The following is a 57,205-nucleotide window of genomic DNA, read 5'->3' as shown; positions in this document are numbered from 1 at the left end:
GCGCGAGGGCGGTTCGCCGATATGGCGCTTGAACATGCGGCTGAAGAAGTAGGGATCGGAATAGCCCAGCTCGGCTGCGACTTCCTTGACCGACAGCCCCATGTCCAGCCGGGAGATCGCGAATTCCATGCGCTTCAGCTCGCGGAACTTCTGCGGCGTCATGCCGATGCGTTCGCGAAAGGCGCGGCGGAAATAGACCTCGTTGTAGGGCACGCTCGCCAGCGCCTCCTCGACCCCGGCGCCCAGCGGATCGGTGCTCAGGCGCGAGGCCACGAACATGATGTGCAGCGACAGCTGGTCCTGGCTTTCGGGTTCCGCGTCGCCGTTGTTCCAGTCGATGAAGGCATCCTCGAGGAAGGACAGAAGGATCACCATGAACTGGTGATGCTGCGGCAGGCTGGTGCCGCCGCGCGGCGTCGTCTCGCGGTAGAGCTGCGCCAGCGGGCGCAGCGTATCCCAGCGGCTCAGCCGCACTTTGCGTCGCAGCCGCATCTGCGCGATCACGTCGCCACGGCCGAAGAGATCGAGCGTGAAATGCTGCGCTACACCGGTGTAGAGGCCGGGCGCACCGCCGTGCCAGCCGTGAAATCGCTCGTAGGCGCGGATCAGCATGGCCTCGCCCGGCTCGAGCGTGAATTCCTCTTCTCCGATCCGGTAAAACCCATGTCCCGTCAAGGGGATGACAAGGTCATGCACAGGGTTGAGCTTGTCGATCCGCCACTCGGGTCGGTGGTTCATCGGGATCGACGAACGTGCCAGCCGCAGCGACAGCGACTGCGCCGGAATCTGGTTCAGGGGGAAATGTGCTGTTTTATCCATCTTTTTCTGACATAGCGGACATTCATTCAAGGTGCACGCTGGCGTAGCGTGCATCAAGAGCCGAAAATACCACTGGAGGAAGGTGGTTTTTCGGGATCAGAGGGAGGAGGCCGTTCATCTCGTGCGTGCAGGGCACTGCGCGCCGGGCTGGAACGTGACGAGCATGAAAGATATCGAACATCCAATTCCGGTCAGGATCGCCTATGTCGGCGGCGGGTCCCTCAACTGGGCACCGACGCTCATGGCGGACCTTGCCCACGACACGCGGCTCGACGCCGAGGTCCGGCTCTACGATCTGGACCCGGCCGCGGCCGAGCGCAATGCCCGCATGGGGGGGCGCTACGCCGAGGTGTCGAACGGTACGCCCGCGCGGTATCGCGCCGTGCCGAGCCCGCGCGAGGCGCTGGAGGGCGCCGACGTGGTTGTCGTCTCGATCCTGCCGGGCCGTTTCGACGACATGGCCCAGGACATCGGCATCCCGGCGCGCTACGGCATCCCGCAGGCGGTTGGCGACACTGTGGGCCCCGGCGGTTTCGTCCGGGCCATGCGCGCCATTCCGATGCTGGCCGAGATCGCCCGTGCCATCGGTGAACACGCGCCGAATGCCTGGGTCTGCAATCTCACCAACCCGATGAGCGTCCTGACCGGCGCGCTTCACGCCGCCTTCCCGGGCATCCGCGCGTGGGGCGAATGCCACGAGGTGACCAAGATCCGCCGTCAGGTGGCGGGCATCGCCAACGCCGACGCGGGCAGTGATCGCTGGAGCTTCCGCGATGTCGAGGTCAACGTGCTCGGCATCAACCACTTCACCTTCGTCGACGCGATCTCGCTGGGCGGACGCGACATGCTGCCCGCCTACCGCGCCTTCGCCGCGGCCAATGCCTCCGGCGTGAACGAGACGGTGCCCGGCGAGGACGCCGAGCACGACCGCTACTTCGGCAGCAAGTGCCTGGTGAAGTTCGACCTCTACGACCGCTTCGGCATTCCGGGCGCCGCGGGCGACCGCCACCTGGCCGAGTTCCTGCCCGTCGGCGACTATCTTGCCGACCCGGGCCGCTGGGGTTTTGGCCTGACGCCGGTCGAGTATCGGACCCGCGACCAGGCCCGCAGGCGGGCACGCGCCGAGGCGCTGGCTGCGGGCGAGATCGCGCCCGTGGCGAAACGCTCGGACGAGGCGCTGATCGACCAGATCGTCGCGCTGGCAGGTGGCGGGACCTTCGTGTCGAATGTGAACCTGCCCAACCGCGGCCAGCTTGCGGGCATCCCCGAAGGCGCGATCGTGGAAACCAACGCGCTCTTCTCGGGGCTCGGGATCACGCCGCTGGTGGCGGGGCACCTGCCCGAAGGGCTGCACGACATCATCGCCGATCACGCCGCACGCCAGAGCGCGCTGCTTCAGGCCGTGATGGCGGGAGAGGGCGGGGCGCTTTTCCCGCTCTTCCACGAGGACCCGCTGGTGCGGCACATGCCCGAAACCGAAGCCCGCCGCATGTTCGGCGAGATGATCGCCGCCACATCGGCCTGGCTTCCCGAGAACCTGAAAGGGGCTGCCTGATGGGGGGTGACAGCAAGTATCTCGGGCTCTGGTACGTTTCGCCCTACCTGATCGGTCTGGCGCTCTTCACCGCCTTTCCGTTCGTGGCGTCCTTCTACCTCAGCTTCACCGACTACGACCTGCTCTCGCGGCCGGAGTTCGTGGGGCTTGAGAACTATCAGAAGCTCTTCACCCGCGACCGGACCTTCGACAAGTCGCTCAAGGTCACGCTGATCTACGTCTTCACCACGGTGCCGCTGAAGCTGATCTTCGCGCTCTTCATCGCGGTGGTGCTGAACTACCGGCTGAAGGCGATCAACCTCTTCCGCACGGCCTACTACGTGCCCTCGATCCTGGGCGGCTCGGTCGCGATCGCGGTTCTGTGGCGCTACATCTTCGCCGACACCGGCCTCGTGAACATGGTCATCACCGGTCTTGGCGGCGAGCCGATCAACTGGTTCGGCGACCCGAACAACGCGCTCTTCACGATCACGCTGCTGCGCTGCTGGCAGTTCGGCTCGGCCATGGTGATCTTCCTCGCCGCGCTGCAGTCGGTCGACCGCTCGCTCTACGAGGCGGCCGCGATCGACGGAGCGGGGCCCTGGCAGATCTTCCGCTACATCACCCTGCCGCTGATCACGCCGGTGATCTTCTTCAACCTCATCATGCAGACGGTGCAGGCCTTCCAGGAGTTCAACGGCCCCTACATCATCACGCAGGGCGGACCGCTGAAATCCACCTACCTTCTGCCGCTCTACATCTACGACGAGGCCTTCAAGAGCTTTGACATGGGCTACGCCTCTGCCATCGCCTGGGTGCTTTTCGTCATCATCATGGTGCTGACCCTCATCGCCTTCTGGTCTTCCAAGAAGTGGGTCTACTACGCCGGCGACAAGAGGAGCTGAGCCCATGGTCACGCTTTCCGATCTTCCCTCGCAATCCAGCCGAGAGCGCACGCCGCCCACCGCGCTGGAACAGAAGCTGCGCCGCAAGGCCCGTATCAACGCGGTGATCCGCTACTCGCTGCTGACGGTCATCGGCCTCGTCATGATCTACCCGCTGATCTGGCTGGTGGGGGCTTCCTTCAAGACCAACTCCGAGATGTTCTCGTCGCCCGGCTTCTGGCCAAGCGAGCCCACGCTGCAGGGCTACATCGACGGCTGGCAGACCTCGACGCCCTATACCTTCGGGCGGTTCTTCCTGAACTCCATGTGGATCATCATCCCCAAAACCATCGGCACGGCGATCTCGTGCACGCTGGTGGCCTACGGGTTTGCCCGCTTCGAGTTCCCCGGCAAGAAGATCCTGTTCGCCACGGTCATCGCCACGCTGCTGCTGCCCAACGTCGTCACGCGCATACCGCAGTACCTGCTGTTCCGCGACATCGGCTGGCTCGACAGCTTCCTGCCGCTCTGGGTGCCCTCGGCGCTCGCCGGTGACGCCTTCTTCGTCTTCATGGTGATCCAGTTCCTCCGCGCCATCCCGCGCGACATGGAAGAGGCCGCCCGCGTCGACGGGGCCAACACGCTGCAGACGCTGATCTTCATCGTCGTGCCGCTGCTGATGCCCGCGATCATCTCGGTCTGCCTGTTCCAGTTCATGTGGACCATGAACGACTTCCTCGGCCCGCTGATCTACATCTCGTCGGTCGAGAAATACCCCGTGAGCCTCGCGCTCAAGCTGTCGATCGACACGACCGAGGCCTTCGCCTGGAACCAGATCCTCGCCATGTCGGTGCTGACCCTCGCGCCCTCGCTCACGGTGTTCTTCCTGGCACAGAAATATTTCATCGAGGGGATCTCCACGGGAGGGGTCAAGGGCTGATGGCTGAGCTTCAACTGAAATCGGTCGAAAAGACTTACGGCAACGGGTTCAAGGCGGTGCACGGCATCGACCTGGAGGTCGAGGAAGGCGAGTTCATGGTGCTGGTGGGTCCCTCGGGCTGCGCCAAGTCCACCACGCTGCGGATGATCGCGGGGCTCGAAACCATCACCGGCGGCGAGGTGCAGATCGGCAGCCAGGTGGTCAACGACCTGGTGCCGGGCAAGCGTGGCATCGCCATGGTGTTCCAGAACTACGCGCTCTACCCGCACATGAAGGTGCGGCGGAACCTCTCCTTCGGGCTGCGTCTCAAACGCCAGCCCAAGGATCAGATCGAAAGCGCCACCACCGACGTGTCGGGCATCCTCGAGATCGAGGCGCTGCTCGACCGGCTGCCCAAGCAGCTCTCGGGCGGGCAGGCGCAGCGCGTGGCGCTCGGCCGGGCACTGATCAAGCAGCCCGAGGTCTTCCTCTTCGACGAACCGCTGTCGAACCTCGACGCCAAGCTGCGCGCCTCGATGCGTGTGCGGATCACCGACCTGCACAAGCGCCTGCGCGAAGAAGGACGGCCCGCGACCGTGGTCTACGTGACCCACGACCAGGTCGAGGCCATGACCATGGGCGACCGCATCTGCGTCATGAAGGACGGCCACATCATGCAGGTGGCCGACCCGGCCACGCTCTACGAGCGGCCCGCCAATGCCTTTGTCGGCGGCTTCATCGGCATGCCCGAGATGAACCTCGTGCCCGCGGTGCTCACCCGCGAGGACGGCGTGCCGCAGCTCACCACCGGGGGGCAGACCATCGCCGTGCCGGACGGGCTCGCCCACCGGATCTCGACGCCCGAGGGCGCGGTCACGCTGGGCATGCGTCCGCAGCACCTGGAACTGACCGAAGCGGAGGCGCCGGGCGCCTTCACCGCCGAGATCGTGAACTTGGAGTTCATGGGCCACGAGGTGAACCTGCACGCCCGGCTGGGCGACGCCGTGATCGTCGCGGTCGTGCCCTCCGAGGAGCTCGACCGCAACCTGGCAAGGGGGGATCGCGTCGGCCTGCGCCCGCTCGGACCCCGCATCCATCTTTTCGACAGCGAGACCGGCCGCAACGTGTCGCTCGCTCAAGGCAACTGATCGTCAAGGGAGGAGAAGACGATGAAATCAAGGATCCTGGGCATCGCGCTCACAACAACGGCATTGGCCGGAGCGGCCAACGCGGCGGACCTGCGGATGAGCTGGTGGGGCGGCGACAGCCGGCACATCGCCACACAAGAGGCGCTTGCCGCCTGCGGCGAAAAGCACGGCCACAGCATCAAGCCGGAGTTCACCGGCTTCTCCGGCCACTTCGAGAAGCTGGCCACGCAGATCGCCGGCGGCACCGAGGCCGACATCATGCAGGTCAACTGGCCCTGGCTGCCGATCTTCTCGGCAAACGGCGACGGCTTTGCCGACCTCAGCGAATATTCCGACACCATCGATCTTTCGAACTGGTCGGACGAACAGATCGAGGCGGGCACCATCAAGGGCGCGCTCAACGGCCTGCCTGTCTCGACCACAGGGCGGCTCTTCGTATTCAACAAGACCACCTGGGACGAGGCAGGGCTCGAGTTGCCCGAGACCTGGGAGGACCTCATGGCCGCCGGCCCGGTCTTCGCCGAGAAGCTGGGCGAGGACTACTATCCCTTCGAGGGCATCGGCCTCGACGCCGCGCTGCTGGTGACGCTTGTCGGCACGCAGCGCACCGGCAAGCCGCTGATCGACGCGGAGACCAACGAGGTGCTCTGGTCGCAGGAAGAACTGACCGATGCCATCAACTTCTACCAGTCCATGGTCGACAACCACGTGATCGAGGCATGGCGCGACCGCGCGGCCTCGGGCGTGAACGCGCTGCAGGAGAACCCCGACTGGACCAGCGGCAAGATCGCCGGCACCTACCAGTGGGATTCGACCTACTTCAAGATTTCCGACCCGCTCGAGGAGGGGCAGGAGCTGGCCTATACCGACCTGCTCACCCAGGAGGGGCAGGAGACGCCCGGCATCTACCGCAAGGCCTCCATGGTCTTCGCGATCTCGGCCAATTCCGACAACCCCGAGGCCGCGGCCGAGGTTCTCAACTGCCTGCTGAACGAGGAAGAGGGCGTCGCCGCGCTGGGCTCGACCCGCGGCGTTCCGGCCTCCAACGCGGCCCGGGAGCAGCTGCTCGAGGCGGGCGCCATCGAGCCGGTCCAGATCGAGGCGCAGAACCTCGTGCTCGAGGCCGAGGGGCCGAAGATCCACCCCTTCATGGAGCACCCCGACGTGCGTTCGGTCATGTCCGACTCGCTGGAGCTCTTCGCCTACGGTGAAATCGACGCCGAGACTGCCGCCGAGGAAATCCTCTACGGCATCGAGGAAACGCTCGAGGACGTCGACTCCTGATATCAGCTCCGGCGGGCCGCACACGTGGCCCGCCGCCCATCTCCCGACGGTTCACCATGTCCGATCTTTCCCTGATCGCCCTGTCCGCGCGGACAGCGGCCCTGCTTCTTGCGCCCGAAGGCGCCCGCTACAGGCTGCCCCGCGCGGTGGACTGGACGCTCGCGCCCAAGGGCGGCGACACGGTCGCCTCGGGCCGCGCGCAGATTGCGCCGCTCTTTTTCGAGGGGCTCGAACCGGGCCGCGACTACGTCCTGACATGCGATCTCGGATCGCTCGCCTTCTCCACTCCGGCCTGCGCCGGCCTTGTCGAGGCCTCGGACTTCGGCGCGCGCCCCGACAGTCCCGACAACGCCGCCGCCTTCGCGCGGGCCATCGATGCGGTGCCCGCAGGCGGCTGTCTGCGGCTCGATCCCGGGCGCTACGTGACGGGGCCGGTCTTCCTGAAATCCGACATGACGCTCTGGCTGCCCGAAGGCGCCGAGATCGCTGCCCATGGCTGCCGCACCGGCTGGCCGGTGCTGCCCGCCCGTGACGACACGGGCCGGGTCATCGGTACCTGGGAAGGGGTGCCCGAGCCGAGCTTCGCCGCGCCTGTGACGGCGCTGGGCTGCACCGGGCTCACCATCACCGGGCGCGGCGTGATCGACGGCGGCGGCGACCGCGGCGACTGGTGGAGCTGGCCCAAGGAAACCCGCGATGGCGCGCGCCGTCCGCGCACGCTCTACCTCGCCCATTGCCCGGGTGCGCTGCTCAGCGGCTTCACCGTGCGCAACTCGCCCTCCTGGACCGTGCATCCCTACCGTTGCGATGATCTCACCGCCGTGGCGCTTACCATCCGCAACCCGCCCGACAGCCCCAACACCGACGGCTTCAATCCCGAAAGCTGCCTGCGCGCGCGGCTGATCGGGCTCGACATCTCCGTGGGCGACGACTGCGTGGCCGTGAAGGCGGGCAAGCGTCTGGCCGGGCAGAAGGCGCATCTTGCGCCCACCCGCGACCTGCAGATCACCCATTGCCACATGGCGCGCGGCCACGGTGCCGTTGTCATGGGGTCCGAGATGTCCGGCGACATCACCGACGTGCGCATCGCGAATTGCCTCTTCGACGGCACCGACCGGGGGTTGCGGCTCAAGACGCGGCGCGGCCGGGGCGGGCGGCTGGTCCGCATCACCATGGAGAACGTCGACATGCGCGGCGTGCCCACGCCGCTGGCCGTCAACGCCTTCTACTTCTGCGATCCCGACGGGCGCAGCGCGGCCGTGCAGGATCGCGCGCCCGCGCCCGTCGACGCCACCACGCCCGAGATTTCGGGCATCACCCTGCGCCGCGTCACCGCCACCGGCGTGGCGCAGGCCGCTGCCGCCGTGCTGGGCCTGCCCGAGGCGCCCGCCCGCGGTATCACCATCGAGGACATGCGCGTGAGCTACGACCCCGCCGCGCGCGAAGACGTGCCGCTGATGGCGCTGAACGTCGTGCCCGTCCGCCACGGCGGCATCCTGGCCGACTTCGCCGAAGTCACCGGAACCCTGCGCGTGCAGGCAGACGACAAGGAACAGACAGACATGCTGACAGGCTTTTTCGATGCCTATGCCGCCGGGCACGCCCCCTACAAGGGCGGCGCCTGGTGCTACGAGGACGGCTGCATCTACCGTGGCCTCGAATGCCTGCACCGCGCCACCGGCGAGGCGCGCTGGCTCGATCACCTGACCCGCCTCGTGTCGGCACAGGTCGGCGCGGGGCCCAGCCTCGCCGGCTACGACCCCAACGAATACAACATCGACAACATCCTGTCGGGCCGCGCGCTGCTCTACCTCCACGAGGTGACGGGCGAGGGCCGCTGGCTCGACACGGCGGGCCTGCTCGTCGACCAGCTCGCAACGCACCCGCGCACGCGCTCGGGCGTCTACTGGCACAAGCTGCGCTACCCATGGCAGGTCTGGCTCGACGGGCTCTACATGGGCGCGCCCTTCCAGGTGGGCTACGGGCTGCGCACCGGGCGCGCGGATCTTGTCGAGGACGCGCTGCGCCAGGTCGCCACTGCCCTCGACATGATGCATGTCCCCGAAACCGGCCTTTATGCCCACGCGGTCGACGAGGCGCGCAAGCAGCCCTGGGCCGATCCCGAAACCGGGCAGAGCCCCGCCCACTGGGCGCGTGCGCTGGGCTGGCTTGCCATGGCGCTGGTCGACCTGGCCGAACTTGTGGGCCCCGCCGGTTTCGCCCCGCTCAAGGGCCGGACCACGCAGCTCCTCAAGGCCATCGCCGCGCTGCGCCGGCCCGACGGGCTCTGGCTTCAAGTGATCGACCGGCCGGACCTCGACGGAAACTATCCCGAAAGCTCTGCCTCGGCGATGTTCGTCTACGCGCTGCTGAAGGGGCGCACGCTCGGCCTCTGGCCGGGCGACGCCGAGGGGCTGCACACCCAGCTCGCGGCGGGCGTGGTCCGCGACAGGCCCGGTGGCGGGCAGGAGATGGTCGAGATCTGCGAGGTCGCGGGCCTCGGACCCTTCCAGGGCCGCTACCGGGATGGCAGCGCCGAATACTACCTGAGCGAGGCGCGCGTCAGCGACGACGCCAAGGGTGTCGGCCCCCTGATGATGAGCTTCGCCGCCCACCAGGAGGCCGGCCGCCGCCCGCGCGAGGCCGTGGCCGGCGAATGATCCCGAGGCCCGTCCTGACCGAGGCGCAGGCAGCGCGCGTCACCCGCGACCGCGTCCTGCGGCTGACAGGTCCCGTCGCCCAGCCGCGCGAGGACCCTTGGACGCCTGAAGGCGACAGACTGCCCGTACCCGACCATGTCGTCGGCGCAGGTGGCATCGCGACGCTGCAAGAGGCGGTGGACCTCTGCATCGCAGGCAATGCGACAGACAACGCCCAAGGCACCCGCACGCACATCCGCCTGCGGCCCGGCGAGCACGCGGGCCCGGTATACATCCCGCCCGAGGCGCCGACGCTGACCATCTCCGCCGAACCCGGTGCCGTGCTGCGCGCCGATGTCGATGCCGAGATGACGGGGGCCGAGTATCGCGCTCGCTTCGGTGCGGCCTTTGCAAGGGCGCACCCGGCCACACGCCGGATCTTCGAGGCGATCGCCGCGCACGGGACGATTTCCACCGGCAACGCCTCGGTCCTGCGGATCGGGCGCGACGACACGCAACTGCACGGCCTGCGCATCGTCAACGACTACGCCTGTACCCGGCCCGAGGCCGCGCCGGAGGAGGCGCAGCCCGATACGGAAGGGCGCTATGCCAGTGGCCAGCACCAGGCCGTCGCGCTGCATGTGGCGGGCGCGGACCGCGTGCTGCTTTCGGGGCTCAGCCTCTCCAGCTTCCAGGACACGCTCTACCTCGAAACCCCCGATCCCTTCACCCTCTCGCGCGTCGCCCTGAGGGACTGCGAGATCGAGGGCGACGTGGACTTCATCTTCGGACAGGCCACGGCCCACTTCGAGCGCTGCGCGATCCGGTCACGCGGAACACGCCGCGCCATGAGCTGGGCCACCGCGCCAAGCACCAACATCCGCGCACCCTTCGGTTTCGTCTTCGAGCACTGCGATTTCGTGCACGACGGCACGCCCGAGGCTTTGAAAGGGTATTTCCTGCTGGGCCGCCAGTGGTTCCAGTCGGTCCGGGCCACGCCCTATGGCGTGCCCCGCGATCCCGACTTCCGCTGCGAGCCGGGCGAGACTTCGACCTACGACCATCCACGCGGCACCATCAGCCGGGCGACGCTCGAGGCAGTGGGCAAATGTCTCCTGTTGAACTGCCGCCTCGGCGCGCATCTCAATGCGGCCATGCCCTGGGGCGACTGGAACGGCGGCTGCTACGACGCGCGCGGCACCTACCATCCGGCGCCATGGCACCCGCGCTTCCGCCCCGTGCAAAGGCACTACGGCGACATGCGCGCGCATCTTGGCCACTGGCTCGACGCGCAGGGCATCGACCACGCGGGGGTCGATGCCGCCGCGCCGTGGCTCGGCGACTATGGCAGTATTGAAACTGGAACCTAGGCCGCCTTGCGCGTGAGCCAGTCCAGCGTCTCGTCGAGGCTCACCACGTCGGCATACTTCGCGTTCATGTCGAAGAGGTTGGCCTCGTGCGGGTCGGGGTGGCGGTCGCCGCAGGCCTCGCGCACGACGGTGGTGCGGAAGCCGTGGCTCATGGCGTCGACACAACTTGCGCGAACGCAACCGGAGGTGGTCAGCCCCGTCAGCAGCACGCTGTCACAGCCCATCGCCGTGAGGGTCGAGGCCAGCGAGGTGCCGAAAAAGGCGCTCGGATACTGCTTGGCGATCACCAGCTCGTCGTCCTCGGGCACGAGACCCTCGGCGAACTCTGCGGTCTTGCGGCCCGGCAGAAAGGCTTCGAGCGGCGCCGCCTTCTCGAAAAAGCGCCCGCCATCCAGTCCGCCAAGCTGGTAGGTGACGGTGGTCAGGATTACCGGAATCCCTGCATCCTTGGCGGCGCGGCGCAGGGTCAGCGCCGCCTGAAGCGCCGTGGCGCAGCCCTCGCCGCCGTAGAGCGGGCATTCGGGATCGTAGTAGGCATGGGCGAAATCCACGAGGATCAGCGCCGGGCGGTCGCCGAAGCCGACCGTCCGGTTGTAGGCCTTGGCGTAGTTCTTTGCGACGTCACTCATCTCATGCCACCTTTCTGGACAGGGCCTGAAGCCCGTGGAACGCGCTTTCGTGGTAGAGCAGGGGATCGGCCTCGGTGCCCCAGTCGGTCACCGCGACGACCTCGCCGAAGAAGATGGTGTGCGTGCCGAACTCGGTCCGGCCCGCCGCGCGGCAGTCGAAGCTCACCTGCGCGCCTTCCAGCGCCGGGGCACCGGTGGCGAGCGTGGTCCAGCTGCCGCTCTCGAAGCGGGATTCGCGGTCCTTCGGCATGGCGAAGCGTTCCGCGATGGCCTTCTGATCGCAGGACAGGATGTTCACGCAGAAGCTCTCGCTCTCCGAGATCGCCTCGAAAATCGAGGCGGTGCCGTTCACGCAGACCAGCAGGCTCGGCGGTTCGGCCGAAAGCGATGTCACGGCGGTGGCGATCAGCCCGTGGCGTGCCGTGCCGTCGTCGACGGCGATCAGCGACACGCCCGAGGCCAGCCGGCGCATCCCGGCCTTGAAATCTGCGGGGTCGAAGGGAGGCATGGTCATGGGATCTGCTCCTTGTCAGGCGGGTTCGGCCGCGGCCAGCGGGCGGGACAGCGCGGGGGCCAGCAGCTCGGCCAGCCGCAGAAGCCTGCGGTCATGGCCACGCGGCCCCACCAGCTGCACGCCCAGCGGCATCGGCTCGGTGATGACGGGAAGGGCGATGCAGGGCAGCTGCATCGCGGTCCAGAGGGCGTTCAGGACTGGATTGCCAGGGCCACGCCCCTGCGGGGCATAGCCGGGCGCCGCCGGGGCCAGAACGCCGTCCACGTCGGAATAGAGCGTCTCGAAGGCGCGGCGGTGATCGGCCAGACGGTCGTAGGCGGCGAACATGTCGGCCACGGCGTGCCCTTCCTCGCGCCGCGCGCGCGAGATGAAATCACCATGCACCAGCGCGTCGTCGGCCATGTCGAGGTTGCGGAAGGCCGCGGCCCCCTCGCTCATCTGCACGCAGCGGTGCAGCGCGTCGAGATCGTCCATCTCGCCCGGCAGGTCGCGCACCACGACCTCGGCCACGCCGTCGAGCCGCGCGGCAAGGTCGTCCATCAGCGCATGCGCCTCCGCGTCGGCGCGGTCCATGTAGTGCGGACGGCAGATCGCGATACGGGGCAGGGCGGGCACGGCGCCACCCTCGGGCAAGCCGTAGACCTCGGCCAGAAGCGACAGGTCGCGATGCGAGCGGGCGAAGATGCCCACCGTGTCCATGCTCTGGGAATAGAGCTTCACGCCCTCGGCCGAGATCAGCCCCCAGCTTGGCTTGATCGCGGGCACGCCGCAGAAGGACGCAGGACGGATCGTCGATCCGCCGGTTTGCGTGCCAAGCGCCAGCGGCACGTGGAAATCGGCCACAGCCGCGGCGGACCCGGCAGACGACCCGCCCGGCGTGCGCGCCAGGTCATGCGGGTTGGCCGTCGCGGCGTTGCGCCCGGCGGCGGCGAATTCCGTGGTGTCGGTCTTGCCCAGGATCACCGCGCCCGCCGCGCGCAGCATGGCCACGCAGGGCGCGTCGTCGCAGGGCTGCCGCCCGCCGTAGAGCGGTGAATTATGGGTCGTGGGCATGTCGACCGTGTCGATCACGTCCTTGATCCCCACGGGAATGCCCGCCAGCGGACGCGGATCGCCCGGGGCGATTTCCGCCGCCTCGGCCTCGGCGCGCGGGTTCACGTGCAGCCAAGCCCGCACCTCGCCGTCGCGCTCGGCGATGCGGGCGAGGCAGGCGCGCACCAGCTCGCGCGGGGTCAGGCGCTTGTCGCGCATCAGCGCGCGCGCCTCGGTGATGTCGAGCCTTGAGGGATCGGTCATCGCGGCCTTCCGGTCAGAAAGCTGCCCCGCCGCAGGGAGTGTGAGGACGGCGGGGCAGGGGTGCGATCAGGCGGCTTTCGCCTTGTCGCTGCGGCTGGCCATGAGCGGCTGGATCTTCTGCCCGAAGATGTCCATGCCCTCGAGGAAGTCGTCGAAGGTCATCATGATGCCCTTCACGCCCTCCAGCGCGGCCACGTCGTCTAGCTGCCGCGCGATGCTCTCGTAGGACCCGACAAGCGTGCCCATGTTGAAGTTCACCGCACCCTCGGGAAGGTTGATGGTCTTCGCGGTCGAACTGTCGTCCGCGGCGGTGTCCTTGCTGCCCTGATCGGCCATCCATGCCAGCGCGTCGGCATCGACGCCCGAGCGGATATGCTCCCACTTGGCCTGCGCCTTTTCGTCGGTTTCGTCCGCGATCACCATGAACAGCACATAGGCGCCCACGTCGCGGCCGCTTTCCTTGGCCGCCTCGACCAGCTTGTCGACCGAGGGCTTCACCGCCATCGGCGTGTTGATGCCCGAGCCGAGGATGAAGTTGTAGTCGGCGTGGTTGGCGGCAAAGGCCATGCCCTTGGCGCTCTGGCCGGCGGCGACGATCTTCACGTCGCCCTCGGGCGCGGGCGACAGCTTGCAGTCGTCCATGGTGAAGTGCTCGCCCTTGAAGTCGGACGACCCCTTGTCCCAAAGGTCGCGCATGACCTGCACGTATTCCGTGGCATAGTCGTAGCGGTAGCCGAAATACTCGTCGCCGGGCCACAGGCCCTGCTGCGTGTATTCCGCAGGCGCCCAGCCGGTCACGATGTTCACACCCACGCGGCCCGGCGCGATCGAGCTGATGGTCGAGGCCATGCGCGCCGTGATCGCCGGCGGCAGGGTCAGGATCGCGGTCGAGGCGATCAGCTTGATCTTGTCGGTGACGGCGGCAAGGCCCGCCATCAGGGTAAAGCTCTCCAGCGCGTGGTCCCAGAACTCGGTCTTGCCGCCGAAGCCGCGCAGCTTGACCATCGACAGCGCGAATTCGAGCCCGTAGCCCTCTGCCTTCTGCACGATCTTCTTGTTGAGGTCGAAGCTGGCGCCGTACTGCGGCGCGGTTTCCGAGATCAGCCAGCCGTTGTTGGCGATCGGGATGAAGACACCCATTTCCATGTTCATTACCTCCTGTCGTCACGCGTTTTGCGTCATAAGTCCGAACTTAACAGGAGCGTATGCGTGGAAATCCAGTCATCGGAAATGGTATTAGTCCGGACAAGCGGACCGTGCACGAGCATGAGCGTTTTCTGTGCAGAACTTGCGTCCAATGTCTGCGCGGCAGGCAGGGACCGGTTGCCGCCGGGGCTTATTCGGCCGAGAGATTCGTCCGGTAGGCAAAGCTGTCCGCGGGCGAGGTCTGCACCGCGTATTCCATCAGCCGTCCACCCGAAGCGAGATAGCGCCGGGTGATCCGCAGCCCGATGGTGCCGCGCGGCCGGTTCAGCCCTTCGCAGATCTCGTCGGGGATCTCGACCGCGCGGATCTCCTGCTGGATCTCCTCGATCCGCTCGCCGGTGCGCTGCTCGATCTGCTGGAAGAGCGAGGTCCGCTGCACCTGCAGGTCCTCGACCACTTCCCAGGCGATCGGGTCCAGGAAGACCTCGTTCCAGCAGAAGGGCAGGGGCTCGCCAATGAAGTGGCGCGGTCCGGCCATGTAGATAAGGCGTCGGCCGGGGCGGCAGCCAATCTCGGTGGCAAGCTTGCCGCGCATCTCGCGGCGCTCCTTCACCCGGATGAAGAATTCGCTTTCGTTCGCGAACTCGAACAGGTCGTCGCGCGAATTGTTGCGGAACCGCTCGCGCCAGTCGGTGCGCGCGGCCTCCACTCGCGTGCCCACACCCTTGCGTGCGACCAGCATGCCCTTCTTGCGCAGCTGCGCGATAGCTTGGCGCACGGTATGACGGCTCACGCCCAGTTGCTGCGCGAGCTCCGCCTCGGGGGGCAGCAGGCTGCCCACCGCGCGCTCGCCCGAGATGATCTGCCTCTCGAGGCGGTGCGCGACCTGGAGATAGAGCGGTGTCTGGGTGCGCTGCGCTTCGATATTCATCGGGTTTCCTCCCTGAGGGCGGTGCTATCGCCTCGATTGTTGCGCATAAGTCCGGACATATATATAGAAACTCGTACCGAGCGCTGGTTTCACCGCATTCAATGTCCGGACTTAAAGCAAATGACTGAATTCTTGTCGACCCGGAGCTCCGAGCTTCGCCCCCGTGGATGGACCGGCCCCCTTGCCTTGATGACGCTCGTGCAGGTCGCCGCGACCGCCAGCACCCTCGCGCTCACGGCGCTCGCCCCCGCCGTGGCCGACAGTCTCGGCATCGGCGCGCACTGGATCGGCTACCAGGTCAGCCTCATCTACTTCGCCGGCATGTTCGCCTCGGCCTTTGCCGGGTCCGTGGTCGAGGCGCTCGAGGCCGAACGCGTCATCTGGACCGAACTGATCCTCTTCATCGCGGGGCTCGCGCTCCTTGCCACGGCGCAGCCCGTGGCCATGATCGCGGGCTCCATGTGTCTCGGCGTGGGCTACGGGCTGAACAACCCGGCCTCCTCCGAGATCCTCAACCGCTCCACGCCCCGCCACCGGCAAAGTTTCGTCTTCTCCTTCAAGCAAAGCGGCGTGCCGCTGGGCGCGGTGGTCGCCAATGTGGCGCTGCCCTCGATCACCGTGGCGCTGGGCGGGGGCTGGCAACTGGCCATCCTGCTCGCCGCCGCGCCCGCAGCCGTGCTCCTGCTGATCTCCGTCTTCACCGCCGATCCCAGCCCCCGCCGCCGCGCGGCGCCGGGCGGTGCGGTCGCGCGCATGGTCCGCGAACAGGTCGCGCTCTACCGCGACGCGCGCCTGCGCACGCTGGCGTTGCTCGGCGGGCTCTATTCCGCACTGCAACTCGTGGTCACCGCCTTCACCGTGGTCATGCTGGTGGAACACGGCTGGTCCATCGTCGCCGCGGGTTCGGTCGCCGCCGCGCTTCAGCTTTGCGGGGCAGTGGGCCGCATCGCCTGGGGCCTCGCCGCGGACAAGCTCGGCGGGTTCGAGACGCTGGCCCTCATCGGCACGCTCTCGGGGATCTTCCTCTTCGCGCTGAACTGGCTCGACACCTATCCGACGGCGCTGCAGGTGCTGCTCTTCATGGCGCTCGGCGGCGTGGCGAGCGGCTGGAACGGCGTCTTCCTCGCCGCGGCGGCCCGTACCGCGCCCAAGGGCAAGGTCGGCGCCAACACCGGGGCGCTGCTCGTCTACACCTTCATCGGTGTCATAATCGGCCCCTCGGTCTACGCGCTGGTCTATGATCTGGTCGGGGACTACGGGCTCTGCTTCACGCTTTTCTCGGGAATCGGTTTTCTTGGCGCCGTGCTTTCGCTGCGCCAACGCCGCGGTGCGGCATCGAGATCTGCATAAGTCCGAACAAAAATTTGATCGCCCCTCCGGAAAATCTGGTCAAATTCGCATCAATCCAAGTATGACGCCGCGAAACCTGCATTTGCCCCGCAACTCTCGTTGACCGAAGCCTGAATAAGTCCGGACAATGTATCTACAAGCCGGCACAAAGCCGGCGCCACCGACGGGAGTAGATACATGACGACCTTCACCAGCCGTTTCGCCCTTGCCTGCGGGCTGGCGCTTGCGCCGGTCCTCGCGGGCCCCGCCGCCGCCCAGGACGCGATGGAAACGGCCCAGGCGCTGCTTGAAAAGCACCGCGCCATCCCCGAGTTCGAACCTCAGGGCGAACCCTTCGACGCGCAGGCCTGCATGGAAGGCGAAAGCGTCTTCTCGATCCCGATCACCATGGCGATCCCCTTCAACGTGGAGCTTCAGCGCGCCATGGCCCGCGCCGCCGAAGAGGTGGGCTTCACCTACACCACCTGGGAAAACCAGGGCTCCAGCGACGCCTGGATCCAGGGCGTGAACCAGGCCATCAGCCAGGGCTACAGCCTCGTCGATGTGGCTGGCGGCCTGAACCCCGCCGTGCTCGCCCCGCAGCTGACCGAGGCTTCCGAGGCCGGGCTCAAGGTCACCACCACCCACCTCTACGACGAGACGCAGGAACAGGCCGACTTCGTCGATGCCTCCGGCAAGGTGCCCTACAGCACCGTGGGCGAGATCCTCGCTTCCTGGGCCTATGTCGAGACGGAGGGCGCGCCCAACGTGCTCATCATCGGCTCCGACGACGTGCTGCCCACCGAACCCTTCGTCCAGTCGATCCAGGACACGCTGTCCGAATACTGCCCCGACTGCACGCAGAAATACATCAACGTGCCGGTCAACGAATGGGCCACCCGCATCCAGTCCGGCACCCAGTCGGCGCTGCTGTCGGACCCGGGCATCAACTACATCATCCCGATCTACGATAGCATGAGCCAGTTCGTGATCCCCGCCCTGCGCATCGCGGGCGCCACCGACGTGGGCATCGCCACCTTCAACGGCACGCCCTTCGTGCTCGACATGGTGCGCGAAGGCACGGTGCAGATGGACGTGGGCGAAAGCCTCGGCTGGGCGGGCTACGCCGCCGTCGATGCCATGATGCGCACGATCTGCGACATGGAAGTGCCCGAAAGCCTCGGCATCCCGCTGCTGATCTTCGACGAAAGCAACATCGAGACCGCGGGCAACCCCGCCGACTTCGACAGCGGCTACGGCGACGCGCACGTTCAGGGCTTCCGCGCCCTCTGGGGTCTGGAATGACAGATCCGAACGTCGTGACCCTGGCAAACCGCAACCCCGGCGAGGCACCGGCCGACGTGCTGCGCATGTCCGGCGTCCGGATGAAATTCGGACCGGTGGAGGTGCTCAAGGATGTCTCGCTCACCCTGCGACGCGGAGAGATCCTGGGCCTTCTGGGGCAGAACGGCTCGGGGAAATCGACACTGATCAAGGTTCTGGCGGGGTTCAACTCGCCCGAACCGGGCAGCAAGGTGCGGCTCTGGGGCGAGGAGCTGAAGCTGCCCCTCGACCCGGGGCGCATCCGCAACATGGGCGTGGCCTTCGTCCACCAGCACCTCGCCCTCGTGCCCTCGCTCTCGGTCGCCGACAACATGCTGGTTTCCGACGACCAGAAGGTCCGCCCCTGGGGCATCAGCTGGCGGGCCGAGCGCGCGAGGATGAAGGCGCTGTTTCAGGAATTCGGCCTCGACATCGACCCGATGCAAACCGTCGACACGCTCGCCCCGGTGGAACGCGCCTACGTCGCCATCGTCCGCGCCGTGGACGAACTGCGCCGCTCCGACGCGGGCCGCGCAGGCGAGGGCATCCTCGTGCTGGACGAACCCACGCCGTTCCTGTCGGCCGAGGACGTGGATCGGCTCTTCACCCTGCTGCGCCGCATCAAGAAGACAGGCGCTTCGGTCATCATCGTCACCCACGACATCGACGAGGTGCTCTCGATCACCGACCGCGTCGCCGTCATGCGTGACGGGCGGCTGGTCTCCATGATGACCACGGCGGACACCACCCGGCAGGAAATCCTCGACACCATCGTCGGCCACGCCGTCTCGCTCTACGAACGCGACCGCAGCGGCAGCCGCGCCGAGGGCACCGCCGTCACGATCAAGGACCTCTCCGGCGGTCGGCTCGAAGGTTTCGACGCCACGCTCCGCGCGGGCGAAGTGGTGGGCGTCACCGGCCTCATCGGCTCGGGCTTTGCAGAGGTGCCTTACCTCGTCTTCGGTGCCGACCGGGGGCAGGGCAGCCTGACCGTGGGTGACAAGACCGTGGACCTGTCGCGCATGACGCCGGGCATGGCCTGCGCGGCCAAGATCTCCTTCATGCCGGGCGACCGCATCCACCAGGCGGGCATCGGCACGCTGTCGGTCTCGGAAAACGCGACCTTCCTCGCGCTCTCGCGGCTGCGGGGGCTTCTGGGCCTCAGCCACGGCGCGGCCACACGCGCGACCGAAAGCCTGATCGAGGAACACGACGTGCGCCCGCCGCGCGCCGGTGTGCCGCTCGGCACGCTCTCGGGCGGCAACCAGCAGAAGGTGCTCATCGGCAAGTGGCTGGCCGAGGACCCAATGCTGCTCCTGCTCGACGAGCCCACGCAGGGTGTCGACTTCGGCGCCCGGCAAAAGATCTTCGAGGCGCTCGACGGCGCCGCCGCGCGCGGCACCGCCATCCTCTGCGCCTCCACCGACTACGAACAGCTCGCCCAGATCTGCGACCGCGTCTTCGTCTTCCACCGGGGCCGCCCCGTGGCCGAACTCAGCGGCGCGGCGCTGACCAAGGACGCCATCGCGCGCGCCTGCTTTCACGAGGCCTCCGACGAGGCCGAGACCGCAACCCGAAAGGAAATGACGACATGAGCGCCACGGACACGCCATCGCGCCCGCTCGCCTCTCTCGACATCAAGAAGGAAGTCGAACGCTACGCGCTCGTGCTCGGCTGGATCTTCCTGATCGCGATCTTCGGCCTCCTGCTGCCCGACACCTTCCTCACATGGCGCACCTTCTCCTCGATGCTCGGCTCGCAGGCCGTGCTCGTGGTGCTGGCGCTGGGCATCCTGATCCCGCTCACTTCGGGCGACTTCGACCTCTCCGCCGCCTCGATCCTCGTCTTCGGGTCCATGTTCCTGGCCGTCTCCAACGTGCAGTGGGGCTGGCCGGTGGGGCTCTCGGTCGTGGCCGTGGTGCTGATCGGGCTGATCGCCGGGCTGGTGAACGCCTTCTTCGTGCTCTTCTTCCGCATCCACTCGCTCATCGTGACGCTGGGGATCGGCACCTTCCTCAATGGCATGACGCTCTGGATCAGCAACTCGCGCACCGTTTCGGGCGTCTCCATGGAACTCGTGGAGATCGTGGTGATCCAGCGCCTTTTCGGCGTGCCGCTGGCCTTCTACTACGGCCTGCTGGTGGCGCTGGTCATGTGGTACATGCTCGAATTCACCATCTCGGGCCGCAAGCTGCTCTTCGTGGGCCGCGGCCGCGAGGTGGCGCGCCTGAACGGCGTGCCGGTGGAACGCGTCCGGGCAATCGCCTTCGGCATCTCGGGCGGACTTTCCGGCCTCGCAGGCGTGCTCTACGCGGGCATGACCGGCTCCGCCGACCCGACCTCGGGCCTGCAACTGCTGCTGCCCGCCTTCGCCGCGGCCTTCCTCGGGGCGACGGCGATCTACCCGGGCCGCTTCAACCCGATCGGCACGCTGGTGGGGGTCTACTTCCTCATCACCGGCATCACGGGCCTGACCATGCTGGGCGCCGACGCCTACGTGCAAAGCCTCTTCTACGGCGGCGCGCTGGTCGTGGCCGTCTCGCTCAGCCAGCTGGTCCGCCAGCGCCAACCCCAGCACTTCGCGTGACGGAGGACAGCATGGACACACGTTTCGACAAGGACATCGAGGCCTTCCTCGGCCGCCCGCCGACCGAGAGCGAGCGCGCCATCGCCGCCGATCAGGCGGCGCGCGTGGAAAGCGGCATCTTCGCCAACCCCTTGCTCGAACCGCCGGGCCAGGGGCCGATCCGGCTTCGCTCCGGCACCGGCGCGCTTGTCGCCATCGACCCCTTCAGCGCCCCGGAGGCCGACGCATGACCGAGCTTGCCACCATCGCCCAGCTCCAGGCGCGTCTCGCCAGCGGCGAGGCCACCGCCACCAGCCTGCTCGAGGAGCGCCAGTCCCGCATCACCTGCTCGGGGCGGCTTTCGCCATTCCGGGTGCTGGAGTGGGGCCGCGCGTTCGAGACCGCCGCGCGCCTCGACAGCGCCCGCGCGCAGGGTACCCCCACCGGCCCACTCTCGGGCATCCCGATGGCGCACAAGGACATGTTCGACCGCGCCGGTTCCTCCACCGGCTTCGGCACGCATCGCGCCGCCGCGCGGCCCTCGAAGATGACGGCCACCGCCCTGCAACGGCTCGACGACGCGGGCGCGGTGGATTTCGGCCGGCTGGAAATGTCCGAGTTCGCCATGGGCCCCACCGGCATCAACTTCCACCACGGCATGCCCGAGAACCCCACCGTCCCCGGCGCCATCCCCGGCGGCTCCTCCTCGGGATCGGGCGTGGCGGTGGCCGCCGGTCTTGTTCCTGCCGCGCTCGGCTCCGACACCGGCGGCTCCATCCGCCTGCCTGCCGCCTGCAACGGCGTCGTGGGCTTCAAGCCCACGCTGGGCCGCGTCTCGCTCGAAGGGGCCATGCCGCTCTCGTGGACGCAGGACACCGTCGGCCCGCTCGCGGCCTCGGTCGACTGCGCCCGCCGCGTGCTTTCGGCGCTCACGCAAGGCGCCACCCGGATCGAGCCGCGCGAGACCGGTCCCCTGCGCATCGGCTTCGACCGCGGCGCCTTCACCTCGGCCATCTCGCCCGCGATGCGCGCCTGCCTCGCCACCCTGCGCGAAACCCTCGCAGGGCAGGGGCACGAGCTTACCTCCGTCGATCTCGCCTTCTTCTCGGACCTCGAAGAGGCCGCCAACGTCATCGCCATCTCCGAGGCAGCCGCCGTGCACGCCGACCGCCTGCGCAGCCATTCGGACAGCTACGGCCCCGAGGTGCGCACCCGCCTGACCCAGTCGGTGGCCATGTCGGCTCAGGCTTACCTTCGCGCCCGCCAGATTCGCGCAGCCGGCATCGAACGCACCCGGGCCGAGGTCTTTTCGACGTCCGATCTCGTCATTCTGCCGACGCTGCCCGACGTTCCGCCGCAGGCAAGTGCCTTCAAACAGGCCGAAGGTGCCGAACTTTCGGGCATGATCTCCCGTCTCACCAAACTGACACGCCCCGCATCCATACTGGGGCTGCCAGCCCTGTCGCTCCCCGTGCTATGGACCGAAGAGGGTCCGCTCAGCGTCCAGGTCATCGGCCCGCACGGGGCAGATGACCTGATTGCCGACCTGGCACAGACGCTCGAGACCGCACGGGTTACGGACGGGACACAACTGACCGAACCCGCATGAAGAGTAAGGAGAATTCGAGCATGAAGGATCTCGATGTCGATCGGGCGCTGGACGAAAGCGCGCTCGCAACGCTGTTCACCGAAGCCCGCACCCAGAACGGCTGGCAGGACAAGCCGGTGCCGGACTCGGTGCTGGAAAAGATTTACGACCTCGTGAAGATGGGGCCGACCTCGGCGAACTGCTCGCCGGGGCGTTTCGTCTTCATCCGCACGCCCGAGGGCAAGGAAAAGCTCGCTCCGGCGCTGTCGAAGGGCAACCTCGCCAAGACCGAGGCCGCCCCGGTCACCGTGATCGTGGCCGAGGACATGGAATTCTACGAAAAGCTCCCCGAGCTCTTCCCCCATGCCGATGCACGGTCTTGGTTCACCGGATCGCCCGCCATGGTCGAGGAAACCGCCTTCCGCAACAGCACGCTTCAGGGCGCCTACCTGATGATGGCTGCCCGGGCGCTTGGACTCGACTGCGGGCCCATGTCGGGCTTCGACAAGGACAAGGTCAACGAGGCCTTCTTTGCCGGCACCACCTGGCGGGTGAACTTTATCTGCAACCTTGGCTACGGCGATCCGTCCAAGGTCTTCGACCGTCTGCCGAGGCTATCAATGGAGGATGCATGCCTGATGGAGTGACAGCGGCCTCACCCTCGCAGGGGACGGCCTTCAGCATCGCGCAGGCGGTGCAGTGGTGCACTTTCTCGGCGCGGACCGTCGCCGCGGATCTTCAGGCCATCATCGACGAGCGTGAAGAGCTCGTCGGTGCCTTCGCCTATCTCGATCCCGCCCAGCTTGCCACGCAGGCGGCGGCGATCGACGCGGGGCCAAAAGGGCCCTTTGCCGGGGTGCCGGTCGCCATCAAGGACGTGATCCAGACCCTCGGCATGCCCACGGCGCACAACAGCGCCCGGTACCGGGGTGTCTATTCGGGGGGCGATGCCGCCTGCGTCGACCGCCTGCGGCAGGCGGGGGCGGTCATCGTCGGCAAGACCGAAACCACCGAGTTCGCCGCCACGCAATCCGGCCCCCGCACCAACAACCCCCACAAGCTCGGCCATACGCCAGGCGGCTCCTCCTCGGGGTCGGCTGCGGCCGTGGCCTCGGGCATGGCCGCCATCGCGCTTGGCACGCAGACCGGCGGCTCGACCATCCGGCCCGCCTCCTACTGCGGGGTCTTCGGCTGGAAGCCCACCTGGAACAGCGTGTCGCGCGAAGGCGCCAAGATGTATTCGGCCACCTGCGACACCATCGGCTTCTACGCGCGCGACGCGGGCGATTTCATGCGCCTTGCCGATCTCTACGAATTCGAGCCCTGCGAGGTGCCCAAGACCCTCAAGGGGCTGCGCATCGGCATGACCATGGCCCCCTGCGAGGATCGCGCCAGCCCCGAGACCACCGAAGCGATGGAGATCGCCGCGGCGGTCCTGCGCGAGGCCGGGGCGACCGTCGAGGGTCTGCCGCTTCCCGAGGGCTTCCGCGACCTGCCGGAGGCGCACCGCCGCATCCTGTGGCGCGAGGGCCGGTCGGCCTTCCTCAACGAGGTGCGCGGCACGCCGGGCATCGATCCCTTCTTTTCCGAGGTCGTCGATGGCGAACCGCTCGACCCCGCCGATATCCGCTGGGCTTACCGGACGGCGGACCGGGCGCGCGCCGCCTTCGACGAGACCATGGACGATTTCGACCTGGTGCTGACCCCCAGCGCCACCGGCCCCGCGCCGGAGGGGCTGGAAAACACGGGCGATCCGTCCTTCAACTCGGCCTGGACGCTGCTTCAGGTGCCGGTGGTCAGCGTGCCCCTGCACAAGGCCGGGCGTCTGCCGGTGGGCGTGTCCCTCGTGGCGCGCCGCTACGAGGATCGGCGCGCGATCGCCGCCGCAAAGCTGCTGCTGCCCGATCCCGTTGCGCCGGTGGTCCCGGAGTACTGAGCGCGGCGGCATCCGCCCGCACGTGCAAGGAGGAAGGCGTGGCCAAGATCCCCGGTCACGCCTTCTTCACGTCATCGTACGCTGAGGGCCGGGCCCGGGGCAGGGGCCTGTCGGGCCTCCGTCCCGCGCCGCAAGACCTCACTGGCGATCAGTACTTGTAGGACTGGCCGCCGTCGATGTTGATGACCGCGCCGTTGACGAAGAGCGACTCGCCGGACAGCAGGAAGGCGGTCAGGGCGGCAACCTCCTCGACCTTGCCGAAGCGCTTCATCGGGTTGACCGACACGAACTCCTTGCCGACCTCTTCCCAGTTGTCGCCGCCCATCTGGCGCAGCGATCCCTCGACCATGGCGGTCATGATCGCGCCGGGTGCGATGGCGTTGATCTGGATTCCGTACTGCCCGTATTCCACCGCGCTGTTGCGGGTAAGGCCGACGACGCCGTGCTTGCTCGCGGCATAGCCCGACTGGTTGCCGACACCGCGAATTCCGCCCACCGACGCCGTGTTCACGATCGAACCCGAGCCCTGCTCGCGCATGACCTTGAGCACCTCGGCCATGCCGAAGAACACGCCGTCGAGGTTGATGGAGACCACCTTGTGGAACTCCTCCGCGCCGAAATCCTCGGTCAGGTTCTGCTTGCCCTCGATGCCGGCGTTGTTGAAGAAGCCGTCGATGCGGCCGAACTTCTCCATGGTCTTGGCGACATAGCCCTTCACGTCGTCAAGCGAGGCGACGTCGGCTTTCACGGTCAGCACGTCGCCGCCCAGCTTCTCGGCCACCTTCGCGAGCGCATCCTCGTTGAGATCCACGAGGACAAGCTTCGCGCCCTCCTGCGACAGACGATCGGCCGTGGCCTCTCCAAGACCCGAAGCCGCGCCGGTGATGATGACGACCTTATTTTCAAAACGTTGCACGATACATACTCTTTCATTGATCTGCGGGAATGCTCCCGCGTCCGAGATAATCCCCTCCAATGACGGCACAAGTGCTTGAATTTGATAGGTTTGACCAACCCCGAAAGAATGAACAGGAGGATACTCTTTGCCGCACACTGGACCGGCCCGGCGGCCCCGCCGGACGGAAAGATGCCCCCGCAGTCTCCTGCGAGGGCATCCGGTAATCATTCGTAGCCGTGGCGATCAGGCGACTGCCGCATCACCCGGCAGCGCGGAATCCGGTGCCTCGGCCCGCTGGCCCGTCCAGCGCCGGTGGATGTCGCGGTAGCTCGCCACCACAGGCGGCGTCTGCTTTTCCTCGGGGACGCGGAAGAGCCCGTAGGTCAGCCTCCGCGACGACCACGCGATCAGCATCGGCCCGAGGATCATCGGCACCGTCACCGGCAGCAGCCAGGGGGCGAGGTCGGGCGACAGCCAGAAGGTCAGCCCCAGCGCCACGACACCCGTCAGCATGACCCACCATGCGGCGCTGAAGGCATCGGCCAGCGTCAGCTGTCCCTCGCCCCGCGCATTGGCGGGCCAGCCGCCGTCGCGACCGGCAAGCACCTGCAGGACGGCGCGGGTCTGGTACATCAGCATGAGCGGCGCGATCAGCGAGGTCAGCAGCACCTCGGTCACCACCGATCCCAGCGCCCGCATCACGCCGCCGAAGCCGCGCACCCGGCCCGTCGCCGCGGATTCCACCAGGATCGCGAACTTGGGCATGATCAGCAGCCCCACGATCCCCAGCGCCAGCGCGGTGATCTGCTTGGTACGGTCGCTCGGAAAAACCGGGAACAGCTGGTAGGGATCGGGGAAGTAGTCCGGGGCAGGGGCCATGACCGTCGCCGCGACCGAAGCGATCAGGAAGCCCGCCCAGAGCAGCGACACGAGGTAGGAGAAGATCCCCTGCACGAACACAAAGCGGCTCCAGCCGCGGAGGCCGGGCGCCGTCAGCAGACGGATGTGCTGGAGGTTGCCCTGGCACCAACGGCGGTCGCGCTTGGCGTAGGACAGGATGTTCTCGGGGCCCTCCTCGTAGGAGCCGTCGATGCTGCCGTCCACGCGCACGGCCCAGCCGGCGCGCGCCAGCAGTGCGGCTTCCACGTAGTCATGGCTCAGGATGTGCCCGCCGAAGGGTGGCTTGCCCTGCAGCTCGGGCAGGGCGCAGCTTTCGGCAAAGGCCTTCACGCGTACGATGGCGTTGTGGCCCCAGAAGGGGCCCGTCTGGCCCTGCATCCGGGCAAGGCCCCGCGTGAAGACGGGCCCGTGAAAGCCCGAAGCGAACTGCATCGCGCGCCCGAAGAACGATCGCGCGCCGGTCACTTTCGGCAGCGTCTGCAAAAGCCCCAGCTGCGGATCGGCCTCCATCTCGGCGATCATGCGCCGGATCGTGCGGCCTTCCATGAGGCTGTCGGCATCGAGGATCACCGCGTAGGTGTAGGCCCCGCCCGACCGGCGGAAGAAATCCTCGACGTTGCCTGCCTTGCGGCCGGCGTTGTTCTCGCGGCAGCGATAGAAGATGTGCCCGGCGCCCTCGGTCTCGACCAGCAGGCGCTTGAAGGCCTCGCGCTCGGCGCGGCGGCCGTCCTCGCTGCGGGTGTCAGACAGGATCGCGATGTCGCAGCTCAGCCCGTCGGCGCGCATGGAGGCATCCATGGCCGCGATCCGCGCGAAGGTATCCACCGGATCCTCGTTGCAGATCGGGACAAGCACCGCCGTCGCCGGCTGCTCGCCCGTCAGGTCCGCCGCCTTGTGCTTGCGCCCCGCGGGCGGCAGCCCGATGAGCGCCAGCGACGCCCCCCAGGCAAGCCACGCAGTGGTCACGAAGATCAGCACGGACCGGGCATAGTCCCAGAAATCCGCGCCGTCCTGCCGGGCTGCCTCGAACAGCAGCGCGGTGGCAAAGACCGCCGCGGCAGCGGCACAGGCCAGCGCGAGAACGCGCAGCATGCGGGTCTTGGTATCGGCTTGCGGCAGCGGGGAGCGCATGGGCTGGCAGGCCTCAGGCGCGCTGCGGGAAGAAGAGGCGCATCAGCGGGCTCACCCGCGACTGCCGCGTCTCCTCGAGCACCTGCCGGGGCATGTCCATCGGAGCGTGGGGCGGTTCCCAGGTGAGGGGCTCCACTGCGGTTGCCTTGTCGGTCTCGAAATACGTGTTGCGATTCTCAATCATTCTCGTACCCATTGATAGACCCAGGTCTCACTCAGTTCCCGTCCGTAGCCGGACAGGTTGGCCGACATCTCGACCACGGAACCGGCAGGTGCCTTGACCTCGACGACCAGGCGCCAGATGTCGGTTCCTTCGATGCGCGACAGTACGGTTTCCTCGATGTCACCGTTCGTCGCGCTGACAGAGGGCGAAACCTGTTCCCCATCGGGAAGTTCCCGCAAAATTCCGCCCTCGAAATCAATGACGAATTTCCGCCGATCCGGGGTGTTCTCGACCCCCGCAACGCCACCTTTTCCGGCGCGTGTGCGCAAAACGCGGGCAAGATCTGAAGATCCGTCGCCCGGCGCGGTCATGCCCCAGTGCAGCCGGTAGGCGAATTCCATCTCGTCTCCGGCCGTGGTGCCGCCTTCGGGAATCCAGAAGGCCACGATGTTGTCGTTGCCCTCGAGCTTCGACGGAATCTCCATCAGGCGCACGTTGCCGGCGCCCCATTCGCCCAGCGGCTCGACCATCAGGGTGGGGCGCAGCTCATAATGCGCCTCGGCATCGAGGTATTCCTCGAAATCGCGGTTGCGCTGGACCAGCCCGAAGGACACCGGACTCTCGACCCCGAAGTACGAACTCGCCAGCCGCGGCGGGTTGCTCAGGGGCCGGTAAAAGGTCTTGCCGGCGCGGGTGTTGACCACCATCGCCTCGCTGTCGTGCACGGCGGGGCGGAAATCGTCGAACTTGTGGGTGTTGATGTCGCCGTAGAGGAACATCGAGGTCAGCGGCGCGATGCCGAGCTGCTCGACGTCGGCGCGCAGGAACAGCCGCGCGGTCACGTCGATCACCGTCACCTCGCCCGGCGTGATGACGAAACGGTAGGCGCCGGTGACGGAGTCGCTTTCCAGCGCGGCATAAAGCACCACGGTATCGGAGCCGGGTTGCGGTTGCTCCAGCCAGAACTCGCTGAAGCGCGGGAATTCCTCGCCGTCGCCACTGCCGGTGTTCACCGCCAGCCCGCGCGCACTCAGCCCGTAGGTGTTGTCGCGCCCCAGCGCGCGGAAGTAGCTCGCCCCGAGAAAGGCCACCAGTTCGTCATATAGCGCGGCACTGTTGAGTTGCGTCGTCAGCTTGAACCCCGCGATGCCGGGAAGCTGGAAGCCCTCGGGCAATTCCTCCGCCAGATCGCGGTAGTTGAAGTCCTCGCGCGTGAAATGGAAGGGCAGCGCCTGGCCGTCGACCACCTGGTGGATACCCACCGGCTCCTTGTAGAGCCACCCGGTGTGGAAGGCATGAAGCTGGAAATGCACGCCGTCGAGCGTCGACCACCGCGCGTGATCGGGCGCATAGCTGATCTTGCGGAAATCGTCGTAGTCCAGCCCGCTGAGGAAACCGCCGATGGTCTCGGGCGCCGCGGGTTCCTTGGTGGCGGCCTCGCGCATGCGCTCGGTCAGCCAGTCGAACGAGAAGGGGGTGCCTTCCTGCTCTGCCGCGCCGTCATCCGCCGCCGCCTCCTGAGCCAGAACGGGCGCTGTCATGAGCGCGGGTACCGCAGCTGTGCCGGCAAGCGTCGCGAGAAAACGGCGACGCGTCGGCGAGGTCGGACGTGGCGTGATCGGCAAAAGAGACTCCATAGGCAGGGTTCGCGCATCTGTTAGGGCATCTGCGTGGTACGGGCAGCGCCATTTGCGTCACTCAAACATGTCGAAAACTTACCTGCATCCCCGTCGGTTCCGCCGCAACGCGGCACAATGGGCAATCGGCGGGGCCTTGCAGAGAGAAAGAGCCCGAATGGGCGGAAATCCTCCGCTGGTTGCGCCCGGAGATGGTTTGAACGGCGGATCGTCGCAAACGGGCGATCCCTGTGCACGCTATGCGTGTGGGGTGGCGCCGGGCGTTGAAGCCCCGATCCGGGCCGATGCTGCGAAGCGGCGTGTTCGTCGAAGCCACTGTGCTGCAACAGCACAGACGCCAGGTCGATGCCCTGGCCGGTAGCGCCGAAGGACCGCGCCGCGTCAGCCAGTGCCGATCTGACCGTCGGACGTTGCTGCCCCCATGACGGGGCCAAAGGATCAGGCGGCCGGTTCGATCAAGGCGCTTCGCGCAATCGCTTGATTTGGCGTCAAGAAGACCATCGGGCCCGGTCCGCTTCGGGAGCCCGGAAAGACATTTCGCGCCCCGATCTCCAAGGTCGTTTCGTCTCGATGCGCGAGGCCTGCGTCGCGGCTTGATGCAATGACGCGTGTCGGTGGAGGCTATCTGCCGGGGACTTTCCTAGGTCCCGGTTAATTCGTCGCTGTAACCCATTGATTCATATGAGGCGCAAGGATGTCCCGGCCCGGGACACCTGAAATGTCCCGGGGCGTGGAGGCCATGGATCAGCCCCGCGGCGGTCCCGCGGAATCGCCGAAGACCCGCGCCCAGCCGACCCGGATCACCCCCCGCATGGCCTCTTCGGCGCCGGCCGGATCCCGGGCCGCGATGGCGTCGGCGATCCTCTGGTGGCCGTCGCAGATCGCCTCCTGCTGGTCCGCCCGAAGCTCGGGCGAGCTCAGCCGCAGCAGCGACAGAAGCGCCGCCCCCACCAGCGAGACCACCGAGAAGAAGAAGGCATTGCCGGCCGCGTGGAACACAGCCCGGTGGAACTCCATGTCCGCCGCCGAGAAGGCCCTCTCCTCCTGCGCCGCGCGCATCGCCCGGACACGGTCATGGAGCGTCTCGATGTCCTGCGCCGAGGCCTTCTCGGCCGCAAGCCCGGCGGCATGAGGCTCGAAGGCCAGCCGCATCTGGAAGAGCTGCTCGTAGAACTCCTCGCTCTGTTCGCCCTCGAGATGCCAGCGCAGCACCTGGGCGTCGAACATGTTCCACTCGTGCCGGGGCAGCACCCGCGTGCCCACCCGGGCCTTCGCCGCGACCATGCCCTTGGCGGCCAGCGTTTTCATCGCCTCGCGCAGCACCGTCCGCGAGACGCCGAATTCCTCGGCTAGCTCCTCGTCACGAGGCAGCAGCTCGCCCGGGGGCGGATTGCCAGCGACGATCGCCCGTCCAAGCCCGTCGACGACCCGTCCGTGGCTCCCCCGCCCCACGGGGTGCCCGGGATCCAGCCCGTCGAGGATCTGCTTCATCATCCCGCTTCGCCCTGCTGCCTCTGGCCGACACTCAAGAGGCCCTTTTGCAGCAGAATGAAGAGAAGAAGAAGACCGCCGATCACGATTTTCGTCCACCAGCTCGACAGGGACCCGTCGAAGACGATGTAGGTCTGGATCAGCCCCATCGTCAGCACGCCGATGAGCGTGCCGAAGACATAGCCCGCGCCCCCCGTGAGCAGCGTGCCCCCGATCACCACGGTCGCGATGGCCGTCAGCTCGGTCCCCACGGTTGCCAGCGGATAGCCCGACCCGGTGTAGATCGAGAAGACGATCCCCGACAGGCCCGCCATGAAGCCCGAGAAGGCGTAGATCATCACCGTCGTCCGCCCCACGGCAACGCCCATCAGCCGCGCCGTATGTGCGCCCCCGCCGATGGCATAGACCGCCGTGCCGAAGCGGGTCCGGTGCGCCAGGATCATGCCGCCCGCGACCGCCAGTAGCATGATCACCGCGATCAGCGTGAACCGCCCGCCGCCGGGCATCTTGTAGTAGAGATCCTGCAGGAAGTCGTAGAAGGGCGCCTCGATCGGGACGCTGTCGATGGTGAGCATGTAGGCCGCCCCGCGCGCGAGGAACATGCCCGCCAGCGTCACGATGAAGGGCGGCATGTCCAGCCCGTGGATCAGCGCGCCCATCGCGGCGCCAAAGGCTGTGGTGACCGCCAATAGCAGCACGAAGACCGCCAGCGGATGCAGCCCCGTGTCGCGCAGCAGGACCGCGATGAAGACACCGGAAAAGGCGATGACCGATCCCACCGACAGGTCGATGCCGCCCGAGAGGATCACGATGGTCATGCCCACCGCGATGATCCCCAGATAGGCATTGTCCGTCAGCAGGTTCCCGATGACCCGCGTCGATAGCATGAAGGGGAACTGCAGATAGCATAGGAAGTAGGCGATCAGGAAGATGGCGATCGTCGCGTAAAGGGGCAGGGCACTGGTCTTCATTCGGTGACCTCCTCGGTGTGGCGGGTGGTCGGCCCGCGCCGCCTGCGCAGCCCGGCGGAAAGCTGTGGCCCGAGCTTCGGCGACTGGAGCAAGAGGATGATGACGACGAGCCCCGCCTTGATCACGAGATTGAACTCGGACGGGAAGCCCGCCAGCAGGATGCCGGTGTCGATGGTCTGGATGATCAGCGCGCCCAGCAGCGAGGCCACGATCGAAAAGCGCCCGCCCATGAGGGAGGTGCCGCCGATCACCACGGCAAGGATCGCGTCAAGCTCGAGCCAGAGACCTGCGTTGTTGGCGTCCGCGCCGCGGATGTCGGCGGCCACGATGATGCCCGCCACGGCCGCGCAGAGCCCCGAGGCCACGTAGACCGCCACCAGCAGCACCCGCGCGTTGATCCCCGCAAGCGCACTGGCCGAGCGGTTGATGCCGATGGATTCGATCAGCAGGCCAAGCGCGGTGCGCCGGACCAGCAGGGCAAAGGCGATCCCCACCACGATCCAGATCAGGATCGGCGTGGGCACGCCCAGCACGTCGCCGGCTCCGAAAAAGGCGAGGCCTTCGTTGCTGAAGGTCAGGATGCGGCCCTCGGTGATCATCTGCGCGACGCCGCGGCCCGCCACCATCAGGATCAGGGTCGCCACGATGGGCTGGATGCCGAAGATGGCCACCAGCACCCCGTTCCAGACCCCGCAAAGCAGCCCGGCGGCAAGTCCGGCACCAAGCGACAGGACAAGACCGTAGTCATTGGAGATCGCCCAGGCCGAGGCGGCGCCGCAGATGGCCATGACCGCGCCGACGCTCAGGTCAATGCCGCGCGTGGCGATCACCAGCGTCATGCCGACGGCCAGCAGCGCCACCGGCGCGCCGCGCTTCAGCACGTCCACGGCGCTGCCGACGAAGCGGCCGTCGCGGATCTCGACAGACAGAAAGCCCGGAAAGAAGAGCGAAACCAGCAGCACGAGCGCGGCCAGCGTCGCAATCTGGGGCGCGATGCGGCGGAGAAGGGGGGTCATGTGGCGGCTCCTTCCACCGGGGCGTGATCGGCGATGGCACGGATGATGCGGTCGGTTTCGACCTCTTCGCCGACAAGCTGCGAGACGTGGCGCCGGTCGCGCACCACGATCACGCGGTCAGAGGCCGCGATAAGCTCGTCGAATTCCGACGAGATGAGCAGGATCGACATGCCCTCGTCGGTCAACTCGCCGATCAGGCGCAGGATCTCGGCATGCGCGCCCACGTCGATGCCGCGTGTCGGCTCGTCGAGGATCAGGAACCGCGGATTCATGGCCAGCCAGCGGGCCAGCACCACCTTCTGCTGGTTGCCGCCCGACAGGTCGCCCACGGCCTTTTCCGCGTCGGAGGTGCGGATATCCAGCCGGCGAATGTAATCCTCGGCCAGCGCCTTCTGTTCGTGCCGGGGGATCGGGCGCGCCCAGCCACGCCGCGCCTGAAGTGCCAGCGCGATGTTCTCGCGCACCGAAAGCTCGGCCACGATGCCGTCGGTCTTGCGGTCCTCGGGCGCGTAGCCAAAGCCCGCCGCGATGGCGGCGCGCGGGGTGGTGAGGTCGATGTCGCCCGTGTCGTCCCGGGCGGTGCCCTGGTCGGGCGGCGTGCGGCCGAACAGCGTGTCGGCGGTCTCGGTCCGGCCCGATCCCAGCAGACCCGCCAGGCCGATGACCTCGCCCCGGTGCACGGTCAGATCGAAGGGCTCCACCTTGCCGCGCCGGGCGATCCCCTCGAAGCGCAGCAGTTCGGCGCCCCGGGATCGCGCAGCCACGCCGCGATGTTCGGCTTCCTCAAGTTCGTGGCCGAGCATGTGGTGGATGAGGTCCAGCCGTTCCATGCCGCCAGTCTCGGCGGTGATGATGTGCTTGCCGTTCCTGAGCACCGTCAGGCGGTCGGACAGGTCGTAGACCTGGTCGAGGAAGTGGGAAATGAAGACGATGCCGAGCCCGCGCTCCCGCAGCCCGCGCACCACGTCGAAAAGCGTCTCGGTCTCGCGCGCGTCGAGGCTCGCGGTGGGTTCGTCGAGGATCAGCACCTTGCCCGAGAGCGCGACCGCGCGGGCGATGGCGACGATCTGCTGGACCGCCACCGAATAGCTGCCAAGCTCTCGCGACACGTTCACGTGGTCGAGCCCGTAGCCCGCCAGCATCTCCTCGGCCATGGCGCGCATGCGCCGGCCCGACACCATGCCGAAGCGGGTGGGCTGGCGGCCGAAAGTCAGGTTCTCGGCCACGGTCAGGTTGGGCAGGAGGTTCACCTCCTGATAGACGGTGCCGATACCCAGCTCCTGCGCCTCGAGCGTCGAGGTTGGGGAAACCGGCGTGCCGTCGAGCTTGATCTCACCACGGTCGCGCAGGTGGACGCCGGTCAGGCACTTGATGAGGGTCGACTTGCCCGCGCCGTTTTCGCCCAGAAGCGCGTGCACCTCGCCCGCGCGCAGATCGAACCGCACGCCGTCGAGCGCGAGGGTCCCCGGAAACGTCTTGGTCAGGTCTCGAACCGTGAGAAGCATCGCCGCCCTCCCTTGCAGCCATGGGCGGGGCGCCCGGAAAGGGCGCCCCGCAGGTTCGGGGTCAAAGGCCGGCGCGCGTCAGTAGCCGAGGTCTTTGCGCTTCTCGAACTCCGCCATCGGATCGTCGTCCTGCGTGTAGAGCGTGGAGTCGGTCTGGATGAACTTCGGAGGCTCGGTGCCGCTCTCCATGTAGGAGGCCAGCGCCTCGAAGGCGGGGCCGGCCATGTTCGGCGTCAGCTCCACGGTGGCGTTCGCGTCGCCCTCTGCCATGGCCTTGAAGATGTCCGGCACCGCGTCGATTGACACGATCAGGATGTCGTCGCCCGGGTCGATGCCCGCTTCCTTGATGGCCTGGATCGCGCCGAGCGCCATGTCGTCATTGTGGGCATAGAGCGCGCAGATGTTGTCGCCGCCGCCTTCGGCCTGAAGGAAGCTCTCCATGACCTCCTTGCCGCCGGAGCGGGTGAAGTCACCGGTCTGGCTGCGCACGATCTCGATATTGTCGGCGCCCTCGATAGCATTGCGGAAGCCCGTCGCCCGGTCGATGGCGGGCGAGGAGCCCGTGGTGCCCTGAAGCTCGACCACGCGGCATTCACCCTCGGGCTTGTTGTCGACCAGCCACTGGCCCGCGACCTCGCCCTCGTGGACAAGGTTCGAGCCCACCGCCGTCAGGTACAGTTCCTTGGAGCTGTCCACCTGCCGGTCGAGCAGCACCACCGGGATCTCGGCCTCCTTGGCCTCCTCCAGCACGCTGTCCCAGCCGGTCGCCACGACGGGGGCAAGCAGGATGGCGTCCACGCCCTGCGCCACGAAGGACCGGATCGCGGCTATCTGGTTTTCCTGCCGTTGCTGGGCGTCCGAGAAGCGCAGGTCGATGCCGCGTTCCTCGGCCTCGTTGCGGGTCACGGTGGTTTCGGCGGCGCGCCAGCCGGATTCCGATCCGATCTGGGAAAAGCCGATCGTCTGTGCGGTCGCACCTGTAGAAAGCGCAGCCAAGGCCGCGCCAAGCAATAACTTCTTCATGATTTCCTCCCTAATTGGCCGAAGCCGACTCAAAATAAGTCATACAATAATATTTATTTCAATGACGGAATCGTGAGCGGACGGGCGCGGCCTCAGGCGGGACCTGAGCCTCGTTGCGCAAATCGCTGATAAATGGCGAAATTATCGGTCTATTGACTCGCGTTAAGCTGCGGCTCCCGGCGGTCCGGCACTGGTCCGAGCAGCCAAGGCAGGCAGCCCGCCGCCGCTTCCACCGGATCGACCACCGGGATCGAAAGGGTCGATCGCAATGCGGCGATCACGTTCACCATGCCCGCACAGCCGAGGATCACCGCGTCGATCCCGTCCTCCCGGATCGCGGCTACTGCTTCTTCCACGATCCGCACCGTCGCAAGATCGCGCGCGGTCTCGAGGTCCAGCACCGGCACGCCCGAGGCACGCACTCGCGCCAGGTGCCCGTCGAGGCCATAGCCCGCGATGTTGGTCTCGATCACGGGGATCGACACCGGCATCGTCGTGACGACGCTGAAGCGCCACTGCCGCAGCGCGCAATGATGGAACGCGGCCTGACCGATGCCGATGACCGGGCACGCCACGCTCCGCGCCGCCGTGTGAAGCGCAGTGTCGTCGAAGCAGCCGACGAGGATGCCGCTCGCGCCGTGCTCGGCGGCGGCGCGCACCTCGCGCAGCAGGTGCGGACGCGCGGCCTCGCCATCCTCCGCGCCCTGGATCGCGGGCGGCGCGCCACGCGCCGTGCGACCCTCCCAGTGCAGGGCGGGCGCGGCGCGTCGGGCGGCGCCCAGCATGGCCTCGGTCATTTCTTCGGTGCTGTTTGGGTTGATGATGTAGGCAGTCAAGGGTTCAGACCATCCCTTGTCCTGCGTCCGATCCCTGCCGGGCGCGGCGTTTGCCCATGATCCAGAACAGCAGGATGAAGGCCCCGATCACGAGGAAGGAAAACGCCGTGGTCAGCGTCCCCAGCGCGAAGATCACCGGCGTCGTGACGTTGGTCGTCATCCCGAAGATCTCGAGCGGCAGCGTGTTGTAGCTGCCCGCGGTCAGCAGCGTGCGCGCGAACTCGTCATAGCTCAGCGTGAAGCCGAACAGCGCCACCCCGATCAGCGACGGCGCGATGATCGGCAGCACCACGTGCCGCACCGTCTGCCAAGGGCTCGCGCCAAGGTCCCGCGCGGCCTCCTCGTAGCTGCTGTCGAACCGGTTGAAGACCGCGAACATGATGAGCAGCCCGAAGGGCAGCGTCCACGTGAGCTGCGACCCGAAGCCCGAGGTCGACCAATGCACGTTCAGCCCCGCCTGCGAGAAGATCAGCCCCACGCCGAGCGAGATAAGGATCGATGGGATCACCAGCGAGGTGATGATGAGGTAGAACAGCACTGTCGATCCGGCGAACCGTTTGCGGAAGGCCATGCCGCCCATGACCGAGACCACCACCGTCGTCACCATGACCATGAGCCCCAGCGCGAAGGACCGCCGGAAGGACCCCCAGATGTCGCCCACGGCCTGCTGCTCGAACAGGTCGAAGAACCAGTGCAGCGACACGCCCCGCATCGGGAATGTCAGGCCGCCCTGAGGCCCTTGGAAGCTCAGGATCGCGATGGTGATCGTTGGCCCGTAGAGGAAGACGAGGAAGACCGCGAAGAAGACCGCGAGCACGTAGAAGGAGCGGGGTGGGCGTTCCATGTCAAAGCTCCTTGCGAATGTCGACGAAGCGCAGCAGCACGCTGATGACGATCAGCACGGTGATCAGCAGAACCACCGCAGTCGCCGATGCAGAAGGGTACTGCAACAGGCTGATATCGTTGGAAATAAGTCGACCGACGTTGGCCTTCTGCGAGCCAGACATGAAGCGTACGGTGATGAAGTCGCCCATCACCAGCGTCACCACGAAGATCGTGCCGATCATGATGCCGGGCTTGGTCAGCGGCACGATCACGTGCCACAGCGTCTGCCGGCCGGTCGCCCCCGCGTCGTTCGCGGCTTCCAGCAGCGACCGGTCAATCCGCATCATCGTGTTGAAGATCGGCACCACCATGAACAGCGTATAAAGATGAACAAAGGCCAATATCACGCTGAAATCGCTGAAAAGAAGCCACTCCAATGGTTTGTCGATTACGCCCCACGACAGCAGCGCCGAATTGGCCAGTCCCTCGCGCCCGAGGAAGGGGATCCACGAGATCATGCGGATGATGTTCGAGGTCCAGAAGGGGATCGTGCAGACAAGGAACAGCCCCACCTGCCAGCCAAGGCTGCGCACGTGGAAGGCCAGGAAATAGGCCACGGTGAAGCCGATCAGCAGGGTGAAGGCCCAGGTGATGAGCGCGTATTTGACCGTGTTGAAGAACACCCTGTAAGTTACGTCAGAGCCGAACAAAAACGCGTAGTTGTCGAACTGGAAGGCGGGGTAGATCGACCATTCCGTCGCGCCCCAGAAGCTGACCATCACGATCATCGCGATCGGCAGGACGAGGAAGACTGCCAGCACCACGACAAGCGGCGAGGCCAGCAGCCAGCCGGTCAGGTGCCGCGACGGCCTGCCGGCGCGGCGCGCGGGCTTGGTATCTTCCAGCGCGATGGGTGTCGCCTGATCGGTCATGTCGTCTCCCCCGGGGGCAAGGTCGCCGTGGCCCGGCTGGGCCACGGCGCAGATCATCTAAGGGCGCTTACGCCGCGATGAACTCGTTCCACTTGCGGACCATGTACTGGTTCTCGTCCATGACGGCGTTCCAGCACGCGACCGACCCCATGCGCTCTTCGAACGAACCGCCGTCGCGGACTTCGCCCGCCTGCGCCAGCACGTCGCCGAAGGGGTTGGTGATCTCTCCGGTGGCTTCCTTGCCCTCGAACCAGTAGCCCCACTCGTTCTCGGTCATGTAGTCCTTGGAGGTCTCGGGTACGGCCGAGTAGTAGCCCTGCCGCATCAGGAACCCGCCGACCCAGCCGTCGAGATACCAGTTGATGTACTCGTAGGCCGCATCCAACTCCATGCCGCTCAGCGACTTCGACAGGCCGATGCCGCCGCCCCAGGACCGGTAGCCCTCTTCCAGCGGCTGGTAGACGCAGGGAATACCGCGCGACTTCACGGCCGTGATCGCGGGCGACCACATGGACTGGATCACCACCTCGCCCGACGCCATGAGGTTCACGCTCTCGTCGAAGGTCTTCCAGAAGGCGCGGAACTGGCCGGCGCGCTTGGCCTCGGTGAAAATCGCGAAGGTGGCGTCGATCTCCTCGCGGGTCATGTTGCCCTTGTCGCCGTACTGGATCTCGCCCATCGATTCACAGACCATGGCCATGTCCATGATCCCGATCGAGGAAATGTCGAGGATCGACGCCTTGCCCGCGAACTCGGGGTTCAGAAGCTCGGACCAGTTGTTGATCGGACGGCCAATGAGGTCGGGTCGGATGCCCAGGGTGTCGGCGTTGTAGATCGTCGGGATGAGGGTCATCCAGTTGGTCTGCTCGTCGGCAAAGCTCGTGGCGCCCGGCTCGGGGATGAAGCCCACGGTATGCGGCGCGGTGCCCTGCGCGATCTCGCTCTCGGGCGTCAGCTTGCCGTCCTTGAAGATGCCGACGATCTGGTCGTAGCGGCGGATCTTGCTCACATCCATGGCCTGCAGGTTGCCGGTCGGCCAGACCTTCTTGCAGATCCAGTACTCGATGTCGGCGATGTCGAAGCTGTCGGGCTGGGTGGCCGCGCGCTGCGTGACGCTGTCGGAATCGAGCGCGGTCATCTCGAGCGTGAAGCCGAGATCTTCCTTCACCTTCTGCGCCACCTCGTTGAGGTTCGACACGCCCGTGCCGAACTGGCGCAGCGTGATGTCCTTGGTTTCCTGGCCCCAGACCATGGGCGCGGGCAGGGCCGATGCGGCCAGCGCGGCGCCCCCGGTCTTCAGCAGCGATCGGCGCGAATAGCGAACCTTTGAAATCGTCGTCATGGTGTTTCCCTGTCGTTTTGTCTCTTGTTGTTATTCAGGCGCGCAGCGGATGTGCGGCCTGACCGTCCCAATCGAGGCCCACGGCCTCGCCCGGGTTCCTCGGCGTGCCGAAGAAATCCTTGTCCGTCAGAAGCGCGGTCACCTCCTGGTCGCCCGACACGCTGGCCGTCAGCGCCACGTGGGTGCCCTGGTATTCGACCGCGATGACCTGGCCCTGTAGCTTCGCGCCCTCGGGCGCGGTCAGCCTCAGCGCGTCCGAGCGCACCGCCACTTTGCCCTCGGGCAGGGCGATGACGTTGTGCGCCCCGATGAAGCGCGCGACGAAGGACGTGGCGGGCGCGTCGAAGACCTCGCGCGTGGGGCCCGCCTGTTCGACCACGGCGTTGTTCATCACCACGATCTGGTCGGCCAGCGCCAGCGCCTCGTCCTGGCCATGGGTCACGTGCACGAAGCTGATGCCCAGTTCGCGCTGGATGCGCTTGAGCTCGCCTCGCATCCGCACACGCAGGAAGGGGTCGAGCGCCGACAGCGGCTCGTCCAGCAGCAGCACCTGTGGCTCTGTGATAAGCGCGCGCGCCAGCGCCACGCGCTGCTGCTGCCCGCCCGAAAGCTGCGCGGGCAGCCGGTCGGCGAACTTCGTCATGTCGACAAGCTCCAGCATCTCAAGCGCGCGCTTGCGACGGGTGGCCTTGTCGGTGCCCTTCATCTTGAGGCTGAAGCCCACGTTCTCGGTCACCGACAGGTGCGGGAACAGCGCGTAGCTCTGAAACATCATCGCCGTGCCGCGCTTGGCCGGCGGCAGGTGCGAGATGTCGCGCCCGCCCAGCAGGATCGACCCGTCGCTGACGCTCTCGTGCCCGGCGATCATCCGCAGGGTCGAGGACTTGCCGCAGCCCGAGGGGCCCAGCAGGCAGGCATAGGTGCCCGCGGGAAAGAGATGGTCGATGCCGTCCACCGCCAAGGCGTCGCCGTAGCGCTTCGTCAGCTTCACCAATTCCAGGTCCAGGTCGCTTCGCATGGTGCCTCCCGCATCGTTGAGGCAGCTTTGGCCATGGTCCCGAAATGGCCGAAGCATCATCGTCCGCGCTGCACCCCGGAAACATGACATGCCCATTCTTTGGGCGAAAATTTCGGTGAACTGTCGAACAAGAGGCAGTAGATTGCATACAATCTTGCCCAGCCTGGTGCGCAATATGCGTTTCGCTTGTCCGCGACAGGGGCGCCGCCTATCTACGATTCACGCAATGAGCGGGGGAGAAGGCGTGGACGGATCGACCCGGATGCCACAGACGGCGGACGAAATCGCGGCACATCTGACCGAGGCGGTGCACGAGCATCGCGTGCTTCCGGGGATGAAGCTTTCCGAGGACGAGGTGGGCGAGATCTACGGCGTCGGCCGGACGGTCGTCCGGCAGGCCCTGCGCCACCTCGCGCATGACGGTCTTCTTCGGATCGAGCGGAACCGGGGCGCCTTCGTCGCCAAACCCACCGTGAAAGAGGCGCGCGAGGTCTTCGAGGCTCGAGCGCTGCTGGAGCCCAGCATCGCTCGAGCCGCGGCGGAGCGGGCGACCCCGGCCGGCATCGCGACGCTGGAAAGCCATATCCGCGAAGAGCACGTCGCACTTGCCGCAGGCGAACCCGGGCGGGCGCTGAAGCTGTCTGGGCACTTCCACGTCGAGATCGCCCGCATCGCCGACCAGGCGACGATCGAGGGCTTCATCCGCCAGCTGGTCTCACGGTCGTCTCTTGTAATCGCGCTCTACTGGCGGCGTCGGAACGCCATGTGCGAAAGCCATGCGCACCACGCGCTGGTCGATGCGCTGCGAAGGCACGACGGCCAGGCGGCCGAGGATCTCATGAAGGGCCACCTGCTCGATCTGCTGAGCCAGCTCGATCTTCGCGATCATTCCGCGGAACTGCTGTCGCTGCGCGAGGCGCTGGCGCGCTGAGGGCGGACGTCTTCGGCGGCTCAGTCGCGCGCCTCGATCACGGTTGGGCCGGGGTAGGGGCGGGCATCTGCTGGCGCGTACGCTCCCCGCTTGTAGTGCTTTTCGACCTGATGCTAATTGTGTTCGTCAATGATATTCGAGCTGGCGCTGCGGCCAGATCCTTCCCGGAAAGACGTTAAAGTGATGCCCGTGCCCCACATTCACAAGATTCTAGATACGCAACGTGATTCGCTCCTCAGGGAATGGGCTTCCACCCAGGCCGAGGAAGGCCTGATCCGGAAGGACCTGTTCACCGAAGCCGAGGCGAAGGCCCAGATCGAGACACTTTACGATCCGCTGGCCAAGGGTGTGGCCGCGAGCGTCGATCAGGACTTCCTCGACCCCGATGACGATGTCTGGGAAGACCTGCGCGCGGCACTTGCCGAGGTCACGCGGGAACGGACCAAGCGCGGGGTGTCCACGGGCGACATGGCGACCTTTGTCCTCGCGCTCAAATATCCGCTCTTCGAGCGTCTCCGGGCAAGCGTGACCGACACAAATGGTACGGTCCTGATGGAAGCGATCGCGCAGTTTACCCGCCTGATCGACTCCGTCGCGCTTTACTGCACCGAGATCTGTATCGCCGAGCGCGACAAGATCATCCAGCGCCAGCATGATGAGATGATGGAGCTCGCCACCCCGGTGGTCGAGCTCTGGGACCGGATCGTTGCGGTGCCGCTGGTGGGAACCCTGGATTCCATGCGCGCCCAGGAGGTGATGGAGAGCACGCTGTCCGCCATCGTCGAGAAGAAGGCCGATATCGTCATCATCGACATCACGGGCGTGATGACGGTCGACACGCAGGTCGCGCAGCACCTCATCCGGACGGCTGCGGCGGTCCGGCTCATGGGGGCCGAGGCGATCATCAGCGGGATCAGCCCGCGCATCGCGCAGACCATGGTCCAACTCGGTGTGGACACCGGCGAGATCCGCACGCGCGGGTCGCTGCGCATGGCCCTCGCCGACGCTTTCCGCCAGCTCGACACCGACGTGGTGATCCGCTCGGTGCGGGGCAACTGACGGGCTCCGGGGGAACAAGCGAGATGAGCCAGTCAGCCGGATTATACCTCGTCGACGAGATCATGCTCGTCGCCATCGACGAGGACATCAACGACAGCGACATCGTCGATCTTCAGGACAGGCTCGCGCAGCGGGTCCATGACACGGGGGCCCGTGGGATCGTCATCGACGTCAGCGCGCTCGAGATCGTCGATACCTTCGTCGGTCGCATCATCGCGCAGCTTGCCGGGATCGGGACCCTGCTGGATTCCCCGACCTACCTCGTGGGGATGCGTCCGGCGGTGGCGATGACCCTCGTGGAACTGGGGATGACCCTGCCGACGGTACGTACCGCACGGAACCTGCAACACGCGCTTGAACGTCTCCGAGCGACCCAGTGAAGACGCTCTCCCCGCCGCCGGGGAAACCCTTTGACCGGCTGGTCATAGCGGTCGAGGCCGATGTCTTCCGCTCCCGCCAGGCCGTGGGGCGGGCGATGGATCGGCTTGGCGCGAGGGTCATCCGCAGGACGCGTCTGGTCACGGCCGTCAGCGAGATCTTCCGCAACGGGCTTGTCTACGGTGGCGGGGCGGAGGTGGTCATCACTCTGGATGAGGCCGACCGGATGGTCTGGGTCGACTGCACGGACCAGGGGCCGGGTATTGCGGACCTCGAACTGGCGATGAAAGACGGATACACCACTGGCAAGGGCCTCGGACGGGGGCTTGGTGGCGCCAAGCGTCTGGTCGAGCACTTCGAGATACACAGTGTCCTCGGCGAGGGCACGCAAGTCAGACTGGCCGGGCGCGCCTGAGCGGCCTGCGGCGATAGGAAAGACCCCTCAATGCTCGAATGGCTCGATATCTCGACGCGCGCCGACGTGGCCGTCGCGCGTCAGCAGGCCCGCGCCGAGGCCCGGCTGGCCGGGCTCCCTCCCGACCGTATCGAGAGCGTGGCCATCGTCGCGACGGAGCTTGTCACCAACATCGTGAAATATGCAGGTTCCGGACGCTTTCTCGCGCAGACGATGGACCTGCCGCGCGGGCCGCGGCTTGCGCTGATCGCCTCGGACGCGGGGCCCGGCATTCCCGACATAGACCGGATGCGGCGCGACCTTGTCAGCAGCGCGGCCTCTGCCGGGATCGGACTCGGCGCCATAGAGCGGTTGTCCGACCGCGCCGAGATCATGACGTCGCCCGAAACCGGTACCCTCTGGGCCTGCGCATTCGAAGGGCCGGGCCGCGAGGCGGACGAGACCCTGGACGTGGCCGCACTGAGACTCTGCCATCCCACCGAGTCGGTCTGCGGCGACGACTGGCGTGCGGTGGAGGCGCGGAGCGGGCTCCGGCTCGTGCTGGCCGATGGCATGGGGCACGGCGAACAGGCGGCCGAAGCGGGAACGGCCATGGCAGAGGGGGCGGTCCGGCCGGCGCTCCTGCCGCCGAAGCACCAGCTGGCCCGGCTCGGCGAGGACTTGCGGCGCACCCGCGGCGGCGTGATCTCGATTCTCGATTTCGACACGGATGCGGAACGCTGCGACTATGCCAATCTCGGCAACATCAGCGGGTTCCGCCTGCGTGACGGGGAGCAGACCCGCTTTGCCATGCGCGACGGCTACATCGGCAGTCCCGCGGCCCGCCCGATGGGCGAGAGTTTCGACATGAAGCGGGGCGATTTCTTCATTCTGCACAGCGATGGCCTGCGCACCATCGGGGCAGAGCTTCTGCCGATGGTGCAGGGGCGCAGCTGCCTGCTCGCCGCAGCTTTCCTGCTGTCACGGACCGAGCTCAGCAGGCGCGACGACATCAGCGTCGCCGTGGCCCGCTGGCGCCCGACCGATTGACCGGCACGGACACGGGTTCCCTTCTGGAGAGACGGATGGCTCACACGATCACATTCCTTTCGCTGACCACTCCCGAAGACATCAAGATGCTCCGGGAGATCTTCAGGGCGATCACCGGCGTTATCGGGTTCAAGCCATTCCTGTCCACGCGGCTGACGACCTGTGCGCTCGAACTCGCGCGCAACGTCATCGAGCACGGAAAGGGCGGTCACGCGCAGGTCAGCCTGGTTGAGCCGAGGGGCGGCAGCGTGATGCTCCGCATGGTCTTCACCGACCAGGGGCCGGGTATTCCGGATCTGCCGCCGCTGCCGGAAGATGACCGCGCCCTGTCCGGCGGGCAGGGGCTGGGGCTTGGCCTCGATGGTGTCCGTCACATGGCCGACGACTTCGATCTCCAGACGGGCAGGGGCGGTACGCGGGTGCGCGCCGATTTCGCGGCGCCGCTCGACCGGGCCGAAATGGCGGCCTGTGCCACGTCGGCCGCCGATCACTGCGACGAAATCCTGATGCGCCAGAGCAGCGCCGAGCGCCGTATCCGCCAGCTCGAGGCCGACCTGGACGAGCGCGAGCTCATGATCGGGGAGGTCCATCACCGGACCGCCAACAATCTCACCATGATCTCGTCGCTGCTCCGGATGGAACAGCGACGTGCCAAGACACCCGAGACCCAGGACGTGCTCTCGAGCTTGAGCATACGGGTCGAATCCATGGCGCGGATGCACAAGCTCTTGCAGACCGGGGGCGCCGAAACGGTGGGCGCACGGGCCTACCTCTCGCAGATTTCCGCGCTCGCCGAGACCTTCAACCGCCCGGGGCTCGACGTGAAGATCGAGGTCGAGGCCGACGGGACCGCGGTGCCGGCACGGCTGGCGCTCGACCTCGGGCTGATCACGGGCGAGCTTATCACCAATGCCTACAAGCATGCCTTCGTGGGGCGCCGGTCGGGGGCCATACGGATCTCGCTTGTCACCGAAGGGGACATGATACGCTACGCCTTCCGCGACGACGGAACCGGGCTCTCCGAAGGCGAAATGCCTGAACGTTCTGGCTCGCTCGGATGGCGGATGATCCGCGGATCGGTGGCCGGAAACATGGGGCACATGACGGTCGATGGCAGCGATGGCCTCTCGATCCAGATCTCCTTCCCGACCGAGCTGGGCTGAGGCTGCTGGCCTGTTTCGAGGGGCTGTCGCCGTCGGAGTACTCCTGACCCACGAGACTGCCTCGGTGCCTTTGTATGGCCATAATTGGGCGGCCGAAACAGCGCCTCGCCAAGGATTGTTGTTCAAATGAAGGCGTGACGAGGTCAACTCCCACCCGCCGCATCCGGTTTCATAGGAATAAAGGAAATCGAAAGATGAAGCGATCCGATATGAAAAGCCGAGCGCGTGATCCGTCCTGAAGACCTCGTGGGGGTGCCCAGTCGCCCACGTCCATCTTCGAAGGCGCTGAAATAACCTGATTCATCAGGCCCTTCTTGGCGGAGCGTGATGAAGCCTCTGGTTGATTCCGCCGAGGCTACTGCACGGTTCAAGGGTTCCAGCGGACCAAAGTCTCATAGCCGCTGACTTTGGCGCGACCGGATGTTTCCTGATTTGCTCTGTAAAATTGGTAAATGGTCCAATTAGACAGATTTCTGGAGTGACTGCCCCCAAAATGTCGTAATATGGGTTGTCGGCGGCTAATTTTCGCCTAAAACATTCCTTGTTTGGACGAAGGAGGGATAATACCCATGTATCGAATTTTGACAGCTGCGGCTCTTTCCGCTGCGGCACTCGCCGCACCCGTTTCGGCAGCAACCACGGTCACCGGCTCCCAGATCGAGCTGGGCTCGGGCGAACTGACTGACACCAACGGTCTGGGCTTCGACTGGGACACGACCCCGTTTTCGGCGTTCTTTGATTTCACGGTCGATCGCGACTTCAGTCTTTCGCTGGTGAACTACTCGGCTGACAACGTGGCCGTGACCGGCGAACGCAGCGGTTTCACGCTGGACTTCTTTAACGGCGGTTCCTCGACGCGTCTGACGACCGACACCGACAACTGTGATGATGCAGGTGCCGGCATCGCGGGCCAGTGCAACATGGTGACCCAGAACGGCAGCAACGCCGCTCAGCCCGGGGACACCCTGTTCTACAACCTCGCCGCGGGCAACTACCGCCTCGGCTTCTACGATTCCGAGACGCCGTCCGCCGGCTACGCGGAATTCAACGTGTCTCCCGTTCCGCTTCCGGCGGCAGGCTTCATGCTGATGGGCGCATTCGGCGGTTTCGCCTTCCTGCGTCGCCGGAAAGCTGCTGCCTGATCGGGGTGACCTGATAAGATAGAAATCGGGCCGCACTTGCGGCCCGGCTTCCTCCAACCGGGCGAATCCGCCGCGGCAATGCAAGTCGATGACAGCCGGCCAGCAGGGGTCGGCTTGTACCTTCTTGCCTGACACACCACCTCCCAACACGCGTAGGCGGGGCCCGCGCCAGAGCAGGCCGCGACTTTCCCGGGTCTCGGCGCCGCGGCGTTGAAGGCCCAAGTCGGAATGAGCGCTGCCCGGGCTGAGGTGGGGTCAGATCTCCGCGCCGTCGATAACCAAGCCGCCCTGCGGGGACGTGGTCTCGGTTTTGATCGGCTCAAACCCCTCATGCACTACGGCGGCATGACGGATCGCGGTCCAGTTCAGGACAAGAATGGTGCCCGCCACCCTCCCGGGCGGCGGGATCACCTCTCGGCCGCGCGTCCGGCGTCAGCCCGGCGATACGACCGAGGCAGAAGCCACCTCGCTCGAGCAGCTCGGAACACCTCCGGTGAAGAAGTCCTCGGGCACGTGGCGGGCCTCGGTCACGATGACGTTCATGTCCGCGTCCCACTTCATGTGGCGCTCCCAGACAAGCTCACCGTCGGGATCCAACTCGAGCAGCCGGCCGTGTTCGGCCTCGGTCAGCAGCAGGTTGCCGTTGGGCAGGATCTGGTGCTTGCCGCGCCGCCAGGAATAAAATGGCAGCTCCTCGGTCCCGCCGAAATCCTCGCTCACCTCGTCGGTGGCCGGATCGATGCGCATGATGCGCGAGCGGGAGGTGCCGGTGTTGTTGTCGTAGACGGTGATCGTCCCGTCGGGCTGGAAATCGGGATCGTGCTGCTTGAACCAGGGTCCGTGGTGCCACCACTTCATCCGGCCCGTTTCGGGATCGACGACGGTGACGAGGTTCAGCTCGCGCAGGCTCAGCAGCACGTCCCCGGCCTCGAACATCGGGAAGGCCGCGGCCATATCCGCGCGCAGCGGCTCTGCGTCGTTCGGGTGGAAGGGGTCGAGCCCGTAGTCCACCTTGCTCTCCGGCGACTCCGGCGTGACGGTGCGGATGTCGAGATAGCCCTGTTGCGCGCGGTCGTTGCCGTGGGCGATCTCTTCGCGCAGGTCGAGTGTGCGCAGCACCTCACCGGTCTCTTCGTCAACCCAGACCACGGCCTCGCCAAGCCAGCTCACCAGCGCGCCCTCGCCGTCGCGGGTCAGCGAATGGTGATATCCGCCGGCGTTGCTCCACATCGGTTCGCCGCAGGCATCCATCCGCGCCAGCGCCTGTCCGCTGTCGAAGGTCACCGCGATCGAGCCGTCCTCGAAGACCTCCATCCCGTGCAGCATGGTGTTCTGGGGCTGGATCTCGCTGTCCAGCGCGTCATAGCGCACGGGCCAGTGATGTACCTCGGCGCCGGACGCATCGTACAGCCTGACCACGTGGAAGGGGCCCTCGGGATCCGCGTTCAGCCCCGCCACCAGCGTGTAGCCGGGTTCGATCTTGTCGGTTTGGAAGGCAGTATAGCCGCGGTCGGGATCGGGCGTCTCGCCGCTGTCGTCGGGCGCCACGATGTGGCGGGTGGGCTCGAGGCCGATGTCGTTGCGCCAGTTGGCCTTCACGTCGAGATAGGTCCGATGCGCCAGCCCAAGCTGCGGGGCAGGGAACCAGCCCCACCAGGACGAGACGGTGCCGTAGACCACACCGAGGGTTCCGACGGAGACCGCGAAGATCACCGGGGCGAGCCGGTCGGAAAGCGGCGGTTTACTCATGCAAGTGCTTCCTTGACTGGGTAGGACGCAGCGGGCGCGAGCGCCCGCCGGCAAAGCGTATCGTGCAGGTCCCGTGCCTGCGCGAGAAGGTGCGGATCGGCGCCCTCAAGCTGCGGCGGCACGGAAGGCGCGTGGAACATCGGCGCAAGCGCTGAGAGGTCGCGCGCGTCCCGCGCGCCAACGGCCTCGGCCAGCAGCGGAAGATGATCTTCCGGCGCAGTGCAGAAAGCATCGTGATCGACGAAGACCGCGCTTGGTCCGGCGGTGCTCAGGACGTGCTCGTAGGCATTGATCCAGTAGCGCAGCCAGAAATCGGCGTAGCCCGCATTGGCCGGGTCGGCTTCATGACCGCCGAAGGCGATCGGGCGCAGCGCCGCCCCGAACTCGAAGTGGCCGACGCCCTCCATGTAGCGGCGCCCGAAGGGTTCGCGCGCGTGCAGGTCCAGGAACCGCGCGTGCTGCCGCATGAGCGAGGCCACCTGCGCACGCGGGTCGCGCACGGGGATCACAACTGTCGCATCCGGGCAGATCGCGTCGATCAGCGGCAGGCGGGCGATGTTGGCGTTGTTCTTCGACACGTAGCGCGTGGCGCCGGGCTTCGTCGCCACGACCTTGGCCATGTGCGTGCGGAAATACTCGGCAAAGGCGGGGTCGAAATCCGCGGCGTCCCAGGTGTCGATCCGGTCCTTGCGGTAGCGCTCGGGCCAGAAGGCCATCCAGAGCATTTCCTCGAAGGCCTCGGGGCTTTCGCCCGACACCTGTAGCCCGTCGCCATGCGCGCGCTCGCCGGAGGCAGCGGTCTTCTGGAAGAGCGGCCCGAGCTTGCTCCAGAGCAGCGGTGAGAGCGTGAACGGCATGTGCTTGTAGGTGGCCGAGGCGAACTCGGGCACATCGGCCAGCGCGTTGAGCATGATCGTCGTGCCCGCACGCGGGAGCGAGGTGATGAACACCGGGCGGGCGGCGGCCTCGGGATCGAGGCGCTTTCGGAAAAGCCGCGTCTCAAGCGACCCGAGCCGCTTCTGGCGCGTTGGCGAGGCGAAGGCGAAGTTGTGCAGCGCCTGTTCCATCGGGCCGTAGGGAACCTCGCCAGTGGTCTCGACTGCAGGTGCCTTGCCGCCGATGCGGTCGAGGACGATCCAGACCGCGATTGCGGCGATTGTCGAGCCCAGAAGGAACGGCCGACTCACCGCGACGGCCATCGCCGCCTCAAGCGTATAAAGCCCCGCCTCCGCGCCGCCCCAAAGGACCGCGGCAGTGGCGGCAACCGAAGCCACGCCGATGCCCGCGATCTTCAGGAAACTGCCGAACAGCGACAGCGAGGCTCGGCGCACGTGCCGCTCCTTGTCGAGATCGGACAGGTCGGGGTTCGTGATGACCTGGATGGACTGCTGGGCCGTGGAGACGATGTTCCGGGCGACGGCCTCGGCCCGCAGGACGCGCAGGACGAGGACAAAGGCGAGAAGCCCAAGCGCCAGCGCCGCGATGATCACTTGCCGCGCTCCTGCGAGGCGGTTCCGGCCTTCGACGCGGCGGAGCGGTTCCGCATCATGCGCTTCATCGGGTACCAGACGAACCCCACGAGGGCGAGAACCACGGCCGCGACGAGCGCGATCATGGTGCCGATCGCGGTCAGCCCGGCGCCGGGGCCGACATAAGCATGCGCCGCCGCCGGAAGCGATGTCGCGGTCGCGAACAGACAGACAAAAGCAGTTTTCGGGGTGTAGACGAATGCACGCACAGTGACCTCACGATTGATTTTCTGACTGCAGCTTAATCGCCAAAAGGACCGGACGTTCCACCTTCCTGTGTCTTGTTTGTCCCCCCGGCGCCCTTTTGCCATCCGGGGTTCCGCCATCGGCGATTTTTCACTCAACACCATGCAAGAATGCCGCGGTGAAGGCTCGAACATGGCAGTAACCGGCCCTCTCCCCCGGGGGGCTGCCAGGCCGAAAGGGTCTTCGATGCGCCAGGTCCGGACCCGGATCACCCCGAACGCATTCCGCCCCGGAATCGGCAGACCCCGGGGCGGATATTCTCAGTCAGAAGAATGTTGCGTTACCGCGATGCCGTAATCAGGGGCGTGATCCGGCGCACGGCCGCGCGGCGGTTTTCACGCTCGGCGATCCCGGTCTGCACCTTCAGGTCCGACTCGCCGTAGCCCTGCACGATCATGTTTTCGGGCGGCACGTCAAAGTACTCTGTCAGTGCCAGAGCCACCGACTCCGCGCGCCGGTCCGAGAGGGCGAGGTTCATCGACGCCGACCCGACCGCGTCGGTATGGCCCTCGATCAGGAACACCTCGTCGGGGTTCGAGGCGATCATGTCGCGCATGGCGCGCCCGATCGCGGCCAGTTCCTCGGCCTCGGAAGGGCGGATCGCGGAAGACCCGGTGTCGAAGGTGACGTTCTCGAGCTCGATCGTCGGAACCAGAGCCCGCACGGCTCGGATGTTGCGGACCTGTGCCAGGCTGAAGGTCCGGCCGATGCGGTCTTCCGCTTCGGATTCCTCGGCCAACGCACGGCGCAGCGACTCCTCCTCGAGATCTTCGATGGAGATCACGTCGCGCTGCGGTTCCGGCAGATCGGAGAGATTGACCGGCTGAACCTCGGCGGTATCGTCGAACAGCACGATCTCGCGGCCGTCCGACAGGACCCGGGTCCGGCGAAGCACTTGGCCATTGGCGGCCCGGATCGTGATGACCTCGGTTCCGTCGTCGCGCGTGGCGATGGTACGGCTGGAGCCGTCCGAGAAGCTCTGCGTCCGCAGCTCGGTTCCGGGTTGACGCAGAAGCGTGTCGTCGTCCTTCAGGACATAATACTCGCCGTTCTGCCGCTGGACCACGACCCGGTCGCCGGTGTTCTCGACCACCTCGTCGTTCTGGCCGAGTAGCTCGTTGAGAAGGACGCCGCCCGCGACACCCGCCGCAATCTTGGCGAATTCGCCCAGCCGGTCGTTGTCATCATCGTCGTCGCTCTCTTCGTTCCGGGAAGAGGTCGCCGTGGTCGAGTTCGAGAACTCCTCGTCGGAAGACCGGGAGTTCTCCTCCGTGATCACCGTCGTCTCGGTCTCGGCCTCTCCGGTGGCTTCGGCACCGGCCGAGGCGGCGGCGGTGTCTACCTGCGTGTTGGCCGCCTCGGTCGATTCCTCGGTATCCTCCTGGGTCACCTCGATCTCGGCTTCGCTCTCGGCGGTGACGTCGCCATCGGTGGTTTCGGTTTCTTCCGCGGAGGCGTCTCCGGCCGCAGGGTCAGCCTCTTCCGAGGTGCCACTCTCGTCGGTCATCTCCTGGTCAGAGGTAGCCTCCTCGGCGGAGGTGTCGCCATCCGCCTGAGTCTGACCCGCAGATTGCTCCGAATCCTCCTCGGCGGTTTCCCCGGTCGCCATGGCGTCCTCGGAGGCGGCGTCCGCCTCGCTTGTGGGTGCGGGCTCTTCCGCGCTCTCGGCCTCTTCTTCTGCCTGAAGCGCCTCTTCGAGTTGCTGGGTCTCGGTCGCCTCTGCCCCCGCGTCGCCGCCATCGCCGGTCGGCAGGGTGCCTCCCTCGGCTTCGGCCGGCGCCGAAGCGGGGGCCGCTTCCTCGGCGGCCGTCGCGTCAGGGGTAGGCTCCTCAGTCGCCGTGTCTTCGGCAGCCGTCGACTCCGGAGTGGCCGCTTCGCTGGTCTGCTCATCGGCCGCAGGGGTCTCGGCGGGGGCATCTCCGGTCGCAGCCTCGTCGGTGGCCGTTTCCTCCACCGTTTCCTCCGCAGCGCTCTCCTCGGTTCCCGTCGCTTCAGCTCCCGCAGGCGCGGATTGAGCGGCTTCTGCGGGCAGGTCCTCTGCAGGTGTCTCCCCGGACGGCGCGGCCTCCGCTTCGACATCCGCGCTCTGCGCGAGACACGCAGCGGTGGCCTCGTCACCGGCGGTCGCGGGGTCGGCCCCCTCGGCAGAGCCCTCGCCGTTTTCGGCCTCGTAGGCGGCAATCAGCTGCTCGCAATCGGCTTCGCCATCCTGCGCCCAAATCGGCTGAGGCAGCGCAAGCGCCAGCGTCAGAGCGGCGGCGCTCGTGGATCTCTTCAAGCTCGGTCGCATAGGGATACGTCCTTTCCGGCAAGGCGATACAATTGTCCGCAAACGCCGGGGTCGCTTCCAAAGTTCACGCCGAATTCGGAAATCTGCATGATTTTGAGGCAACCTGCGAAAGGCAGTCCCTGCCGGTCGCCATGTAGCCCCGCCTGGTCAGGTCCATGGGTGCCTCCGTCAGCGCCATCTGCCGACAAGTGCAAAGCATCTTAAACTCAAGCCTGAACCTGAATTTCCCGGCCCCGCCGGCAGTGTCCAGACCGCGCCCGGCTATGCGTACAACGCGCCGATGTAGGCGCGGCACATTTCCGTCAGGTTCCGGCGCAGCACGCTCGCCTCTTCCTGCGTCAGCCCGCGCTCGAAGGCATTGCGCACCGTGCCGTAGATCACCGAGGCCAGTGTCAGGTTCAGCGCGTCAACGTCTTCCACCGCGCCATTCTCGGCGCTGGTGAACATCGCCGTGGTGGCGGCATCGGCGCGGGCAGCGAACGCGTGCATCAGCTCATCGTTGTCCAGCTCCGCCACCGACCGATAGAGCGCGCGGGTCACCTCGGCCCGCTCGGTCTTGGCGGTCCAGTAGGTGTTGATCAGCGCATCGACCATCTCGGGCAGCGGTGCGCCCTTCATCCGGCCACATGTCGCCTCGATCCGGCCCGCCAGCGTGTCGAGGAAGCGCTCGTTCAAAGCGTAGACCAGCGCCTGCTTGTTGGGGAAGTACTGGTACATCGTCCCGACCGAAACCCCGGCGCGTTCTGCCACCCGCGTGGTGGTCAGCGCGCTCATCCCGTCGCGCAGCAAAACCTGAATGGTCGCCTCGAAAATGGCGTCCACGGTGACACGCGACCGGCTCTGAACCGGTCTCTTGCGGGCCTTGAGGGCCGTCCTTGGAGCGCTGGTCATATGCGAATCCAAAATCTGAAGGTTCCTTCATAGCTTGAGGGCATCAGACGGAAAGGAAAAGAAAAATGACCCAGCACCGCATCGCGCTCGTCACCGGGGGCAACAAGGGAATCGGGCTTCAGATCGCCCGGCAACTGGCGGAGGCGGGCCTGCATGTCGTCATCGGTTCTCGCGACGCGACCCTTGGCGCCGCGGCCGTATCCGAACTGGCGAGGGACGGCCTGACTGCCACGACGGTGGCGCTGGATCTCGACGCGCCCGAGACCCATGCCGCAACCGCCGCACAGTTGGAGGCGGATCATGGGCGGCTGGACGTGCTGGTGAACAACGCGGGCATCTTCGACTTCGGCGATGCCATGCCCAGCCAGGCCTCGCTCGACGCCGTGCGCCGGGTGATGGAGGTCAACTTCATCGGCACCCTGGCCGTGACGCAGGCCATGCTGCCCCTGTTGAAGGCGGCGCCCCGTGGCCGGATCGTCAACGTCTCGACCTCGCTCGCCTCGCTGACACTGAACGGCGATCCGACCTCGACCTACTATTCACAGCAGTTCATCGGCTACAACGCTTCGAAGGCGGCGCTGAACATGCTGACGGTGCAATTGCACGAAGAACTGAAGGACACGGGCATCAAGGTGAACTCCGTCAGCCCCGGCTTCGTGAAGACGGACCTGACGGGCTTCGGGGACATGACCCCCCGAAGAGGGCGCGCGGCTGCCGGTGCAATACGCGCTGGGCGGCGAAGAGAGCGGCCTGTTCGTGGAACCCGACGGAGTGACGCCCTGGTAAGGGCGCGCGCCGACGGTGCCCCCGGCGGGCACTGTCGGCCCCGGCCGGGAAACCCCGGGTCTCAGCGGCGAGAGCCGTTCGGGCGGGCGTGGCGCACGCCCACGAGCGCGCGAGGCCTGCGCCGACCGTCACGGCCGGCACCGGCAGCCGTCACCGGCATGGTCCTGCCTTGCCGCGCGAGATCGCGAAGCCGCTATCGGTGTCGTCCCGAGGACCAGGTGGCCCGTCTCGGACACGTGGACCCGTCGGGAGTCGGGCAGCCGCGCTTGCCATTCCTTCGCCCGGGCGGTGCGTCGTATCCGGCTGTCGGCACGCCAGGGCAGCAGCACGTGCATCGTGAGACGGTCGATCTTGCCCGCGAGGTTGGGGTTGCCCTGCGCGTCCGCGCCCAGAGCTTCAGGACCCCGCTGACCTCATGCCAGACCGCCGCGTCGAAGTAAGGGGGGGGCCGCCGGGACGCAAAGGCCACGAGGGCTCGGATGCGCTCGTGCCGCCTGACAGGAGGCCTGAGCCAAGGGCATCTTAATCGCAGATTAACCACACACCGGTTTGATGGGTCGGGACGCGCGAGGGGGAACACTTTTGCGCCGGGAACAGAACCAGTCGCGGTGACTTCGCACGCAGACGCCGATGCGTGCGAGCCCCGTATTCAGGGCGAGGGGACGATCGAGGCCATGACGCAGACGATCGCGGAAAACGAGACATATCTGTTCGGCAATGGCCTTGAGGTTTTCAGGCACCATCTGCTCGATTTCCAGGTGTCCCGCTACCTGTCGGACGGCAATCGCAATTTGCACGAACCGGTTGAGGAGGACTGGTTTCTCCGGTTGATCGACAGCTGCGACAGGCCGGACCTGCGGTTTTGTGATATCGGCGGCGGCATCGGTTACTACACCTTGCTGTTGCTCAAGCTGAGGGCCGAGGCCGAGGCGACTGTCTTCGAGTTCCTGCCAGCGCATATCTCGGCAATCCGTGAAAATCTCGCCTTGAATGGCATATCGCCAGGCCGGATGACCCTGATCGAAGCCGCGGCGCATGTGAGCGACGGGGTGGTCGAAGTTTCGGACAGCGATTTTTCATCGCATGTGGTGATCGAGGACGCCCCCGTCGCAAAGGGCACGCGTCACCGGGTGCCCGCGCGCGATCTTGCCGCGCTGTTGGCGGCCGAACCCGCCCCCTTCGATATCGCGAAGCTCGATGTGCAGGGCGGCGAGGCGACGCTGCTTTCGCATGTCGTGGAAAGCGGGCAGGCCGGGCAGATCCGCAACTGGATCATCGGCACGCACGGCGAAGCCATCTTTGCCGAGTGTCTGGATATCCTGTCGCCGCACTGGCGTATCCTGCACCAGGATCCCAACCCGCCCCATCAGCCGGACGGGCTGATCGTCGCCACCTTGGCCTGAGCACCGAAGCCAATGTGTCATGCTGAATCCGCGATGGTCTGTGCAAGTACGGGGGCGTCCCGTACCGCCTTTCAAATGGGCGAGGTTCGGCTCTCATGAAGATCTACCTTATCGCGCCCCGCACCGATGAGCCGAATTTCGACTCGGCGATGTCCAGCGTTCCCGGCATGCGCGGCCGTTATGCCTTGGTCGCCGCCTCGGGAATTGCGTCTGTCGCCGCCTGGTTCCCGGCGTCGGACGATATCCGGCTTTGCGATGAGACGGTTCAGGACGTGGATCTTGAGGCGGAGGCCGATCTCGTCGGCCTTTCGATCAATGTCTCGCAAATTCGGCGCGGGCTCGAACTGGCCCGCGAATTCCGACGGCGGGGGCGGCGGGTGGTTCTGGGCGGGGCGCATGTTTCCCTCGCCCCCGAGCTCTTTCGCGGCGAGGCGGACTGCCTCGTGATCGGCGAGTTCGAAACCGTCGCGCCCCGTTTCATGACGGACCTGAAAGCCGGAGGTTTGCAAAGTGAATACCGGTGCGGGCAGGCGGATCTGGCGCAGGCCCCCGTGCCGCGCTGGGATCTTTATCCCAACGACTGCGCGATTGCGGGGGTGGTGCAGACAAGCCGCGGATGTCCCTTCGAATGCAGCTTTTGCGATGTCATCCAGTATCTCGGGCGCAAGCAGCGCCACAAGCCGCCGCATCGGGTGATTGCGGAGCTGGAGGAGCTTCACGCACTCGGCTACCGCGAAATCACGCTCAGCGACGACAACTTCACGGTCTATCGCAAGCGCACGCGGGAGCTGCTGACCGCCCTCTTGGACTGGAACGGTCTCGAGGGGCGTGCGCCGGTTCAGTTCTCGACCCAGATGTCGATCGATGTGGCGCGGGATCCCGATCTGCTGGCGCTTTGCAACGCGGCGGGCCTGCGGCACGCCTTCGTTGGGCTGGAAACCAGCAATGCCGAGTCTTTGACCGAGAGCCGCAAGCGGCAGAACCTCGGTGTCGATCTCGTCGGCGAATGCGAAAAGATCGTGCGCGCGGGCCTGACCATCCATGCCGGCCTGATCGTCGGTTTCGACCATGACGATCTAAGTTGTTTTGAACAGCAATTTGCCTTCGCTCAGCGCCTTCCCGTGGTCGGCTTGAACGTAAGTGCGCTGGTCGCGCCCTATGCCACGCCGCTCTATGCCGAGATGAGGCAGGCCGGACGGATCGTCGAAGAGGCCACCCATGGCACGCCTGTGGGCAATACGCCCCTCACAAACCTCATACCGGCACGGATGACGCGCGAGGAACTTGCCGAGGGGCGGGCATGGCTGAAAGCGAAACTCCTGGCGCCCGAGAATGCGATCCTGCGGTTCGAGCGCTATGCTAGGACCCTGGGCACGCCACGTCTGGATATGGCACAAAGCGCCGATCAGCCCGTGCGTGGGCGGCGGCACCCGTTGCGGGAACTTATTCCGATGATGGCCCGCGAGCCGGGCATGCGCCGCCTGATCACGGGCGTCCGCGACATGATCGCCGAGCGCCCCGAAATCGCATACGATTTGAACTCCACCCTGGCGATGTACCTGGGCGATGCGGCGCGCACCCGGGCCGCGTCCGAACGACATGCTCTGCGGAGTGCCTCATGAGGCCGGAGGCGCCGCTGTCCGAGGCCCTTATGCGCGCGTTTGAAGCACGCGCCGAGGCAGAGCAGATCGTGTTCCGTTCGCGCTCAGGCGCGCGTCAGGCCTTTCGGGGTGCGGACCTGTCTTCGATGGCGGGCGAGATGGCCCAAACACTGCAGTTATGGCTCGGGTCGGCGCCGTGTCGTATCGTCGTGGCGCTCCCGGCGGGGCCGGATTTCGTGACACTGCTTCTCGGCGGGGTGCTCGCCGGTGTTACTGTGGTTCCGGTGCCTGTCCCGCGTCACGGCAGCCATACTGAGCGCTTCCGTCACATCGTCGCGGACAGCCGGGCGAGTGCTGTCATCTGCCTGCCCGAACATCTGGGGATCATCACCGCCGAATTGACGCGCCAGGGCCCCGCATCATGCCCGGTGGTGCCGCTTCCGCTGAACCCGGCCCGCCTGCCCGAACCCACGCGGGCCGCGGGTGATACGGCGCGTCTGGCGGTGATCCAGTACACGTCCGGGTCCACGCGGTTTCCCAAAGGCGTTGCCATCACCGGCGACAACATCCTCGCCAACGCCGGGCTGGTGGCGCGCAGCTGGGGGCTTGGACCGGCATCACGCTTCGTGAACTGGTTGCCGCACTACCACGACATGGGCCTCATGGGCGGGATTCTGACACCGCTGCTGTGCGGCGGTTTCTCGGCGCAGATGAGCCCCCTGGATTTCATCCGCAAGCCGGCACTCTGGCCCGAGGCCGTCTCGGACGAGCGGGCCACGATCAGCGGCGGCCCGGCCTTCGCCTTTGCCGAATGTGTCCAGCGGGTCACCGCCGATCAGATCGCGGGCATGGATCTGTCCACCTGGAGCCGCGCCTTCTGCGGGGCGGAGCCGGTCCCGGCGGAGCTTCCCGAGCTGTTTCATGCGCATTTCGCGCCGGCGGGCCTGTCCCGCGCGGCGGCTTTGATGCTGTAACCGCCCCCCGACGGCATCGCTGTGCCAAGGTGGGATCGCAACAATCCTTAATGGGAGGCGGTCATGTCAAAGATTA

At 66.6% G+C, this 57,205-nt stretch carries 52 protein-coding genes (1 of these 52 cut by a window edge); 26 read left to right on the top strand and 26 right to left on the bottom strand.

The annotated features are described in order from the left end of the window. Window positions 1-819 carry the 5' portion of an AraC family transcriptional regulator gene (locus C8N44_RS14840; RefSeq protein WP_158274059.1) on the bottom strand. 48 nt of this gene lie to the left of the window's left edge, so only the first 819 of its 867 coding nucleotides appear in the window; it begins with the start codon at window positions 817-819; its stop codon lies off the left edge, out of view. A gap of 163 nt (window positions 820-982) precedes the next feature. Between C8N44_RS14840 and C8N44_RS14835 the strand changes: the two genes are divergently transcribed. The 7 genes from C8N44_RS14835 to C8N44_RS14800 are packed head-to-tail and all read left to right on the top strand — an operon-like array spanning window position 983 to window position 10,597. Then, window positions 983-2,374: a family 4 glycosyl hydrolase gene (locus C8N44_RS14835; RefSeq protein ID WP_107977552.1), complete on the top strand. Its 1,392-nt coding sequence runs from the start codon at window positions 983-985 to the stop codon at window positions 2,372-2,374. After that, a complete protein-coding gene (locus C8N44_RS14830; RefSeq protein ID WP_107977551.1) occupies window positions 2,374-3,258 on the top strand; it encodes a carbohydrate ABC transporter permease in 885 nt (294 codons plus the stop codon). The genes C8N44_RS14835 and C8N44_RS14830 overlap by 1 nt, the downstream gene beginning before the upstream one ends. A 4-nt stretch (window positions 3,259-3,262) precedes the next feature. Next, window positions 3,263-4,177, top strand: coding sequence for a carbohydrate ABC transporter permease (locus tag C8N44_RS14825; RefSeq protein ID WP_107977550.1), 915 nt, complete (start codon window positions 3,263-3,265; stop codon window positions 4,175-4,177). Further along, window positions 4,177-5,304 carry an ABC transporter ATP-binding protein gene (locus tag C8N44_RS14820; protein WP_107977549.1) on the top strand — a complete coding sequence of 376 codons (1,128 nt, stop codon included), beginning with the start codon at window positions 4,177-4,179 and terminating at the stop codon, window positions 5,302-5,304. The genes C8N44_RS14825 and C8N44_RS14820 overlap by 1 nt, the downstream gene beginning before the upstream one ends. 21 nt (window positions 5,305-5,325) lie before the next feature. Then, a complete protein-coding gene (locus C8N44_RS14815; RefSeq protein ID WP_107977548.1) occupies window positions 5,326-6,588 on the top strand; it encodes an ABC transporter substrate-binding protein in 1,263 nt (420 codons plus the stop codon). 56 nt (window positions 6,589-6,644) lie between these two features. Then, the gene (gene pglA, locus C8N44_RS23645; RefSeq protein ID WP_210204169.1) at window positions 6,645-9,248 is read left to right on the top strand and encodes a polygalacturonase PglA; all 2,604 of its coding nucleotides are present in this window, start codon (window positions 6,645-6,647) and stop codon (window positions 9,246-9,248) included. Beyond that, entirely contained in the window at window positions 9,245-10,597 is a 1,353-nt protein-coding gene (locus C8N44_RS14800; protein WP_107977547.1) for a pectinesterase family protein, read from the top strand. The genes pglA and C8N44_RS14800 overlap by 4 nt, the downstream gene beginning before the upstream one ends. On the opposite strand, the gene C8N44_RS14795 is transcribed toward C8N44_RS14800, so the two are convergent. The 5 genes from C8N44_RS14795 to C8N44_RS14775 all read right to left on the bottom strand — a co-directional run bounded on the left by C8N44_RS14795 (window position 10,594) and on the right by C8N44_RS14775 (window position 15,113). After that, entirely contained in the window at window positions 10,594-11,226 is a 633-nt protein-coding gene (locus C8N44_RS14795) for an isochorismatase family protein (RefSeq protein WP_107977546.1), read from the bottom strand. The genes C8N44_RS14800 and C8N44_RS14795 overlap by 4 nt on opposite strands. Window position 11,227: 1 nt before the next feature. Continuing rightward, on the bottom strand, window positions 11,228-11,740 hold the full coding sequence (locus tag C8N44_RS14790) for a flavin reductase family protein (RefSeq protein ID WP_107977545.1): 513 nt from the start codon (window positions 11,738-11,740) through the stop codon (window positions 11,228-11,230). Window positions 11,741-11,755: 15 nt separating this feature from the next. Next, window positions 11,756-13,036: an amidase gene (locus C8N44_RS14785; protein ID WP_107977544.1), complete on the bottom strand. Its 1,281-nt coding sequence runs from the start codon at window positions 13,034-13,036 to the stop codon at window positions 11,756-11,758. Window positions 13,037-13,102: 66 nt separating this feature from the next. Continuing rightward, window positions 13,103-14,182 (bottom strand): pyrimidine utilization protein A, encoded by a 1,080-nt coding sequence (gene rutA / locus C8N44_RS14780; protein ID WP_107977601.1) that lies wholly within the window; start codon window positions 14,180-14,182, stop codon window positions 13,103-13,105. A gap of 190 nt (window positions 14,183-14,372) precedes the next feature. Continuing rightward, the gene (locus tag C8N44_RS14775) at window positions 14,373-15,113 is read right to left on the bottom strand and encodes a GntR family transcriptional regulator (protein WP_107977543.1); all 741 of its coding nucleotides are present in this window, start codon (window positions 15,111-15,113) and stop codon (window positions 14,373-14,375) included. Window positions 15,114-15,233: 120 nt separating this feature from the next. On the opposite strand from C8N44_RS14775, the gene C8N44_RS14770 reads away from it, so the two are divergent. From C8N44_RS14770 to C8N44_RS14735, 8 genes are all read left to right on the top strand, one after another. Beyond that, window positions 15,234-16,463 (top strand): MFS transporter, encoded by a 1,230-nt coding sequence (locus C8N44_RS14770; protein WP_107977542.1) that lies wholly within the window; start codon window positions 15,234-15,236, stop codon window positions 16,461-16,463. Between the two features lie 177 nt (window positions 16,464-16,640). Continuing rightward, window positions 16,641-17,747: a sugar ABC transporter substrate-binding protein gene (locus C8N44_RS14765; RefSeq protein ID WP_107977541.1), complete on the top strand. Its 1,107-nt coding sequence runs from the start codon at window positions 16,641-16,643 to the stop codon at window positions 17,745-17,747. Beyond that, a complete protein-coding gene (locus C8N44_RS14760) occupies window positions 17,744-19,360 on the top strand; it encodes a sugar ABC transporter ATP-binding protein (RefSeq protein ID WP_107977540.1) in 1,617 nt (538 codons plus the stop codon). The genes C8N44_RS14765 and C8N44_RS14760 overlap by 4 nt, the downstream gene beginning before the upstream one ends. Further along, window positions 19,357-20,352, top strand: a complete 996-nt coding sequence (locus C8N44_RS14755; protein ID WP_107977539.1) for an ABC transporter permease — start codon at window positions 19,357-19,359, stop codon at window positions 20,350-20,352. Before C8N44_RS14760 ends, C8N44_RS14755 begins: the two co-directional genes overlap by 4 nt. A gap of 11 nt (window positions 20,353-20,363) precedes the next feature. Beyond that, a complete protein-coding gene (locus tag C8N44_RS14750; RefSeq protein WP_107977538.1) occupies window positions 20,364-20,582 on the top strand; it encodes a hypothetical protein in 219 nt (72 codons plus the stop codon). Then, window positions 20,579-21,940: an amidase gene (locus C8N44_RS14745; RefSeq protein ID WP_107977537.1), complete on the top strand. Its 1,362-nt coding sequence runs from the start codon at window positions 20,579-20,581 to the stop codon at window positions 21,938-21,940. Before C8N44_RS14750 ends, C8N44_RS14745 begins: the two co-directional genes overlap by 4 nt. A 20-nt stretch (window positions 21,941-21,960) precedes the next feature. After that, a complete protein-coding gene (locus C8N44_RS14740) occupies window positions 21,961-22,566 on the top strand; it encodes a malonic semialdehyde reductase (protein ID WP_107977536.1) in 606 nt (201 codons plus the stop codon). Continuing rightward, the gene (locus C8N44_RS14735; RefSeq protein ID WP_107977535.1) at window positions 22,551-23,855 is read left to right on the top strand and encodes an amidase; all 1,305 of its coding nucleotides are present in this window, start codon (window positions 22,551-22,553) and stop codon (window positions 23,853-23,855) included. The genes C8N44_RS14740 and C8N44_RS14735 overlap by 16 nt, the downstream gene beginning before the upstream one ends. Window positions 23,856-24,003: 148 nt before the next feature. On the opposite strand, the gene C8N44_RS14730 is transcribed toward C8N44_RS14735, so the two are convergent. The 14 genes from C8N44_RS14730 to C8N44_RS14670 all read right to left on the bottom strand — a co-directional run bounded on the left by C8N44_RS14730 (window position 24,004) and on the right by C8N44_RS14670 (window position 39,543). After that, window positions 24,004-24,771, bottom strand: a complete 768-nt coding sequence (locus tag C8N44_RS14730; protein WP_107977534.1) for a glucose 1-dehydrogenase — start codon at window positions 24,769-24,771, stop codon at window positions 24,004-24,006. 225 nt (window positions 24,772-24,996) lie between these two features. Beyond that, window positions 24,997-26,784, bottom strand: coding sequence for a glucans biosynthesis glucosyltransferase MdoH (mdoH, locus tag C8N44_RS14725; RefSeq protein WP_107977533.1), 1,788 nt, complete (start codon window positions 26,782-26,784; stop codon window positions 24,997-24,999). Between the two features lie 13 nt (window positions 26,785-26,797). Next, on the bottom strand, window positions 26,798-26,968 hold the full coding sequence (locus C8N44_RS23395; RefSeq protein WP_158274058.1) for a hypothetical protein: 171 nt from the start codon (window positions 26,966-26,968) through the stop codon (window positions 26,798-26,800). After that, entirely contained in the window at window positions 26,965-28,488 is a 1,524-nt protein-coding gene (locus tag C8N44_RS14720; RefSeq protein ID WP_107977600.1) for an OpgD/OpgG family glucan biosynthesis protein, read from the bottom strand. Before C8N44_RS14720 ends, C8N44_RS23395 begins: the two co-directional genes overlap by 4 nt. Before the next feature lie 840 nt (window positions 28,489-29,328). Then, a complete protein-coding gene (locus C8N44_RS14715) occupies window positions 29,329-30,078 on the bottom strand; it encodes a FadR/GntR family transcriptional regulator (protein WP_244641101.1) in 750 nt (249 codons plus the stop codon). Beyond that, complete coding sequence (gene yjfF / locus C8N44_RS14710; protein WP_107977532.1) at window positions 30,075-31,046, bottom strand: galactofuranose ABC transporter, permease protein YjfF; 972 nt, start codon at window positions 31,044-31,046, stop codon at window positions 30,075-30,077. Before yjfF ends, C8N44_RS14715 begins: the two co-directional genes overlap by 4 nt. Beyond that, window positions 31,043-32,062, bottom strand: a complete 1,020-nt coding sequence (locus tag C8N44_RS14705) for an ABC transporter permease (RefSeq protein WP_107977531.1) — start codon at window positions 32,060-32,062, stop codon at window positions 31,043-31,045. Before C8N44_RS14705 ends, yjfF begins: the two co-directional genes overlap by 4 nt. Then, window positions 32,059-33,567, bottom strand: coding sequence for a sugar ABC transporter ATP-binding protein (locus C8N44_RS14700; RefSeq protein WP_107977530.1), 1,509 nt, complete (start codon window positions 33,565-33,567; stop codon window positions 32,059-32,061). Before C8N44_RS14700 ends, C8N44_RS14705 begins: the two co-directional genes overlap by 4 nt. Window positions 33,568-33,645: 78 nt before the next feature. Continuing rightward, window positions 33,646-34,590 carry a galactofuranose ABC transporter, galactofuranose-binding protein YtfQ gene (gene ytfQ / locus C8N44_RS14695; RefSeq protein ID WP_107977529.1) on the bottom strand — a complete coding sequence of 315 codons (945 nt, stop codon included), beginning with the start codon at window positions 34,588-34,590 and terminating at the stop codon, window positions 33,646-33,648. Between the two features lie 149 nt (window positions 34,591-34,739). Further along, window positions 34,740-35,426, bottom strand: a complete 687-nt coding sequence (locus C8N44_RS14690; RefSeq protein WP_107977528.1) for an aspartate/glutamate racemase family protein — start codon at window positions 35,424-35,426, stop codon at window positions 34,740-34,742. A gap of 4 nt (window positions 35,427-35,430) precedes the next feature. Further along, window positions 35,431-36,270: an ABC transporter permease gene (locus tag C8N44_RS14685; RefSeq protein ID WP_107977527.1), complete on the bottom strand. Its 840-nt coding sequence runs from the start codon at window positions 36,268-36,270 to the stop codon at window positions 35,431-35,433. 1 nt (window position 36,271) lies between these two features. Then, window positions 36,272-37,183: an ABC transporter permease gene (locus tag C8N44_RS14680; RefSeq protein WP_107977598.1), complete on the bottom strand. Its 912-nt coding sequence runs from the start codon at window positions 37,181-37,183 to the stop codon at window positions 36,272-36,274. A 67-nt stretch (window positions 37,184-37,250) separates the two neighbouring features. After that, window positions 37,251-38,516 (bottom strand): ABC transporter substrate-binding protein, encoded by a 1,266-nt coding sequence (locus tag C8N44_RS14675; protein WP_107977597.1) that lies wholly within the window; start codon window positions 38,514-38,516, stop codon window positions 37,251-37,253. A gap of 43 nt (window positions 38,517-38,559) precedes the next feature. Beyond that, window positions 38,560-39,543 carry an ABC transporter ATP-binding protein gene (locus tag C8N44_RS14670; protein WP_107977526.1) on the bottom strand — a complete coding sequence of 328 codons (984 nt, stop codon included), beginning with the start codon at window positions 39,541-39,543 and terminating at the stop codon, window positions 38,560-38,562. Window positions 39,544-39,769: 226 nt separating this feature from the next. Between C8N44_RS14670 and C8N44_RS14665 the strand changes: the two genes are divergently transcribed. From C8N44_RS14665 to C8N44_RS14635, 7 genes are all read left to right on the top strand, one after another. Next, window positions 39,770-40,474, top strand: a complete 705-nt coding sequence (locus C8N44_RS14665) for a GntR family transcriptional regulator (RefSeq protein WP_170121089.1) — start codon at window positions 39,770-39,772, stop codon at window positions 40,472-40,474. A gap of 183 nt (window positions 40,475-40,657) precedes the next feature. After that, on the top strand, window positions 40,658-41,533 hold the full coding sequence (locus C8N44_RS14660) for an STAS domain-containing protein (protein WP_107977524.1): 876 nt from the start codon (window positions 40,658-40,660) through the stop codon (window positions 41,531-41,533). A 23-nt stretch (window positions 41,534-41,556) separates the two neighbouring features. Continuing rightward, window positions 41,557-41,913, top strand: a complete 357-nt coding sequence (locus tag C8N44_RS14655) for an STAS domain-containing protein (protein ID WP_107977523.1) — start codon at window positions 41,557-41,559, stop codon at window positions 41,911-41,913. Next, window positions 41,910-42,326, top strand: coding sequence for an ATP-binding protein (locus tag C8N44_RS14650; RefSeq protein ID WP_210204168.1), 417 nt, complete (start codon window positions 41,910-41,912; stop codon window positions 42,324-42,326). Before C8N44_RS14655 ends, C8N44_RS14650 begins: the two co-directional genes overlap by 4 nt. Before the next feature lie 30 nt (window positions 42,327-42,356). Continuing rightward, the gene (locus tag C8N44_RS14645; protein WP_107977522.1) at window positions 42,357-43,355 is read left to right on the top strand and encodes an ATP-binding protein; all 999 of its coding nucleotides are present in this window, start codon (window positions 42,357-42,359) and stop codon (window positions 43,353-43,355) included. Window positions 43,356-43,390: 35 nt separating this feature from the next. Continuing rightward, window positions 43,391-44,518, top strand: coding sequence for a sensor histidine kinase (locus C8N44_RS14640; RefSeq protein WP_107977521.1), 1,128 nt, complete (start codon window positions 43,391-43,393; stop codon window positions 44,516-44,518). A gap of 569 nt (window positions 44,519-45,087) precedes the next feature. Beyond that, window positions 45,088-45,660, top strand: a complete 573-nt coding sequence (locus C8N44_RS14635) for a VPLPA-CTERM sorting domain-containing protein (RefSeq protein WP_107977520.1) — start codon at window positions 45,088-45,090, stop codon at window positions 45,658-45,660. A gap of 255 nt (window positions 45,661-45,915) precedes the next feature. On the opposite strand, the gene C8N44_RS24050 is transcribed toward C8N44_RS14635, so the two are convergent. From C8N44_RS24050 to C8N44_RS14610, 6 genes are all read right to left on the bottom strand, one after another. Next, window positions 45,916-46,050: a hypothetical protein gene (locus tag C8N44_RS24050; protein ID WP_280952942.1), complete on the bottom strand. Its 135-nt coding sequence runs from the start codon at window positions 46,048-46,050 to the stop codon at window positions 45,916-45,918. Between the two features lie 42 nt (window positions 46,051-46,092). After that, a complete protein-coding gene (locus tag C8N44_RS14630) occupies window positions 46,093-47,409 on the bottom strand; it encodes an arylsulfotransferase family protein (RefSeq protein WP_107977519.1) in 1,317 nt (438 codons plus the stop codon). Beyond that, window positions 47,406-48,899: a sulfotransferase gene (locus C8N44_RS14625; protein ID WP_107977518.1), complete on the bottom strand. Its 1,494-nt coding sequence runs from the start codon at window positions 48,897-48,899 to the stop codon at window positions 47,406-47,408. Before C8N44_RS14625 ends, C8N44_RS14630 begins: the two co-directional genes overlap by 4 nt. Then, window positions 48,896-49,147, bottom strand: coding sequence for a hypothetical protein (locus C8N44_RS14620; RefSeq protein WP_244641102.1), 252 nt, complete (start codon window positions 49,145-49,147; stop codon window positions 48,896-48,898). The genes C8N44_RS14625 and C8N44_RS14620 overlap by 4 nt, the downstream gene beginning before the upstream one ends. 317 nt (window positions 49,148-49,464) lie before the next feature. After that, window positions 49,465-51,462 carry an OmpA family protein gene (locus C8N44_RS14615; protein ID WP_146178848.1) on the bottom strand — a complete coding sequence of 666 codons (1,998 nt, stop codon included), beginning with the start codon at window positions 51,460-51,462 and terminating at the stop codon, window positions 49,465-49,467. Window positions 51,463-51,735: 273 nt separating this feature from the next. Next, entirely contained in the window at window positions 51,736-52,365 is a 630-nt protein-coding gene (locus C8N44_RS14610) for a TetR/AcrR family transcriptional regulator (RefSeq protein WP_107977516.1), read from the bottom strand. A gap of 65 nt (window positions 52,366-52,430) precedes the next feature. Between C8N44_RS14610 and C8N44_RS23640 the strand changes: the two genes are divergently transcribed. The 4 genes from C8N44_RS23640 (at window position 52,431) to C8N44_RS14590 (ending at window position 57,129) form a co-directional block, all read left to right on the top strand. After that, complete coding sequence (locus C8N44_RS23640) at window positions 52,431-53,591, top strand: SDR family NAD(P)-dependent oxidoreductase (protein ID WP_210204167.1); 1,161 nt, start codon at window positions 52,431-52,433, stop codon at window positions 53,589-53,591. 234 nt (window positions 53,592-53,825) lie between these two features. After that, on the top strand, window positions 53,826-54,554 hold the full coding sequence (locus tag C8N44_RS14600; protein WP_158274057.1) for an FkbM family methyltransferase: 729 nt from the start codon (window positions 53,826-53,828) through the stop codon (window positions 54,552-54,554). 95 nt (window positions 54,555-54,649) lie between these two features. Then, window positions 54,650-56,176, top strand: a complete 1,527-nt coding sequence (locus C8N44_RS14595; RefSeq protein ID WP_107977514.1) for a B12-binding domain-containing radical SAM protein — start codon at window positions 54,650-54,652, stop codon at window positions 56,174-56,176. Beyond that, on the top strand, window positions 56,173-57,129 hold the full coding sequence (locus C8N44_RS14590) for an AMP-binding protein (RefSeq protein WP_107977513.1): 957 nt from the start codon (window positions 56,173-56,175) through the stop codon (window positions 57,127-57,129). The genes C8N44_RS14595 and C8N44_RS14590 overlap by 4 nt, the downstream gene beginning before the upstream one ends. Window positions 57,130-57,205: the final 76 nt, after the last annotated feature.

This window comes from Allosediminivita pacifica, assembly GCF_003054175.1.
GTDB lineage: Bacteria > Pseudomonadota > Alphaproteobacteria > Rhodobacterales > Rhodobacteraceae > Allosediminivita > Allosediminivita pacifica.
The sequence above is the reverse complement of the archived record's forward strand: the minus strand, read 5'-3'. Positions and strand labels throughout refer to the sequence as shown.

Excerpts from the sequence above, each read along its gene's own strand:
- C8N44_RS14640 (WP_107977521.1), top strand. The coding sequence starts at position 43,391 with ATGGCTCACACGATCACATTCCTTTCGCTGACCACTCCCGAAGACATC.
- C8N44_RS14600 (WP_158274057.1), top strand. The coding sequence starts at position 53,826 with ATGACGCAGACGATCGCGGAAAACGAGACATATCTGTTCGGCAATGGC.
- C8N44_RS14685 (WP_107977527.1), bottom strand. The coding sequence starts at position 36,270 with ATGGAACGCCCACCCCGCTCCTTCTACGTGCTCGCGGTCTTCTTCGCG.
- ytfQ (WP_107977529.1), bottom strand. The coding sequence starts at position 34,590 with ATGAAGAAGTTATTGCTTGGCGCGGCCTTGGCTGCGCTTTCTACAGGT.
- C8N44_RS14700 (WP_107977530.1), bottom strand. The coding sequence starts at position 33,567 with ATGCTTCTCACGGTTCGAGACCTGACCAAGACGTTTCCGGGGACCCTC.
- C8N44_RS14590 (WP_107977513.1), top strand. The coding sequence starts at position 56,173 with ATGAGGCCGGAGGCGCCGCTGTCCGAGGCCCTTATGCGCGCGTTTGAA.
- C8N44_RS14665 (WP_170121089.1), top strand. The coding sequence starts at position 39,770 with ATGAGCGGGGGAGAAGGCGTGGACGGATCGACCCGGATGCCACAGACG.
- C8N44_RS14680 (WP_107977598.1), bottom strand. The coding sequence starts at position 37,183 with ATGACCGATCAGGCGACACCCATCGCGCTGGAAGATACCAAGCCCGCG.
- C8N44_RS14760 (WP_107977540.1), top strand. The coding sequence starts at position 17,744 with ATGACAGATCCGAACGTCGTGACCCTGGCAAACCGCAACCCCGGCGAG.
- C8N44_RS14775 (WP_107977543.1), bottom strand. The coding sequence starts at position 15,113 with ATGAATATCGAAGCGCAGCGCACCCAGACACCGCTCTATCTCCAGGTC.
- C8N44_RS14645 (WP_107977522.1), top strand. The coding sequence starts at position 42,357 with ATGCTCGAATGGCTCGATATCTCGACGCGCGCCGACGTGGCCGTCGCG.
- C8N44_RS14800 (WP_107977547.1), top strand. The coding sequence starts at position 9,245 with ATGATCCCGAGGCCCGTCCTGACCGAGGCGCAGGCAGCGCGCGTCACC.
- C8N44_RS14830 (WP_107977551.1), top strand. The coding sequence starts at position 2,374 with ATGGGGGGTGACAGCAAGTATCTCGGGCTCTGGTACGTTTCGCCCTAC.
- C8N44_RS14770 (WP_107977542.1), top strand. The coding sequence starts at position 15,234 with ATGACTGAATTCTTGTCGACCCGGAGCTCCGAGCTTCGCCCCCGTGGA.
- C8N44_RS14670 (WP_107977526.1), bottom strand. The coding sequence starts at position 39,543 with ATGCGAAGCGACCTGGACCTGGAATTGGTGAAGCTGACGAAGCGCTAC.
- C8N44_RS14740 (WP_107977536.1), top strand. The coding sequence starts at position 21,961 with ATGAAGGATCTCGATGTCGATCGGGCGCTGGACGAAAGCGCGCTCGCA.
- C8N44_RS14595 (WP_107977514.1), top strand. The coding sequence starts at position 54,650 with ATGAAGATCTACCTTATCGCGCCCCGCACCGATGAGCCGAATTTCGAC.
- C8N44_RS14750 (WP_107977538.1), top strand. The coding sequence starts at position 20,364 with ATGGACACACGTTTCGACAAGGACATCGAGGCCTTCCTCGGCCGCCCG.
- rutA (WP_107977601.1), bottom strand. The coding sequence starts at position 14,182 with ATGGAAATGGGTGTCTTCATCCCGATCGCCAACAACGGCTGGCTGATC.
- C8N44_RS14835 (WP_107977552.1), top strand. The coding sequence starts at position 983 with ATGAAAGATATCGAACATCCAATTCCGGTCAGGATCGCCTATGTCGGC.
- C8N44_RS14790 (WP_107977545.1), bottom strand. The coding sequence starts at position 11,740 with ATGACCATGCCTCCCTTCGACCCCGCAGATTTCAAGGCCGGGATGCGC.
- C8N44_RS14610 (WP_107977516.1), bottom strand. The coding sequence starts at position 52,365 with ATGACCAGCGCTCCAAGGACGGCCCTCAAGGCCCGCAAGAGACCGGTT.
- C8N44_RS14720 (WP_107977600.1), bottom strand. The coding sequence starts at position 28,488 with ATGACAGCGCCCGTTCTGGCTCAGGAGGCGGCGGCGGATGACGGCGCG.
- C8N44_RS14735 (WP_107977535.1), top strand. The coding sequence starts at position 22,551 with ATGCCTGATGGAGTGACAGCGGCCTCACCCTCGCAGGGGACGGCCTTC.
- C8N44_RS14825 (WP_107977550.1), top strand. The coding sequence starts at position 3,263 with ATGGTCACGCTTTCCGATCTTCCCTCGCAATCCAGCCGAGAGCGCACG.
- C8N44_RS14660 (WP_107977524.1), top strand. The coding sequence starts at position 40,658 with ATGCCCGTGCCCCACATTCACAAGATTCTAGATACGCAACGTGATTCG.
- yjfF (WP_107977532.1), bottom strand. The coding sequence starts at position 31,046 with ATGAAGACCAGTGCCCTGCCCCTTTACGCGACGATCGCCATCTTCCTG.
- C8N44_RS14635 (WP_107977520.1), top strand. The coding sequence starts at position 45,088 with ATGTATCGAATTTTGACAGCTGCGGCTCTTTCCGCTGCGGCACTCGCC.
- pglA (WP_210204169.1), top strand. The coding sequence starts at position 6,645 with ATGTCCGATCTTTCCCTGATCGCCCTGTCCGCGCGGACAGCGGCCCTG.
- C8N44_RS14785 (WP_107977544.1), bottom strand. The coding sequence starts at position 13,036 with ATGACCGATCCCTCAAGGCTCGACATCACCGAGGCGCGCGCGCTGATG.
- C8N44_RS23640 (WP_210204167.1), top strand. The coding sequence starts at position 52,431 with ATGACCCAGCACCGCATCGCGCTCGTCACCGGGGGCAACAAGGGAATC.
- C8N44_RS14795 (WP_107977546.1), bottom strand. The coding sequence starts at position 11,226 with ATGAGTGACGTCGCAAAGAACTACGCCAAGGCCTACAACCGGACGGTC.
- C8N44_RS14820 (WP_107977549.1), top strand. The coding sequence starts at position 4,177 with ATGGCTGAGCTTCAACTGAAATCGGTCGAAAAGACTTACGGCAACGGG.
- C8N44_RS23395 (WP_158274058.1), bottom strand. The coding sequence starts at position 26,968 with ATGATTGAGAATCGCAACACGTATTTCGAGACCGACAAGGCAACCGCA.
- C8N44_RS14765 (WP_107977541.1), top strand. The coding sequence starts at position 16,641 with ATGACGACCTTCACCAGCCGTTTCGCCCTTGCCTGCGGGCTGGCGCTT.
- C8N44_RS14630 (WP_107977519.1), bottom strand. The coding sequence starts at position 47,409 with ATGAGTAAACCGCCGCTTTCCGACCGGCTCGCCCCGGTGATCTTCGCG.
- mdoH (WP_107977533.1), bottom strand. The coding sequence starts at position 26,784 with ATGCGCTCCCCGCTGCCGCAAGCCGATACCAAGACCCGCATGCTGCGC.
- C8N44_RS14655 (WP_107977523.1), top strand. The coding sequence starts at position 41,557 with ATGAGCCAGTCAGCCGGATTATACCTCGTCGACGAGATCATGCTCGTC.
- C8N44_RS14715 (WP_244641101.1), bottom strand. The coding sequence starts at position 30,078 with ATGATGAAGCAGATCCTCGACGGGCTGGATCCCGGGCACCCCGTGGGG.
- C8N44_RS14815 (WP_107977548.1), top strand. The coding sequence starts at position 5,326 with ATGAAATCAAGGATCCTGGGCATCGCGCTCACAACAACGGCATTGGCC.
- C8N44_RS14745 (WP_107977537.1), top strand. The coding sequence starts at position 20,579 with ATGACCGAGCTTGCCACCATCGCCCAGCTCCAGGCGCGTCTCGCCAGC.
- C8N44_RS14755 (WP_107977539.1), top strand. The coding sequence starts at position 19,357 with ATGAGCGCCACGGACACGCCATCGCGCCCGCTCGCCTCTCTCGACATC.
- C8N44_RS14705 (WP_107977531.1), bottom strand. The coding sequence starts at position 32,062 with ATGACCCCCCTTCTCCGCCGCATCGCGCCCCAGATTGCGACGCTGGCC.